Annotated in this window: 36 protein-coding genes and 1 pseudogene; 8 read left to right on the top strand and 29 right to left on the bottom strand. The window is 59.6% G+C overall.

Annotation, left to right across the window (positions count from 1 at the left end; all coding sequences use genetic code 11):
* The 8 genes from UN63_RS11080 to UN63_RS11110 all read right to left on the bottom strand — a co-directional run.
* Nucleotides 1–653: adenine nucleotide alpha hydrolase family protein (locus UN63_RS11080; RefSeq protein WP_483406932.1), on the bottom strand; the 653-nt coding region annotated here is incomplete at its 3' end.
* Entirely contained in the window at nucleotides 646–2,607 is a 1,962-nt protein-coding gene (locus tag UN63_RS11085; protein ID WP_104486817.1) for a (Fe-S)-binding protein, read from the bottom strand. The genes UN63_RS11080 and UN63_RS11085, both read right to left, overlap by 8 nt.
* A 46-nt stretch (nucleotides 2,608–2,653) precedes the next feature.
* On the bottom strand, nucleotides 2,654–4,714 hold the full coding sequence (gene dgcA, locus UN63_RS11090; RefSeq protein WP_104486818.1) for a dimethylglycine demethylation protein DgcA: 2,061 nt from the start codon (nucleotides 4,712–4,714) through the stop codon (nucleotides 2,654–2,656).
* 208 nt (nucleotides 4,715–4,922) lie between these two features.
* Nucleotides 4,923–5,453, bottom strand: coding sequence for a 4-vinyl reductase (locus UN63_RS11095; protein WP_104486819.1), 531 nt, complete (start codon nucleotides 5,451–5,453; stop codon nucleotides 4,923–4,925).
* A gap of 31 nt (nucleotides 5,454–5,484) precedes the next feature.
* On the bottom strand, nucleotides 5,485–6,465 hold the full coding sequence (locus UN63_RS11100) for a dipeptidase (protein WP_104486820.1): 981 nt from the start codon (nucleotides 6,463–6,465) through the stop codon (nucleotides 5,485–5,487).
* 201 nt (nucleotides 6,466–6,666) lie between these two features.
* Nucleotides 6,667–7,719: a choline metabolism transcriptional regulator GbdR gene (gbdR, locus tag UN63_RS11105; RefSeq protein WP_104486821.1), complete on the bottom strand. Its 1,053-nt coding sequence runs from the start codon at nucleotides 7,717–7,719 to the stop codon at nucleotides 6,667–6,669.
* A gap of 96 nt (nucleotides 7,720–7,815) precedes the next feature.
* Nucleotides 7,816–8,211, bottom strand: coding sequence for a hypothetical protein (locus UN63_RS16970; protein WP_146084741.1), 396 nt, complete (start codon nucleotides 8,209–8,211; stop codon nucleotides 7,816–7,818).
* A gap of 47 nt (nucleotides 8,212–8,258) precedes the next feature.
* Entirely contained in the window at nucleotides 8,259–9,881 is a 1,623-nt protein-coding gene (locus tag UN63_RS11110; protein WP_181068234.1) for a BCCT family transporter, read from the bottom strand.
* A gap of 433 nt (nucleotides 9,882–10,314) precedes the next feature.
* On the opposite strand from UN63_RS11110, the gene UN63_RS11115 reads away from it, so the two are divergent.
* A complete protein-coding gene (locus tag UN63_RS11115) occupies nucleotides 10,315–11,493 on the top strand; it encodes a gamma-butyrobetaine dioxygenase (protein WP_104486823.1) in 1,179 nt (392 codons plus the stop codon).
* 23 nt (nucleotides 11,494–11,516) lie between these two features.
* Here the strand turns inward: UN63_RS11115 and UN63_RS11120 are convergent, their stop codons facing one another.
* The 7 genes from UN63_RS11120 to UN63_RS11150 all read right to left on the bottom strand — a co-directional run bounded on the left by UN63_RS11120 (nucleotide 11,517) and on the right by UN63_RS11150 (nucleotide 20,213).
* Nucleotides 11,517–12,542, bottom strand: a complete 1,026-nt coding sequence (locus UN63_RS11120) for a GlxA family transcriptional regulator (RefSeq protein WP_104486824.1) — start codon at nucleotides 12,540–12,542, stop codon at nucleotides 11,517–11,519.
* Between the two features lie 63 nt (nucleotides 12,543–12,605).
* Entirely contained in the window at nucleotides 12,606–14,282 is a 1,677-nt protein-coding gene (locus tag UN63_RS11125) for a BCCT family transporter (RefSeq protein WP_104486825.1), read from the bottom strand.
* A 118-nt stretch (nucleotides 14,283–14,400) separates the two neighbouring features.
* Nucleotides 14,401–15,369, bottom strand: coding sequence for a 3-hydroxyacyl-CoA dehydrogenase NAD-binding domain-containing protein (locus UN63_RS11130; RefSeq protein WP_104486826.1), 969 nt, complete (start codon nucleotides 15,367–15,369; stop codon nucleotides 14,401–14,403).
* A gap of 47 nt (nucleotides 15,370–15,416) precedes the next feature.
* Complete coding sequence (locus UN63_RS11135) at nucleotides 15,417–16,307, bottom strand: beta-keto acid cleavage family enzyme (protein WP_104486827.1); 891 nt, start codon at nucleotides 16,305–16,307, stop codon at nucleotides 15,417–15,419.
* Nucleotides 16,308–16,549: 242 nt separating this feature from the next.
* Nucleotides 16,550–17,941: a BCCT family transporter gene (locus tag UN63_RS11140; RefSeq protein WP_104486828.1), complete on the bottom strand. Its 1,392-nt coding sequence runs from the start codon at nucleotides 17,939–17,941 to the stop codon at nucleotides 16,550–16,552.
* Between the two features lie 126 nt (nucleotides 17,942–18,067).
* Complete coding sequence (locus UN63_RS11145) at nucleotides 18,068–18,886, bottom strand: alpha/beta hydrolase fold domain-containing protein (protein WP_104486829.1); 819 nt, start codon at nucleotides 18,884–18,886, stop codon at nucleotides 18,068–18,070.
* Nucleotides 18,887–19,256: 370 nt separating this feature from the next.
* Nucleotides 19,257–20,213, bottom strand: coding sequence for a GlxA family transcriptional regulator (locus tag UN63_RS11150; RefSeq protein WP_104486830.1), 957 nt, complete (start codon nucleotides 20,211–20,213; stop codon nucleotides 19,257–19,259).
* 185 nt (nucleotides 20,214–20,398) lie between these two features.
* Between UN63_RS11150 and UN63_RS11155 the strand changes: the two genes are divergently transcribed.
* Nucleotides 20,399–20,881, top strand: a complete 483-nt coding sequence (locus UN63_RS11155; protein ID WP_104486831.1) for a thioesterase family protein — start codon at nucleotides 20,399–20,401, stop codon at nucleotides 20,879–20,881.
* Nucleotides 20,882–21,099: 218 nt separating this feature from the next.
* Nucleotides 21,100–23,052 carry an acetoacetate--CoA ligase gene (locus UN63_RS11160; protein WP_373294543.1) on the top strand — a complete coding sequence of 651 codons (1,953 nt, stop codon included), beginning with the start codon at nucleotides 21,100–21,102 and terminating at the stop codon, nucleotides 23,050–23,052.
* An 83-nt stretch (nucleotides 23,053–23,135) separates the two neighbouring features.
* On the opposite strand, the gene UN63_RS11165 is transcribed toward UN63_RS11160, so the two are convergent.
* The 3 genes from UN63_RS11165 to dctP form a co-directional block, all read right to left on the bottom strand.
* Nucleotides 23,136–24,434 (bottom strand): TRAP transporter large permease, encoded by a 1,299-nt coding sequence (locus UN63_RS11165; protein ID WP_104486832.1) that lies wholly within the window; start codon nucleotides 24,432–24,434, stop codon nucleotides 23,136–23,138.
* A 1-nt stretch (nucleotide 24,435) separates the two neighbouring features.
* On the bottom strand, nucleotides 24,436–24,960 hold the full coding sequence (locus UN63_RS11170; protein WP_104486833.1) for a TRAP transporter small permease: 525 nt from the start codon (nucleotides 24,958–24,960) through the stop codon (nucleotides 24,436–24,438).
* Between the two features lie 69 nt (nucleotides 24,961–25,029).
* A complete protein-coding gene (gene dctP / locus UN63_RS11175; RefSeq protein ID WP_104486834.1) occupies nucleotides 25,030–26,037 on the bottom strand; it encodes a TRAP transporter substrate-binding protein DctP in 1,008 nt (335 codons plus the stop codon).
* Nucleotides 26,038–26,408: 371 nt separating this feature from the next.
* On the opposite strand from dctP, the gene UN63_RS11180 reads away from it, so the two are divergent.
* Complete coding sequence (locus tag UN63_RS11180; RefSeq protein WP_104486835.1) at nucleotides 26,409–26,636, top strand: hypothetical protein; 228 nt, start codon at nucleotides 26,409–26,411, stop codon at nucleotides 26,634–26,636.
* Between the two features lie 36 nt (nucleotides 26,637–26,672).
* On the opposite strand, the gene UN63_RS11185 is transcribed toward UN63_RS11180, so the two are convergent.
* Entirely contained in the window at nucleotides 26,673–27,947 is a 1,275-nt protein-coding gene (locus tag UN63_RS11185) for an aromatic ring-hydroxylating oxygenase subunit alpha (protein ID WP_104486836.1), read from the bottom strand.
* A 294-nt stretch (nucleotides 27,948–28,241) separates the two neighbouring features.
* Here UN63_RS11185 and UN63_RS11190 point away from each other — a divergent pair, with 294 nt between their 5' ends.
* Nucleotides 28,242–29,348: an FAD-binding oxidoreductase gene (locus UN63_RS11190; protein WP_104486837.1), complete on the top strand. Its 1,107-nt coding sequence runs from the start codon at nucleotides 28,242–28,244 to the stop codon at nucleotides 29,346–29,348.
* Nucleotides 29,349–30,212: 864 nt separating this feature from the next.
* Here the strand turns inward: UN63_RS11190 and UN63_RS11195 are convergent.
* The 5 genes from UN63_RS11195 to UN63_RS11215 all read right to left on the bottom strand — a co-directional run bounded on the left by UN63_RS11195 (nucleotide 30,213) and on the right by UN63_RS11215 (nucleotide 37,301).
* A complete protein-coding gene (locus tag UN63_RS11195; protein WP_104486847.1) occupies nucleotides 30,213–31,379 on the bottom strand; it encodes a BCCT family transporter in 1,167 nt (388 codons plus the stop codon).
* 299 nt (nucleotides 31,380–31,678) lie between these two features.
* A complete protein-coding gene (locus UN63_RS11200) occupies nucleotides 31,679–32,968 on the bottom strand; it encodes a dicarboxylate/amino acid:cation symporter (RefSeq protein ID WP_244905177.1) in 1,290 nt (429 codons plus the stop codon).
* 309 nt (nucleotides 32,969–33,277) lie between these two features.
* Nucleotides 33,278–34,699, bottom strand: a complete 1,422-nt coding sequence (locus UN63_RS11205; RefSeq protein ID WP_219821151.1) for a sigma-54-dependent transcriptional regulator — start codon at nucleotides 34,697–34,699, stop codon at nucleotides 33,278–33,280.
* Nucleotides 34,699–36,387 (bottom strand): transporter substrate-binding domain-containing protein, encoded by a 1,689-nt coding sequence (locus UN63_RS11210; protein WP_229793464.1) that lies wholly within the window; start codon nucleotides 36,385–36,387, stop codon nucleotides 34,699–34,701. The genes UN63_RS11205 and UN63_RS11210 overlap by 1 nt, the downstream gene beginning before the upstream one ends.
* Complete coding sequence (locus UN63_RS11215) at nucleotides 36,384–37,301, bottom strand: LysR substrate-binding domain-containing protein (RefSeq protein ID WP_104486838.1); 918 nt, start codon at nucleotides 37,299–37,301, stop codon at nucleotides 36,384–36,386. Before UN63_RS11215 ends, UN63_RS11210 begins: the two co-directional genes overlap by 4 nt.
* 271 nt (nucleotides 37,302–37,572) lie before the next feature.
* Between UN63_RS11215 and cuyB the strand changes: the two genes are divergently transcribed.
* A complete protein-coding gene (cuyB, locus tag UN63_RS11220) occupies nucleotides 37,573–38,295 on the top strand; it encodes a cysteate racemase (protein ID WP_104486839.1) in 723 nt (240 codons plus the stop codon).
* Between the two features lie 185 nt (nucleotides 38,296–38,480).
* On the opposite strand, the gene UN63_RS11225 is transcribed toward cuyB, so the two are convergent.
* Nucleotides 38,481–39,878 (bottom strand): aspartate ammonia-lyase, encoded by a 1,398-nt coding sequence (locus UN63_RS11225; protein ID WP_104486840.1) that lies wholly within the window; start codon nucleotides 39,876–39,878, stop codon nucleotides 38,481–38,483.
* Between the two features lie 190 nt (nucleotides 39,879–40,068).
* Here UN63_RS11225 and UN63_RS11230 point away from each other — a divergent pair, with 190 nt between their 5' ends.
* Both UN63_RS11230 and UN63_RS11235 read left to right on the top strand, forming a co-directional pair.
* Complete coding sequence (locus UN63_RS11230; RefSeq protein WP_104486841.1) at nucleotides 40,069–40,881, top strand: helix-turn-helix domain-containing protein; 813 nt, start codon at nucleotides 40,069–40,071, stop codon at nucleotides 40,879–40,881.
* Between the two features lie 79 nt (nucleotides 40,882–40,960).
* On the top strand, nucleotides 40,961–41,233 hold the full coding sequence (locus UN63_RS11235) for a hypothetical protein (RefSeq protein WP_104486842.1): 273 nt from the start codon (nucleotides 40,961–40,963) through the stop codon (nucleotides 41,231–41,233).
* A 69-nt stretch (nucleotides 41,234–41,302) separates the two neighbouring features.
* On the opposite strand, the gene fdhF is transcribed toward UN63_RS11235, so the two are convergent.
* The 4 genes and pseudogenes from fdhF to UN63_RS11255 all read right to left on the bottom strand — a co-directional run.
* Nucleotides 41,303–44,158, bottom strand: a complete 2,856-nt coding sequence (gene fdhF / locus UN63_RS11240) for a formate dehydrogenase subunit alpha (protein ID WP_104486843.1) — start codon at nucleotides 44,156–44,158, stop codon at nucleotides 41,303–41,305.
* Nucleotides 44,159–44,161: 3 nt separating this feature from the next.
* On the bottom strand, nucleotides 44,162–45,709 hold the full coding sequence (locus UN63_RS11245) for a formate dehydrogenase beta subunit (protein WP_104486844.1): 1,548 nt from the start codon (nucleotides 45,707–45,709) through the stop codon (nucleotides 44,162–44,164).
* Complete coding sequence (locus UN63_RS11250; protein ID WP_104486845.1) at nucleotides 45,709–46,218, bottom strand: formate dehydrogenase subunit gamma; 510 nt, start codon at nucleotides 46,216–46,218, stop codon at nucleotides 45,709–45,711. The genes UN63_RS11245 and UN63_RS11250 overlap by 1 nt, the downstream gene beginning before the upstream one ends.
* 143 nt (nucleotides 46,219–46,361) lie before the next feature.
* A pseudogene (locus UN63_RS11255) lies at nucleotides 46,362–46,935 on the bottom strand (formaldehyde dehydrogenase, glutathione-independent); the annotation flags it as partial.

Raw genomic sequence — 46,935 nt, forward strand, 5'->3', positions numbered from 1 at the left:
CTCGCCAGCAGGGTGTCTGCTTCCAGCTTCCATACGCCGGTCGCCGGACGCTCGCCCAGGGCGACGCCCAGGCGGCGGCCCAGCTCGGCGGACTCGCCGCTGTCGGGCAGCAGCCAGTACAACGGCTTCAGCGCCGTTTCAACCTGAGTGCACAGCTGGCTCCAGGCCTCGGGCTGATAACCGTCGTACTCGGGCCCCTGTATCTGCAGCAGTCGATCGATGCCGGCGCCTTCCACGCTTTCCTTCAACTCGCCACAGAGCACACCCAGCACCGCGGTCGACTGCTCCCGGGCCACCGCCAGTTGCTGGGCCTGGCCCAGCACGTCCTTGCAGTGGCTGGTCAGGCGACCGCCGCTGGTCTGCAGCCAGACCGCAATATAGGCCTGGGGCTCCACCACCTGGTGCAGCGGCAACACCGGCTGCTCGTTGCGCTTTTTGGAAGACAGCTGGGTCACCCCGGCCGCTCCGCCCATGTTCAGACGATCCAGCCGGCGCAGGCCACTGGGACCATACTGCCACTGGGGACGCGGGTTCTTGCGCAGCAGGCCGGTCGGGCCTCGGGTCGGCTGGCCATTCAGCTCATCATGACGAGGATGAAGCCGGTTGCGCAGTATCCAGGCCAGGCGCGGATCACGACGATTCAGTTCAGACATGAGCAGCTTCCTCCTTTGGCTGTTGCTGCACTGCTTGAGACGATGACGATGTAGGCACGATCAGCGCCTCCAGCAGCAGCTCGGCAATATCCTTCACCTCGGGCCGCGGCTCTACCACCCCTTCCATCATATGGGTGCATTGCGGGCAGGCCACCGCCATCAAGTCGGCGTTCACCGCCCTGGCGTCATCCATACGCATATCGGCAATACGACGTTCGCCCGGAATATCGGTGATCGGTGCACCGCCGCCGCCGCCGCAACAGCGGGAACGGAAGCCGCTGCGTTCCATCTCGGTGCGCTCGTACCCGAGCTGATCGATCAGGTAACGGGGCGCGTCATACACGCCGTTGTAGCGGCCCAGATAGCAGGGATCATGATAGGTCATGCGCGCATTGCCGTTGGCACTGAACGCCAACTGCCCCTGCTGGTGCAGCTCCGCCAGCAGCTCGGTGTGGTGCACCACAGCATACTCTCCGCCCAGCTCCGCATATTCGGTACCCAGACACTGCAGGGCATGGGGATCGGCGGTGACGATACGGTTGAACCGGTACTTGCCCAGCGTCTTGATATTGGTTTTCGCCAGTCGCTGGAAGGTGGCTTCATCGCCCAGACGGCGGGCCAGATCACCGGAGTCCAGCTCCTCGTCACCGAGGAAGGCAAAGTTCACATTCGCCGCCTTGAGCAACTTGACCAGGGCACGCAGGGTACGCTGGTTGCGCATGTCGAAGGCACCGTCACCGACCCAGAACAGGATATCGGTTTCCCGGGTCTGCCTGAGCAGGGGAATCGACAAGTCCGCCGCCCAGTGGCTACGGCTGGCCGGAGACAGGCCGCCCGGGTTGTCGGTGGCAATCAGGTTTTCCAATACTTCCTGGCCCTTGCCCGGGGTTTCACCGCGTTCCAGAGTCAGGTAACGGCGCATGTCCACCACCGCATCCACGTGCTCGATCATCATGGGGCACTCTTCCACACAGGCCCGGCAGGTGGTACAGGACCACAGGGTCTGGCTGTCGAGGATGCTTTCCACCAGCGGCTTGTCGGGGCAGCCGGTACGGACGGCCTGCTCCTGGCCCGGGTGGGGGCTGCCGTGGTAGTTCACTTCCTCCTGAGCGGCCAGGCTTATCACCATGTCCTGGATCAGTTTCTTGGGATTCAACGGCTGGCCGGCGGCAAAGGCGGGACACTTGCTTTCGCAGCGACCGCACTGCACGCAGGCGTCGAAGCTCAGCAATTGGTTCCACTTGAAGTCGGTGACCTTTTCCACACCCAGCTTGTCGGCATTCAGATCCAGCGCCTTGAGACCGGTGTCGCGGCCACCATTGAAGCGGGCCGGACGACGATGAAATGCCAGATGCAGGGCACCGGCGAAGGCGTGCTTCATGGGGCCGCCCCAGGTCATGCCGAACACCATCTCGCCCAGACCCCAGACACAGACGGCCAGTAACAGCAGGGCCAGCAGACCGCTGCCGGTGCCTTCGGGCAAGATGCCGGTGGCCGGCAGAGTAGCCAGAAAGAAGCCGATGGAAAAGGCCATCAGGCTCTTGGGCAGACGCTGCCAGGGGCCTCTGGAAAGACGGGAATTAGGCAGCTCGGCGGCCGGCTTGCGACGGCGCAGCCACACAAAAATCGCGCCTGTCATCATCAGCAGGCTGGCACCCAGCAGGGGCCAGGTCAGCCAGGCGGTCTTCAAACCAACACCATGCACCAGCACCACCAGTACCAGCGCCAGCACAAAGCCGCCGCCGGTGGCCACGTGGGTGTTGGACATGTATTTGTCACGGGCGACCACATGGTGCAGGTCAACCAGATAACGCCTCGGCATGGCGGCCAGTCCCTGCCAGAACGAGACCGGGCTCGGCTGTCCCTGGCGCCACAGGCGGACTCGCCGAACCGCCCCGGCCACGGCCAGAGCGAAGGCGAGCAATAACAGATAGGGGATCACAGGCTCAAACATAGGGGCTTACCTCATGGTGCCGGAGCAGGCTCCGGCACCTTTCAGATCAGAAGTCCTTGCACAGGCGCAGGGCGTCATAGATGGCGGCATGGGTGTTGCGCTGAGACACGCAGTCACCGATACGGAACAGCAGGTATCCCTGGCCGTCGTGAGACAGAGCAGGCTGAGGCTTGGCCGCATACAGGGCCTCCAGATCGATCTGGCCCTTGTTGACGGAGTCGGCCTTCAGCTCGTAGTAGAGCCGCTCGTCGGGGCGAACACCGTTCTCCACCACGACCTGATCCACCACCCGCTCTTCCTTCTGGCCGGTGTACTCGTTTTCGAGTACCGCCACCAGCTTGTCTCCTTCCCGGTACACCTTATGCAGCGCCATGTCGGACGACATAACCACCTCGCGCTCGTACAGCGAACGGTAATAGGTGGGGAAAGTGGTACCGCCGATGGCCGCACCCGGCTTGATGTCGTCGGTGAGCATTTCCACCAGGCTGCCCTTGGCGGCCAGGTAGTCGGCCGCCGACATGCCGCTGAATTCGCAGATGGTGTCGTACACCAGCACATTCTTGCCCGGCTCTACCTTGCCCGACAGAATATCCCAGCTGCTGACCACCAGGCCCTCTTCTGCGCCCCACTCCGGGTACTGGTCGATGAAGGGGGTACCACCCACCGCCAGAATCACCACATCCGGATTTTCCGCCATCATGGCCGGCATGTCGGCCGCGGTATTCAGACGCACATCCACCTTCAGGCGTGCCAGTTCCAGAGCAAACCAGCGGGTGATGCCGGCAATCTGATCACGCTGGGGGGCTTTCGCCGCCAGGGTGATCTGTCCGCCCAGCTCGGGCGCCTTCTCGAACAACACCACCTCATGGCCACGCTCGGCACAGACCCGGGCCGCTTCCATGCCGGCAGGTCCGCCCCCCACCACCACCACCTTGCGTTTGGGGCCGGTGGTGGGCTCTATGATATGCGGCATGGTGGACTCTCGCGACATCGCCGCGTTCTGGATGCAGAGTACATCCAGCCCCTGGTACTGACGGTCGATACAGTAGTTGGCGCCCACGCACTGGCGAATTTGATCGACCTGGCCCAGCTTGACCTTGGCGATCAGGTGCGGGTCGGCCATGTATGCCCGGGTCATGCCCACGAAGTCGACATAGCCGCCTTCGATAATACGCTGGGCCTGGGTGGGGTCCTTGATGTTCTGGGCGTGGATCACCGGTACCGTCACCACTTCCTTGATGCCCGCCGCCAGGTGCAGGAAGGGCTCTGGCGGGTAGCTCATGTTGGGGATAACGTTGGCCAGGGTGTTGTGAGTGTCACAGCCGGAGCCGATCACGCCGAAGAAGTCGAGCAGGCCGGTGTCGTCGTAATACTTGGCAATCTGCTTCATGTCGTCGTGGCTGAGGCCGTCCGGGTGAAACTCGTCACCACAGATACGCATACCCACGGCAAAGTCGCGACCCACCTCGGCACGCACCGCCTTGAGCACTTCCAGGCCGAAGCGCATGCGATTTTCGAAACTGCCACCCCACTCGTCGGACCGCTTGTTGACCCGCGGGCTCCAGAACTGATCGATCAGGTGCTGGTGCACGGCAGAAATTTCCACGCCGTCCAGTCCGCCTTCTTTGGCGCGACGGGCGGCCTGGGCGTAATCGCCGATGATACGCTGAATATCTTCCGGCTCTATGGTCTTGCAGGTGGCACGGTGCACCGGCTCGCGGATGCCGGAAGGCGACAGCAGGGTGCTCCAGTTATAACCGTCCCAGCGGGAACGACGGCCCATGTGGGTGATCTGAATCATGATCTTGGCGCCATGCTTGTGCATGGCTTCAGACAAATTCTTGAAATAGGGGATGATGCTATCGGTTGTCAGGTTGACCGAACTCCACCATTCCTGGGGGCTGTCGATGGACACCACGCTGGAGCCGCCGCAGATGGCCAGACCCAGGCCGCCCTTGGCCTTTTCTTCGTAATATTTGACGTAACGTTCTGTGGTCATGCCGCCGTCGGTGGCATGCACCTCGGCATGGGCCGTACTCACCACCCGGTTACGAATGGTGAGCTTGTTGATATTCATGGGTTGAAGCAAGGCGTCGAACTGTCCCATCGTAGATCCCTCTGCTGACTTGTCTGGCGGCCGGCAACCGGCCCGCCGATAACTACTATCCTGTCGCGTCGCGATGACCACGCAGGCGGTGGAAGGTGATGGCTAAGCCGACCCTCTGCGCCAGGGATGGCGCAGTGGAGCCCCCATGGAGGGGTTCACGGCGTGTCGGCGTGCCGCACCTTCTACCGCCAAGCGCAGGCGGCGCATCTTAAAGCGGGCTGACCTCGAACAGGCCATAATCACAGCCGGTCTGGGCACCGCTCTGGGTCTGGCGTGCGACGGTGCGCACCGACAGGCCCTGGCTTTCGGCAATCTGGTCCACCGCGCCGGCAAACCAGCCGGTAAACATGTAATCCACCATGCGGTCTACCTTGCCGTACTGATAGACGAAGGCGGAGTGATCCAGCCGTACCCTGGCGGTACCGGCGGCGATATCCAGATTTTCGATGGTGAACAGCCCCCAGCCACGCTGAGACAGGCGCTTCATATAGTGTTCGAACACGGCGTCACCATTGAGGCCATGACACTCGGCTTCTTTCTCGCACCAGTGCCAGGCAGACTTGTAGCCGGCCTTATAGAGGATCTCGGCATAACGCTCCGGACCCAGCTCTTCTTCAATCGCCATATGGTTGTTGACGAAGAAGTGACGTGGCACATACAGCATGGGCAGCGCATCTGTGGTCCAGATACCGGTTTCATTGTTCACTTCAATTGGCATTTCGGGTGCATGTACTGACATTGTGATTCTCCTTTAACTTACCGGTTATGGCTTATTCGCCCCAGACGTCTTTCAGTACGCGCATCCAGTTGCCGCCCATTACCTTTTCCACCTGACGCGGTGAGAAGCCGTGACGCAGCAAGGCCTCGGTCAGGTTGGGGAATTCACCTATGGTACGGATACCCTCGGGGTTGATGATGTCGCCGAAACGGGTCAGACGACGGGCATAGCCCTTGTCGTGGGTCAGCCACTCGAAGAAGTTCTGATCATGGCCCTGGGTAAAGTCGGTCCCTATGCCGATGGCGTCTTCGCCTACCAGCTCCATCACATAGGCGATGGCCTCGACATAATCGTCGATGGTGGAGTTGATGCCGTTCTTGAGGAAGGGCGCGAACATGGTCACGCCGACAAAACCGCCGTGATCGGCGATGAAGCGCAGCTCTTCGTCAGACTTGTTGCGCGGATGGTCTTTCAGGCCGGCCGGCAGGCAGTGGGAATAGCACACCGGCTTCTTGGATTCGAGGATCACTTCCTTGGAAGTCTGGGCACCCACATGAGAGAGATCGCACATGATGCCGACCCGGTTCATTTCGGCCACCACCTCACGGCCAAAGCCGGACAGGCCGCCGTCGCGCTCGTAACAGCCGGTGCCCACCAGATTCTGGGTGTTGTAGGCCATCTGCACTATGCCCACACCCAGCTGCTTGAAGATTTCCACATAACCCAGCTGATCTTCAAAGGCATGGGCATTCTGGAAACCGAGGATCACGCCGGTGCGGCCTTCTTCCTTGGCTTTGAGGATGTCGGCGGTGGTGCGCACCGGACGGATCAGGTCGGCATGCTCCTGGTAGTAGCGGTTGAAGGCGGCAATGTTGTCGACCGTGCCCTGAAACCCTTCCCATACCGACACGGTGCAGTTGGCGGCGGTGAGTCCGCCACGACGCATGTCTTCAAACAGTTCCCGCCCCCAGTTGGCGATGATCAGACCGTCGATGACGACCGCTTGATTATGTAGTTCAGCTGCATGTTGCATAGCCAGACCTTCCTTGAATAAATGTGGCTGGTGGCATGGTGGCCACCGGATTCAAGGGCAGTCTAGCCCGGGGCTCTCTGGGCACACTGGCTAAAAGCGACGAGCACATAGCCAAAAACGTCACGCCCGACGACAAACTCCGGAAAGTAAAAAGCCCCGCATCGCGGGGCTTGTTGGATTAGGGGCAATGCAGTCCTGAGGTTACAAGGTCACAGAGGCAAAGGTGGGCTCGCCCCGCGCCATATCCAGCTGAATGTTCATCACCAGCTCCGACAATATCGGAGAGGCGGCCATCGGCTTGGGACTTGAACGACTACAGCGGTCATCTCGCGGTGGCACCCCGAAATTCTCCCGGTAACATTTGCTGAAATGAGGCGTCGACACAAAGCCGCAGGCGGTGGCGATGTCGATGATCGACAACGAAGTCTGGCGCAACAGTTGCCGGGCCCGCTTCAGCCGAAGGTTGAGGTAATAGCGGGAAGGCGAGCATTGCACATGGCGCTGAAACAGCCGCTCGACCTGGCGCCGGGACAGACCCACATAACAGGCCAGTTCGTCCAGGGTGATCGGCTCTTCCAGGTTGGCTTCCATCAGGGCCACCACCTCGGCCAGCTTGGGCTGGGCCGTGCCCACCATATGGCGCAGCGGCACCCGCTGCTCTTCCTGCCCCTCGCGAATACGTTCACACAGAAACATGTCGCAAATGGCGGTGCTCAGGGCGCTGGAATGTTCTTTTTCGATCAGGTGCAGCATCATGTCCATCGGCACTGTGCCGCCGCTGCAGGTCAGCCTGTCCCGGTCGATGCAATAGAGGGCGCTGCTGGTTTCCAGCTGGGGGAAGGCTTCCTTGAACGAGGCCATGTATTCCCAGTGCAGGGTACAACGATAACCGCTCAACACGCCGGCATCGGCCAGCAGATAGCTGCCAGTACAAACGGCACCCAGCTTGATCCGACGCCTGGCCAGCTGCTGCAACCAAATACGCAAGGCCCGGCTGCGGGCATTGACCACCCCTACTCCACCGCAGAGGATCATCATGTCCAGGTGACCACAATCCTGAATGCTGTGATCCGGGGTGACCAGCATGTGGTCGCTGGCCCGCACCGGAGATCCGGTTTCGGACAGCATCACCCATTCATAGAGGGACTGACCCGACAACTGATTGGCCATACGCAGGGGCTCGATGGCTGACGCCAGGGAAATCATGGTGAAATTGTCTATCAGTAGGAAACCGACACGTTGTGTTTGGCTCATTTCGCTTGCTCCTGGTCCCTGTACAACCGCTGTCGGGATCCCTGTTGATACGATGGCGTCTCGATAACGAGGTTCGAGCATTTACATTACAAATAATCACATTTGCGAAACATATACCATAGGCGGGATTTCGCAAACCCGATCATAGGTAATTTTCAGGCGTTCAGTGATAACTTGTGACGGAGCTATGATAATTCCGTCATTTTGACCGCACTCAAAGACTCGGTTGTCGCCGCCCTGCCCCCGCAAGAGCATGAAGACACAACCAGTTCCCTTATATTCATCAGTAAGACACAGCAAGATACGCGCCATTTTTCCACGCCCGAAAAAGATAAAAAAACCCTCGTCAAACAGGTGTTTGGCGAGGGTTTTCGGTGAAAAATCGTTACTTGTTGCGAGAATGCTCGGTCGAACGGCCGATACCGCACCAAACCGGGGCAGAGTTACCCCGAAAAACGTACAAAAATAATAAAGGAGGCTTTCGCCCCCCATTTATTTCGCTCAAAAGTTACGGTAAAAGTTACGACCAAAGGTGACGGTCAGGATACCGGTGGCACCTTTACCGTGTGTTCGGCGGGCACCGGCGCGTCGACCGTCACCGGCTGGGTGACGGGCACCTCCTGGTGCAGGGCACGGTACAGACCCCACATCATGATCAGGATAACGAACGAGAAGGGGAAAGCCGCAATAATGGCCGCGGTCTGCACTGCCTTGAGGCCACCAGCCAGCATCAATATGGCCGCCACCGCCGCCACCGCCATGCTCCACAACACCCGCTGACTGCGCGGCGGATGTTCGTTGCCCAGCGACAGTATAGTGGTCACCACCAGGGTGCCGGAGTCGGCCGAGGTAATGAAGTAGAGCGCCACCAGCAGGGTTGCCAACACTGAAGCCAGGGTGCCCATGGTGCCGCTATCCAGCAGTTCCAGAGTCACATACAGCGACGAGGTGACGTCTTCAGCCACCGCCGTCACGATACCGGCCTGGCCGACGGCCGCGACCGCTTCTCCGGCAGCATTGGTGACCGTATGGGTCAGCTCAAGATACAGGGCAGTACCACCGAACAGGGTCAGCCAGAGCAGGCCCAGCAGGGTCGGCACCAGCAGCACACCACAGATAAACTCACGAATGGTACGGCCCTTGGAGATGCGGGCGATAAACATACCGACGAAGGGCGACCAGGACATCCACCAGGCCCAATAGAATACCGTCCACCAGGACTGCCACTGACTGTCCTTGGTAGCATCGGTCCAGGTGCTGAGTGCGACCACATGGGTCAGGTAATCACCGAGACCCTGCACATAGCTCAGCAACAGGTAACGGGTGGGGCCGTAGCACAACAGGAACAGCAGTATGACGGCGCTCAACCACATGTTGGCAACCGACAGCCATTTCACGCCCCGGCCGAGACCGGACAGCACCGACAGGGTGGCAATCAGCGAGATCACCGCGATCAAAATCAACTGGCTGCTGGTGCTGATTTCCATGCCGAACAGGTGATTCAGGCCGGTATTGATCTGGGAAACCCCGAAGCCGAGGGACGTCGCCACCCCGAAGATGGTGCCGAACACCGCCAGGGTATCCACTGTGTGCCCCGCCCAGCCATACATGCGCTTGCCAATCAGCGGATAAAGCGCCGAGCGGATGGTCAGCGGCAGCTGCTTTCGGTAGGAAAAATAGGCCAGGGACAACCCCACCACCACATAGATGGCCCAGGGATGCAGGCCCCAGTGAAAGAAGGTCAGCCGCATGGCCACTTCGGCCGCTTCCGGCGTCATGCCTTCGGTAATGAAGGGATTACTCTGAAAATGATAGATGGGTTCGGCAATCGCCCAGAACACCAGGCCGATGCCCATGCCGGCGCTGAACAGCATGGCAAACCAGGAGAACAGGCTGTATTCCGGGCGAGAATCATCGGCTCCCAGGCGCAAACTGCCAAACCGACTGAAGGCCAGTACTACACAGAACACCAGCATCAACGACAGAATGGCAATGTAATACCATTTGAAATTGTTGATGAGATATCCCGATATGCCGTCAAACAATTTGGCAGCCGCATCTGGGTACAAGGCGCCTCCCATTACAAACAAGGTAACGATAATCATGGAACTGATCGTCGCCGCCGGGCTCATTCCTTTCAAAAGTCCATCTTTGGCTAACATAGGACAAGGTCTCCGTCGGGTTGATAAACATCTAGCGGCAGCGCGGGCCTAAGATCCTGAAGACCCGACGCTTTCCGGTACAACCTTTGCCCATAACGCTAGCTGGCTGTCGTTATGGGCAAAAGCCGGCCTCTATAACAACAGCTAAACCCCCGGTACAGTTTCCCCGATACGACATCCGGTTATGTCTGTGCGCCCTGCCAGCCACTGGCTGTTCCGAAAGCGACACCCGTGCCGGAAATCGGTTGCGGCAAGGCCGAGCCCCCTACAGGGGTCAGAAAAATATCCCACTGGAGCCGAATATACTGTGTTCCGGTGGTCGCCTGACGCCTATAGCTTGTCGATCTGGCCACATCAAGATGCGGGGGTTTCGCCTTAATATCGTTGCCAATGCTGTCGCGTGAACAGCGGTAACGAGGTAGGAGAACCCAACATGACGGACAACAGTGCCACTTTAGAAACCGCCGGCTACAGCAACTATCCGGTAAACCACCTTCCGCTCCGTATCGAAACGGGCCCGGACTCTCTGCGCCTGACCTGGGACGATGGCCACGAGAGCGAGTTTCATTATTTGTGGCTGCGGGACAATTGCCCCTGCCCGAGCTGCGTATCGACCCTGACCCGGGAGCAGATGTTCGAGATCTGTGATGTGCCGCTGTCCATCCGGCCTGTGGAGGCGCAGCTGGACGGGGGATATCTGCATATTCAGTGGGATGACGATGGCCACGTCAGTCGCTTCCACCCCGGCTGGTTGCGCAGCCACTGCTACAGCGAGCAGGCCCGGGAGGCACGGCAGTGGCAACCCGATATCTGGGATCGGGCCACGATCGAAACCAGCCTGCCCACCTATGATTACACCACCATGATGCAGGACGATGACGTGCTGTTGAGCTGGCTGCGCCAGTTGCGTGATGCGGGCATCTCCCTGCTACAGAACACGGATACCACCCCCGGTACTCTGCAGCAGGTTGCCGCCCGCATCTCCTTTATCCGGGAAACCAATTTCGGCACCCTGTTCGATGTGCGCTCCAAGCCCGACGCCAATACCGCCGCCTACACCAACCTGCGTCTGCCGCTGCATACCGATCTGCCCACGCGGGAGCTGCAGCCGGGATTACAGTTTTTGCATTGTCTGAACAATGACGCCACCGGAGGCGAGTCGATCCTGGTGGACGGCTTTCGCATTGCCCAGCACATGCGCGAAGAATATCCCGATGACTTCAAGGCCCTCAGCAGCCTGCCGATGGACTTCTACAACAAGGACCGCAACAGCGATTACCGTTTTCGCGGGCCGGCCCTGGTGCTCGACGGCCAGGGCACCGTAGTCGAGGTGCGTTTTGCCAACTTTTTGCGTGGCCCGCTGGATGTGCCGGCCGATCAGGTAGTACGGCACTATCGCGCCTACCGCACCTTTATCAGCCTGACCCGAGAGCCCCGTTTCCAGTTTGAATATCGTCTGTTGCCCGGCGACCTGCTGGTGTTCGACAACCGCCGCGTGCTGCATGCCCGTCAGGCGTTTGATCTGCAGCAGGGCCATCGTCATCTGCAGGGCTGCTATGTGGATCGTGACGAGCTGCTGTCCCGTATCCGGGTACTGGAACGTACTCTGTAATCTCCCCCATACAGGTTTGGGGATCAGGCTGCGCCACGGCGCCGCTGCTCACCGGGCGTCATGTCGAAATGACGCCGGTAGCTACGACAAAAACCGGATGCCGAGATAAAACCGCAGGCACTGCCGACCTCGCAGACACTCAGATCCGTCTCCTGCAGCAACTGCCGGGCCCGTTCGAGACGCAACTTCAGGTAGTAGGCCGATGGCGATGCAGCGAGATAACGCCGACACAGACGCTCCAGCTGGCGCAGCGAAATAAAGGCGCTGCTGGCCAGCTCTGCCGGGGTTAGTGGTGTTTCGAGGTGCTGTTCCATCAGCGCCAGCACCCGGATCAGGCGGGGATGATGGATATTGAGCTGTCGCGGCAGACCGATGCGTTGCCGGTCCGAGGGCGGGCGTATGCCGTTCTTGATGCACTGATCGCAAATCTGCAGCGCCAGCGCGGTGCCCGATTGCTGCTGGATCAGGTGCAGCATCATGTCCGTTGCGGCGGTGCCGCCGGCGCAGGTGATGCGGTTGCGGCCGATTTCGAACAGTTCCGGGCTGATCAGGATATCGGGGTAGGTTTCCTGAAACGCCGGTACGGCTTCCCAGTGCAGGGTAATGCTATGCCCTTTCAGCAAACCGGCCCGGGCCAGCAGGTAGCAGCCGGTATCCAGCGCCCCCAGCAGGCTGTCGCGCCGGTTCAGACGGCGCAGCCAGTCGATGAGCTCGCGGCTCTGATGGCGTTCGGGGTGAAAGCTGGCATTGACGAACAGGTTACGCGGTGTGTCGACGGCGTGCATGTCCAGATGCTGTTGCAGTGCCATCTGATTGCTGGCCACCACCGCCTGGCCGTTCTCGCTCAGGCACTGCCAGCGATACAGCTCCCGGCCAGCCAGCCGGTTGGCGATGCGTAATGGCTCTATGGCCGACAGCAGCGACACCATGGCGTATTCAGGCAACAGCAGAAAAGAGACGGTGATAACGCCGTCGTCATCGGGATGGAGTATGGGCGGGACGGGCGCGGGGCTTATCGCCGCCGTCCCGGTTGGTATGGATGCTTGCATATGAATTCCTGATACGGGCCTGCGCTGCGTGCAGTGAGTACAGCGCAGGCCCGGTTGGCGGCGTCAGTCCTTCTGGGGCTCCGCGGCTCTGGCCGCAGGGCTCCGGGCAGCAATCTGGCCCGACTCCTGCCACAGGGATTTCAGTACCCCGAAGGTCATGGCCAGAATAACCAGACTCAGGGGCAAGGCCGCGGCCATCAGCGCCGTTTGCAGGGCGCTGAGGCCCCCTGCCAGCAGCAGCACGGCGGCGACCAGGCCGATCACTATGCCCCATAATACCCGGAACAACTTCGGCGGCTCGTCATTACCCAGCGACAGTATGGTGGTCAGCACCAGGGTGCTGGAGTCCGACGAGGTGACGAACCAGCTCATCAGCAGGAACACCATCAGCGCCGAGAGAATCCAGCCCAGGGTACCTGTGCCGGCGATGCCATCGGAGCTGGCGAACAACGCGGCCGGCAGATTCCAGGCATTGACCAGATCGATCAGCCCGGCGTTACCGGGGCCACCCGCGGCGTTCAGTTCCTGCCAGAGCGCGGTGCCGCCGAAGATACCCAGCCAGACAAAGATCACCAGGGTAGGTACCAGCAGCACACCGAGCACGAATTCACGCAGAGTGCGGCCCTTTGAAATACGGGCGATGAACAGGCCGACAAAGGGTGCCCAAGCCAGCCACCAGCCCCAGTAGAATACGGTCCAGCCATTCTGCCAGCTGGCCGGGCCTTCCTCTTCGGGGAACCAGAGTCCCATCTGCACGAAGTTGACCAGGTAGTCGCCCAATGACTCGGCAAACAGGCTCAGCAGCCAGGCCGTCGGGCCGGCAAACAGGAAGAAGCCGATGACCAGCACCGAGATAATGATGTTCCACTCGGAGATTACCTTGATGCCGCGCTGAACGCCCGAGACCGCCGACAGGATGGAAATCACCGAAATTCCAGCGATCAGCACCAGCTGAGTGTTGATGCCCGGGTCGACGCCGATCAGCCGCTCCAGGCCCACCGACATCTGGCTGACGCCGAGACCCAGGGAGGTGGCGACGCCGAACACGCAGCCCAGAACGCCGAGCATATCCACCACATGCCCGATGGGGCCATAAATTCGATCACCAATAAAGGGATAAAGGGCCGAGCGCAACGCCAGCGGCAGTTTCATGCGATAGGCGAAATAGGCCAGCGACAGGCCGACGATGACGTAGACCGCCCAGCCATGGAAACCCCAGTGAAAAAAGGTGACACGCATGGCATCGACGGCCCGGTCGTGGCCGAGGGCGGTGGCGCCGGCCATATCGGCGTAGGGGTTGTTGGGATAGCCGAAGGCGCCGCTGTTATCGAGGTAGAAGATGGGCTCGGCGACGCCGAAAAACAGGATACCGATGCCGATACCGGCAGAAAACAGCATCGAGAACCAGGCAAAGTTGCTGAACTCGGGTCGGCTGTCGTCATCGCCCAGGCGAATGCTGCCATGGCGGCTGAAGACGATGTAGAAGCAGGTGGCGATCAGGAAAACCACCGTCACCAGGTAGTACCAGCCAAAGGTGGTTTCGATCCAGCTGCGGGCAGTTCCGAAGATACTGCTGGCCAGTTCGGTATTGAAGCCGGTGAAGAGCACGAAGGCGAGAACCAGCGCGGCCGAGGCCACCGTCATTCCCTTGTGCATACCCTTGAACAGGCCCTTGCGGGCCAGGACATCAGTCTTGAAAACCTGACTGCCACTGTCTGAATTTTGTTGTTCTATAGACATTCTGTTTGTCTCCGATAAGCCATAATACGGGTCCTTGTATTGCTCGATGGATCAACAGCCTCCTTAACGTTGGGGATAAGTAACAATGGGGCCTGATTCCTGCCCCATTGCGGGTGTTTTAGCGGCGGATACCCTTTTCGTCGCGGTATTCCTTGAGCGTCTGCATGATGCGGATCAGGCAGTCATCCCGTTCCTGGATCAGTTCGTTGATCGAGGCACCATTGGCCTGGCTCAGGCAGCCGGCTACCATATCGTCTTTGAGCTGCTGTGTCAGCTCGGGCGCATCCAAACGGGTCCATGGTTCTTTCAAGGATTCCTCGAAGTGATCCAGCAAGTGCGCCATGCCGCCCTGACCGCCGCCCAGGTGATAGGTCAGGCAGTGACCCATGATGGCCCAGCGCAGACCCGGACCATAGGCGATGGCCTTGTCGATATCTTCGACCGAGCATTCATTGTTGGCCACCATGTGCAGCGCCTCGCGCCACAGGGCTTCCTGCAGACGGTTGCCGATAAAGCCCGGCAGCTCCTTGTCCATCTTGGCGACCTGCTTCTCGATCGCCTCATAGAAGGCGGCCGTCCAGTCAACCACTTCCTGGCTGGTGCGCTCGCCGCCACAAACTTCGCAGAAGGGCACCAGGTAGGGCGGATTGAACGGATGGCCGACCACAAAACGATCGGCCTGCTGCTGCACCTCGACGGCCATCTCGGTCATGGCAAAACCCGAGGTGCTGGAAATAATCACCACTTCAGGCGGGGCGAGCCTGTCGAGTTCCGCGAACAGGCCGCGCTTGGCGTTGAGGTTTTCCGGCGTGCTTTCCTGAATCACTTCGACGCTGTTGACCAGCTCTTCCAGGCTGTCGGCAAAGCGCAGCCGCTGCGGGCTGGCGCCCTCGCGCAGGCCCAGTTTTTCCATGGTCGGCCAGATATGCTCCACCATCGCCAGCAGTTTTTCACGCGCATTGGGGCCCGGGTCATAGGCGACGACGTCCATGCCCATTCTCAGAAAATGCAGCGCCCAGGCGCCGCCGATAACGCCGGTGCCGAGCACGCCGGCCTTGGTGACTTCAGTTGGTAAAGGACGATTCATGGTATTTGCTCCGAATAGGGTTGGGTGTTGTGTCGTTGCAACAGGCGTTACTGGGTGCCGCGCAGGCGCAGTTTCTGGCGGGCCTCGCTGGGGCTGAGAATACGCGAGCCCATGTTTTCGACGATATTGACGGCACGCTCAACCAGTTGGCCGTTGGTGGCGAACTGGCCCTTGCCCAGATACAGGTTGTCTTCCAGACCGACGCGGACATGGCCGCCGAGCAGGGCTGACTGTGCCGCCCAGGGCAACTGGTTGCGGCCCAGAGCAAAGGCGGTCCAGTTGGTGTTGGCCGGCAGCATGTCGACCATGCCCTTGAGCAGGCTCAGCTCCGGCGGGGTGCCCCAGGGAATGCCCTGACAGATCTGGAACATGGCATTGTCGTCCAGCAGCCCTTCTTTCATCATCTGCAGCGCGAACCAGAGGTTGCCGGTATCGAAGATTTCCAGTTCGACGGTGACGTCCAGCTGCTGGATGCGGGCCGCCGCCTTGCGCAGCATGTCCGGGGTCGAGATGTACACCAGGTTGCTGTCGCCGAAATTGACCGAACCACAGTCCAGGGTGCAGATCTCGGGTTTCAGCTCTTCGATATGCACCAGCCGTTCGAGGCCACCGACCAGGTCGGTTTCCGGGCAGAAGGCGGTGGGGTTTTCTTCGGGGCCGATATAAAGATCGCCACCCATGCCGGCGGTCAGGTTGATGATCACGTCGCAGTCGGCGGCCCGCAGGCGCTCGCAGACTTCGGCGTACAGATCCAGCCGGCGGGAGCACTGCTTGGTTTCGGGATCGCGCACATGCATGTGGGCGATGGCGGCACCGGCGTTCCAGGCCTCGATGGCGGCATCGGCAATCTCTTTCGGGGTAACCGGCACGTAAGGGCTGCGGTTGGCGGTATCGGCGGCGCCGGTAATGGCGCAAGTGATGATGACGTCCTGATTCATGGCGATTCTGACTCCTGGTGTGTTTTGTTGTCGGGCCGGGGGCAGTAGCAAGGCTGCCCGGTGCGTCCGGCGTGCCATTAAAGTTACGCATGTCAGGGGATATTTTTTGCCTGCATGCGATTTATTTTTTACAAAATACGAACATTTTGGACAAATGTCGCGAATGGGCATGAGGTATCTGATTGCGCCAGATGAGCCGGAGCTGCCTTCAGCAGCACCGGCTCCGGGAAGTGGTCTCGGGCTTAGTCGGTGATCGTCTCGCCAAGTTGCCGTGCAGGCTTGTCGCCTCTGAGGCGCAGAAAGAAGGCGGTACCGACGGCGAAAATACCGAAGGCAACCGGAATCGCCGCCACCGAGATGAGTGTCAGAATGACCTTGAATGTGTCGCCATCCAGCCAGTTGATGACGATGGCCAGGGAGGCCATGGCAACGATCCAGAAAGCGCGGGAACGCTCTACCGTGAGCATTTCGCAGACCAGCCCGGCGGAGTCCGCGCTGGTAACGAAGAACAGCAGAATGTTGAGCGCCAGTATGGCCGAGAGGACACCATACTCATCGAGGCTGGCCATCAGTGTAAAGACGTCCTCGGCGCCCGTTTCGAGCCCGCCCAATCCGAAGACGGTAAACCACAGACAGGAGAACAGGCTCGGCACCAGCATCACCCCTATTACCAGCTGACGCAGGGTTCGCCCCTTGGAGATACGGGCGATAAACACCCCGGTGAAGATAAACCAGCCGTACCAGGACGCTTCGAAGGCGTAGAGCCAGTCGGCGAGCCAGGCCTTGCGTTCCGGGTCGCCCAGACCGATGTCGGTGGCCATGGCCGGGTAGCTCAGCAGGTATTCGGGCAACAGTCGGCCGAATGTCGACAGGATTTCGCCCGGGTTGGTCAACAGGAAGACGCTGACCATGAGGACTATGGCGAGCAAGGTATTGTAGTTGCTCAGCCACTTGATGCCGCGATTCAGGCCGGAGGCACTGGAGGCGATAGCGAAACCGGTCAGCACGACGATGATCAGAGTAGGACTGACGTCGAGCCCCAGGAATTGCATCAGGCTCTTCTGCAGTGGCTCGGCGGCGTAGGAAAAGGTAAACGACAGGCCTATGACCGTCGAGACTACCAGGCTCACCAGATTAAGCTTGCTGAGAAAGCCGCCGCCTAACAGGCTCTCGGCGGGCTTGGCGATATTCAGGTTATACATGGCATGAGCGAATATGACGCCGATGGCCAGATACCCGGCCCAGGCCAGCAAGCCCCAGTGATTGAAAGCGTAAAGCAGAGCCTGATCGCTGCTGTTCCCCGCTTCGACGTGATAACGCGGTTCCAGCACACCCCATGTAACCAGGCCGATACCCATGCCGGTGGAGAACAGCATTCCCAGCCAGCTCAAAGTCGAAAATTCAGGGGAACCCTCACCGAAACGCAGGCGTCCGAGCGGCGTCAGCATCAGGATCACAAACCCGACCGACACAAGGAAGACGGGATAGGTAAAGATGAAGCCGAGATTGCCGATGACGTTGAGCTTGATGGTATTGAGCAGGGCCTGGAAGGGCCCGGGTGCCAGGGCGGCGAAGCCGATGAGGGCGATGATCATCACTATGGTGGCGATGGTGGTACTGAAGTTCCGTTTCATGAATATATCCCTTGTGTTGTCGTAATTGCTGTTATGAACCAGAAAATGCTCGTCGTTGTTCGGGTCTCCTTGCTGGATAATAAGATGCTCCGGTTGGCAATGAATCTGAAAAACGGCAAGGGTCGGTCAGCCCAGCCGATCCCCAAGGGCCCCGCAAAACCGCTGCCAGGCCTCCGCCATGTCGGGCAGCGACTCGCGGGCATGCAAACAGCCGTGCAACATGTTGGCAGCCAGGTGATAACCCACGTCGGCGCCGCCTTTTCGCCAGGCGGTGACCGCATGTTCCAGGGGAATAGTCAGAGGATCCCGTTCAACCGCCAGCACCTCCACGCATTCGGCGGGAGGATAAAGGCCATCGCCGGCGGGGGCGTCCTGTTCGATCAGTGGCCAGGCCGCCAGTACCTCATCACGGCTGAGCAGCGGAGCATCGGGTCCGAGCGTTGACGGTGTCGGGACGCCCACCAAGGGGTAGATCAATCCCAACACAGGGACCTTTATGGCATTGGCCACAACATCGAGGATCAGTCGGGCACCGGCGCTGTCACCCACCAGCGCCACGGGGGCCAGGGTCTCGAACACCCTGCGGCAATCGTCCATGGCACAGGCATAGCGCGCTTCCGGCATCAACCGGTAGTCGATGCTGATAACCTCTCTTTCCAGCGCCTGAGCCAGGCCCTCGGCAATGCCCTGGTGACTGTCCAGCGAACCCAGGCTGAAACCGCCGCCGTGCACATAGAGAACCTTGCCCGGCCGGCAGCGTGCGGGCCGGTAACGGCGAACCGGCACGTCCTCGATGCGGACGTCGCTCAGTGCCATGCCGGCGGGGCGCGATGGGGCGAAGGACGAGCAGAGGGCGTCATAGTGACGGCGGGCCGCGGGAAGCGACATGTCGTTCATGGCGTCCAGGCCGCTTTGGAACCGCTGTTCGAAGGTAGCAATATCCATACTGACATCTCCTGTACTGGGCGGTCGGCCATACTGGAAGTTTCGTCTTGCTCGCTATTTTCAGGGTTTTGCCGAATGACCGCCCGGAAGTAATGATGTGATGGCACACCATAGAGTAACGATTACGTTACTCGTTTGAGAACTCTAACTCTGCCTAAATCCGACTATGTATTGACCAAAAACGAACAATCCTGCGCATTGTCGTAAATGGATACGAGATATCTGTTTGCGTCAGCAGGCCGGGGGCCAAGATCATGCTCCGCGTATCCTCCGCATTTAACTTGCCCGACGTCGCCGGGCCTTCCGGCTGAAACGGCGGCTGCATTGGCAATCAGATGATTAAGCAGATGGGAATAATGGTGACACCGGCTCAGCGTTCGCGGCTGGGATTCTTGTCAAAGCGCTGCTGGTAGCTGCGGGTAAAGTGGGACAGGGAAGCAAAGCCGCAGGCGATGGAGATGTCGGTCACACTCTGGCTGGTTTGCTGCAGCATCCAGCGAGCCTGATCCAGGCGCAGGTTGCGATAGTAGGCGCTGGGGGTCTGCTGCAGGTAGTGACGGAACAGACGCTCAATCTCCCGCTCGGATAGCTGCAGTTGGGCTGCAATTTCGCTGATGCGCAGTGGCTCCTCGAGGTTGCGCTCCATCAGCTGTACGGCCTCTACCAGACGGGGGTTGCGGCTGTCCAGGCGCTTCTGCAGCGAAGTGCGCTGAGGGTCGCTGTGGGCGCGCTTGTGGGTGTAGATCAGTCCATCCGACACCATGGTCGCCAGGCCATTGCCGTGCTGGGTATTGATCAGATAAAGCATCATGTCGAGACCCGACAGGGCGCCGGGACACGAGAAGCGGCCCCTGTCCACCACTAGCAGTTCCTGTACCAAATTGACCCGGGGAAATGCCTCGGCGGTGCTGTCCAGGTTTTCCCAGTGCAGGGTTGCGCGGTAGCCATCCAGTATGCCGGCGGCTGCAGCAATATAGGCGCCGGTGTCCTGGCAGCCAATATCGGCGCCGTGGCTGGCCTGCTTGCGGATAAACCCCAACAGCCCGGGGGTAATCCGGGCATGGGGATCGTAACCGGAACAGATAATCAGGGTATCGCAAACGGCAAGGTCATGGATGCCGGTGTCGCTCATGATGTCCAGGTCGTCGCTGCTGCGCACCGCCCCGCCCTGCTCCGAGATCAGTTGCCAGCGGTACAGTTCACGGTTGCTGCCGTGATTGGCATGACGCAACGGATCCAGCATGGCCGTCAGGCCGAACAGCGAAAAGCCGGGCACCAGCAAAAAACCAATGTGCTGAGGGTAGCTGTGGGGACGATCTCCAAACATGAGTTCACTCGGTCCTTGGGTGTACGGTTGTTTTCAGGTATCGGTCTGCAATCGGCGATGTGCCCTCCTCCACCATCTGTTGCTTTGAGGGGCTAATAATAGGCGGATTCAGGCAAGTTGTTCAGGAAATGCGGGGTAGTATTGTCCAAAAGGTACCCTGGTGCAATCCTCACAAGAGACTGAAAATGACAACTGAACTCAAGGTATTTGACGGGCCAGTCCTGCCCGAATGGATCGATTACAACGGCCATATGAACGACGCCTGCTATGTGCTGGTGTTCAGCCGGGCCATCGACGAATTTATGCTGCAGATCGGTATGGATGAAGCATTTCGCACCGAATACCAAGTATCCATATATACGATGCAGAGCATGGTGCACTATCTGCGGGAAGTGAGTCTGGGCGAACCCTTGCAGGTGGAGGCGCACCTGCTCGAAAGTGATGCCAAAAAGCTGAGAGTCTTTTTCACCATGCGCCACGGCGACAACGGCACCGAGCTGGCGGCGATGGAAACCCTGCTGCTGCACATGGACATGGCAGCCCACCGCGCCGCGCCCATGCTGCCCGATACCGCAGCGCGGGTCGAGGCCCTGCAGCAGCGCCAGGATAGCGCCGACTGGCCGGCACTGGCCGGACGCAGCATCGCCCTGACACGTCCGCGCAGCTGAATGTCAGATCCGAATCCACAGAACAGCCTGGTATTTCACTGAAATCCGGGGGCTTGCCGGAGCACGATAATTCATAAACAAAACCAAAAAATACCCAAGAAAAACAAACCTAATAAATACCGGCATTACACACTGTTGCCGATGTGAACAATCGGCAGAGCTACGGCATCGCGTGAACGGTACCACGGGCGCAATCCCACAAGGACAGGACGGGGAAGATGACGATGAACAGAGTACTGTGGCAACCTGATGCGGAGCGAGTTGAACGCAGCCAGCTGCACCGATTCATGCAACAGGCCGGCGAGCGAGCCGGTGTAAATTTCGTCAGCTACGATGCGCTCTACCGCTGGTCAGTCGATCAACCGGAGGCGTTCTGGTCGCTGGTCTGGGATTTTGCCGGGGTGCAGGCAAGCACCCGGGGCAAGCAGGTACTGGTTGATGGCGACCGGATGCCCGGCGCGCGCTGGTTTCCCGAGGCACGGCTGAACTACGCCGAAAACCTGCTGCGCTTTCATGACAACCGGCCGGCGCTGGTGTTTTGTAACGAGGCCGGCCGGCGCGACAGCCTTAGTTATGCCGAACTGCACCGGCGGGTGGCGCAGGTAGCGGCAGGCTTGAGCCGCGAAGGTGTGGTTGCAGGCGATCGGGTAGCCGGCTTTGTGCCCAACGTTATCGATACCGCCGTTGCCATGCTGGCCACCGCCAGCCTTGGCGCCGTCTGGACGGCCTGCTCTCCCGACTTTGGTCTCCAGGGCATCATCGACCGCTTCGGTCAGACCACTCCCAGGGTGCTGTTCACCACCGACGGCTACCTCTACAACGGCAAGAGCTTCAACTCGCTGGAGCGTCTGGCGCAGGTGCTGCCGCACCTGTCGGCACCCTGCCAGCTGGTGGTCATGCCCTACCTCGATGCTGCGCCTGATCTGAGCCCGGTGCCCGACGCCGTGCTGCTTGATGACTTTATCGACCTGGCGGCGATCAACATCGAATTTACCCAGGTGGCCTTCGACAGTCCGCTCTGTATCCTCTATTCCTCCGGTACCACCGGGGTGCCCAAGTGTATCGTCCATGGCGTTGGTGGCACCCTGTTGCAGCACCTCAAGGAACATCAACTGCATACCGACCTTGGGCGTGAGGACACCCTGTTCTATTACACCACCTGTGGCTGGATGATGTGGAACTGGATGCTCAGTGGCCTGGCCACCGGTGCCACCCTGGTGCTGTTCGACGGCTCCCCCTTCGCACCCACGGCAGAGGTGCTGTGGGATATAGTGGAGCAGGAAAAGGTCACCGTCTTCGGCACCAGCGCCAAATATATCGCCGCCCAGGAAAAGGCCGGCGTCCGACCGGGCCAGAACCATCGGCTGGATGCACTCAGAACCCTACTGTCCACCGGATCGGCCCTCACCCACGAGAGCTTCGAATATGTTTACCGGGAGGTCAAACGCGATCTCTGTCTGTCGTCGATCTCGGGCGGTACCGACATACTGTCGTGCTTTGCCCTGGGCTGCCCGATTTTGCCGGTGCATGCCGGTGAGCTGCAGTGCCGAGGGCTCGGGATGGCGGTCGAGATCTGGGACGATGGCCGGCCGGTGGTAAACGGCAAGGGCGAACTGGTTTGTCGCCAGCCCTTTCCGGTCATGCCGATCGGCTTCTGGAACGACAGCGATGGCCACAAGTACCAGGATGCCTATTTCAGCACCTTCGACAATGTCTGGGCCCATGGCGACTATGCCGAGCTGACTCCCGGCGGCGGCGTGGTCATTCACGGCCGCTCCGATGCGGTGCTCAATCCGGGTGGGGTGCGGATCGGTACCGCCGAGATTTACCGTCAGGTCGAAAAGGTCGAGGCGGTGCAGGAAGCCGTCGCCATCGGTCAGCGCTGGCAGGATGATGTGCGGGTGGTTCTGTTTGTGGTGCTCAAACCCGGATACAGTCTGGATGCGGCACTGGAACAGGAGATCCGCCAGACCATTCGCAGCAATACCACACCACGCCATGTGCCGAGCAAGATTATCCAGATGACGGATATCCCCCGCACCCGGACCGGAAAACTGGTGGAGCTGGCGATTCGCAGCACCGTCGAGGGGCAGCAGGTTAAAAACCTGGATGCACTGGCCAATCCCGAGGCGCTGGAAGGATACCGGGATTTACCGCAACTGAGGTGCTGAACAATATACCCGCAATCGCATTGCCAGCATAAAAAGGGGCGCCCGAAGGCGCCCCAATAGTTACGACTTCGCCCTTTATTCTCTCAGACGAAACCAAGCAGCCGCGGCAGGAACAGCGATACTTCCGGCACAAAGGTCGTGATTATCATCACCGGCAGGGCGACGAACGCCATCAGCGCCAGCGCGGGCTTGACCGTTTTGTGAATCGACACCTTACCGATGCGGCATGCCATGTAGAGGATCGGCGCCACCGGGGGGCTGTTCGCACCTATCACCACCGAGCAGGCCACGATCGAGGCGAAATGCACCGGATGAATGCCTGTATCAACCATCAATGGCAGGAACAACGGTGCCACCACCACCGTGACCGAAACGTCGTCCATTATCATGCCGGCAAGGATCAGAAACAAATTCACGGCAATCAGGATCAGCAGGGGATTCTCGATCAAGGTGCTGACCAGCATGGTCAGGTCCTGCGGAATCCGCTCCGACGCCAGGATACGGCCGATCATGAAACTGAACAGCAAGATCAGGATCACGGTGCCGGTCGTTTCCGCCGCCGCCACCACACTGCGGGCGAAACTCTTAAGATTCAGATCTCGGTAGATAAAAAAACCAATCAGCATCGCCGAAAACGCGGCCACGGCCGCCGCTTCGGTTGGCGTGAAGACGCCGCCGTAAATGCCACCGAGAATGATGATCGGTAGCGACAGGGCCGGAAACGCCTTGATCGCCGCCCTGCCCTTACCCGGCAGTGGTTCGAGACCGTCCCCGGCCGCACTGCTCAGCTCATTGAAGAAGCGCCCGACGCCGAAACGGTTGGCAGCGATCAACCCCAGAATCAACAGGATGGCAGGCCCTATCGAGGCGGCGAAGCAGGCAGCGACCGACTGGCGCGTGACCACCGCAAACAAAATCATGGTGATCGACGGCGGGATCAGGATACCGAGCAGCGACGAGATCCCGAGCAACGCCGCTGAATAGCTGCGCGGGTAGCCGCGTTTTTCCAACGGCTCGATCATGATGGTGCCAATAGAAGCTACGGCGGCGGTGGCCGTCCCGGCGATGGCACCGAAGATGCCCGAGGCCATGATCATCGAAGCACCCATACCGCCACGGCGCTTGCCGATCATCACCTCGATGAAGTCGACCAGGCGACGGGCGATACCGCCGCTTTGCATCAGATAACCGGTGAGCACGAACAGGGGCAGCGCGATCAGAATTACCGAGTCCACCGAGCGGTAGCCCTGCAACATCAGCGTATTCAGGTTGACGTCAAAAATGTACACCAGATACGCCAGTACGCCGGCAAACGACCAGGCCACGGGCACGCCGATGATCATCATAAGTAGCAGCAGCCCGATAGCAATAAAACCTTCCATTTCAGTGTTCCTCTTTCAGCTGCCGGGTTCCGGAGTGCAGAATACCGGTTACGGAACAAAACAAATCGCGCAGCGAATAACAGCTGCAACCTATGGCAGCCAGCATGATCGATGCCTGCGGCAGCCAGAGCGGTATATCTATGCCGGGAGTCGACTGCGGACGGCGCATCCCCCAGGCCAGCATTCGGTAAGCCAGTACGACAAAGAACAGACAGATCACGAAGGTGATCAGCGAAACCAGCGCCTTGTGCATCAGCTTGAGGCGATGATCCGAAATTTGCAGCTCGACGAAATCCACGACGAGGTGCTCGTTATGACGGCTGGCGATCAGCGCACCGAGCATGTAGAGCCACATTCCAAACAGCATGATCAGCTCCAGCAGTCCGACAACGGACCAGCCAAATACATAACGCGCCAGTACCAGGAACAGCATGAGCCCGACCACCAGCATACTGGACATGAAGGCGGCCGCTTCCAGCAACCACCCGATACGGCGATCCAGCGCGTAAAACAGTCTGCCGATCATCTTTTTCCACCTCTGAGCAAATCGACCCGCAACGCGGGCCGATCATATTGAAACGGTGTGCCTGTCCGGTTAGAGCGGAGAGGCGTTATTGCGAATGGTGTCCATGATCTCGGAACCGACTTCCTTGTCCATCTTTGGCCAGACCTGCTCACGGGCGGCTTGGGCAAATTCGCGGAGCTGCTCGTCGCTGGGCTCGAAATACTTGATGCCGGCCTCCTGAGCCTTTTTGATGTAGTACTCATCCTGTTCCTTAGCGGCCTTGAACTGCTCGTTCATGATTTCGATCGCCGCTTCGCTGACGACCTGCTGCTGCGCTTCGGTCATGTCTTCCCAGACTTCCTGGTTCATCGACAAGATGCCGGTCATGAAAAAGTGTTTGGTCTGCACGTAATAGTCGAGGGAATCACGAAAGTACTCGTAATCCCAGTAAATCACGTTGCCGGCCTCACCATCAACAACGCCGGTCTGCAGCGCTGTGTAGACTTCGCCCCAGTCGATGGCAGCGGTCTGGTAGCCCAGCGCCTGCATTGTCTGGGGTGCCGGATATACGGTCATGGTACGCACCTTGAGGCCGTCCGCGTCGGCGATATTCAGCGCATACTTGCCACGCGTTCCCACACCGTTGAACCCTTCCGGCCAGGGTCCGAAGAACTTCAGGCCGATATCCTGATAAACACCACCGAGCAAGTTGTTGACCCAGCCACCCGGGCTGTAGGCCTCAAGCGCTTCCTTCCAGGACAGGGTCATGTAGGGGGTGTAGATCACGCCAATACGCTTGTCGTAGGAGGTCATCGGCCAGTTCAGCATCACGTCTACGTCGCCGGCCACATGCAGGTCGAATACCTCCTGCTGGCCACCCAGTTCGTTCTGATAATAGATGCGGGTTTCGATCTCGCCGCCGGATTTCTGCTCGATCAGCTCTCCCCATTTTTTCAGGGCTTCTCCGGCCGGCGAGCCTTGAGTACCGGAGTCGGTGGCCAGTTTCAGGGTAAGAGCCTGGGCACTGGTGCTGGCCAGGCAGGCGACTGTGATGGCGGAAGCCAGCAGGGTTTTCAAATTGAGTCCGATCGTCTTCACTTGGTTACCTTCCCTTTGTTGTGCGGCATTTGTTGTGCAGCATTAGTCGAATGCGCGCGAGCACACGCAGACGGTGTACAAATCCTTTTGCAGTTCGCAAACGGTAAAGCGGTACTGGTCGCAAGCAAGCAGGACAGACTCTCCGGAAGACCATCCGTCTCGGCTGCTGCGTTGGTTGCGGTGCTATGCCCATGCTACAGGCTCGTGAATATCTCATGGTCCCGATAGCGACAAAAAACCGGCGAAACCAGGTTTAATTGCGTCATGACCCAAATAGCTTGCCTGATTACGACATGACAGGCAGCGGGCTATTGCCGGGCGGAAACCGACTGCATAGGCTGTAGCGTTGATGAACCGAGGAGGACAGCACCATGATGATTACCGAGCTTATCGATCAGGACGATTTTCGCGCCCAGCTGCAGGCATGGGGACTTGAGGGGGCAAAGCAGCTGTCACTGGTGGAGTGCAGTCACCAGCTGAGTGAGGCGCTGTCAGGTCCGGAGCAGGAGTTATGGCAGGAACGGCTGGCATCGCTGCTGGCCAAGAGGGAACTGTTGCATCCCGAGGTACAGGCTATGCTGGACGCCAGCATGAAATGACAAGGGGGAGCCGATGGCTCCCCCTTTGAGTCAGCCTTATTCGGGCAACTCGACGGACAGGGTCTGACCGGTGGCGTGGTCGATAAAGGTATCGGAATACCAGTCGATGAAGTTCACCACTCCGAATTCATAGGTGGGCGAATAAGGACCCGGTTCGTAGGCCACTGAATTAATGCCCCGCTGGTTTTCTTCGGCCAGGGTTCTGTCCTGGGCATTGGTGGCATCCCATACCCGGCGCAGTTTTTCCACGTCGTAGTCAACGCCTTCCACCGCATCCTTGTGCACCACCCACTTGGTGATCACCTTGGTCTTCTGCGGGCCCATGGGCACCACCTGGAAGGTAACCAGGTGATCGCTCTGACCATGGTTCCAGGAATTGGGCAGATGCAGGATGCGCAGTGAGCCCAGCTCCCGGTTTTTGACCCGACCCAGGGTCTTCTCGCAGGCATGGCTGCCGTCTATGGTCATGGCCACCTTGCCTTCGGCCAGCGGCATCCGCACCATGCGGTTGCGCAGGCCGAACGACACATGGTGATGGGGAATGTTCTCCGCATCCCACTGCTCTCCCATACGCGCCACATGAGCCTTGAAGCTGTCGGTGGCCCGGGGATCCGTGGTGTCGTCAAATTCCAGCAGGGTATTGAGCAACTCGGGATGAGAGCCGTTGCAGTGGTAACACTCGCGATTATTCTCGATCACCAGCTTCCAGTTGGCATCCTCGACGATTTCGGACTGCACCGCCACCTTGGCGTTTTCCAGATCGTAGGGTTCGAGGTAACGCTCCAGCTCCGCCAGAAAGTCATCTATCTCGGGCGGGTTGTCGGCCAGGCTGATGAAGATATAACCGCCGGCGGTCCTGGTATGCACCTGCTTCAGCGGAAAGTCGGCCTTGTTGAAGCTCTCTCCCATGTCATTGCCGGCATAGATAAGGTTGCCGTCCAGTTCGTAGGTCCACTGGTGGTAAGGGCAGACCAGCTTGGCCACCTTGCCTTTTTTATGAGTACAGAGGCGCGAACCCCGGTGGCGGCAGACGTTATGAAACGCCTGAACCCCCTGCTTGTTGCGCACTATGGTAATGGGGTTTTCACCCACCTCCAGAGTCATGAAATTACCCACTGTGGGGATCTCGCAGGTCAGGCCGACAAAAAGCCATTCCTTGCAATAGATCTGCTCCATGTCGGCGGCAAAGACGTCGGGGCTGTTATAAAACGCCTGGGGGAGTGAATAGCCGGGACGACGCTGCTGCAACATCTGCACTGCATCACCCAGGCCGGGGGCTGTGCCTAACAATGCGGTGTTGATTTGCTCCATGTTTGCTGCTTCCTTTGCTGTTGATATTGAGCCGTGTGTCCCTGCCACCAAAGCGGGAACCCCACCGTTAGCCCCATTCTCACCAAGGTCATCATCTTGTGGTTGTCTGAAAACGACCCGGCTACAGATGATTTCCGACCTCCCTGCCCCTGCTCCGCCCAATATCCGCCTGCTCATAAACAAAAACGGGGCTGGCAGGTATCTGCATGTCGTTTCTGGACAATCGGCAACGGCCAAAGTGCACAAAAATGCGGGCATAAGGATAATCAGGCGAAGCCCAGACGGAGAACAGCGATGAATCAGGATTTTATCTCACCCATCAATACCCAGACATGGAGCAACGGGCGCCATCCGGTACGGTGCGTCCGGGTCATACAGGAAACCTGGGACGTCAGGACCTTCTGCTTTACCGCAGAAAGCCCCCTGCTGTTCTTCTTCAAGCCCGGGCAGTTCGTTACCCTGGAGCTGGAAATAGAAGGACAAACGGTGATGCGCAGCTACACCATCGCCTCTTCTCCTTCCGTGCCCTACAGCTTCTCCATTACCGTCAAGCGGGTACCCGGCGGCGAGGTGTCCAACTGGCTGCACGACAACCTGAACGAAGGGGACGCCCTGGCGGTGCATGGTCCGGTCGGCAACTTCAACTGTATCGACTTCCCCAATGACAAGGTGCTGCTGCTCTCCGGTGGCGTCGGTATCACACCGGTGATGTCCATGGCCCGCTGGTGGTTCGACACCAATGCCGACGTGGACATCCACTTCGTGCACAGTGCCCGCACGCCCAAGGATCTGGTGTTCTACCGGGAGCTGCAGCACATGGACTCGCGGCTGAACAATATCCACCTCAGCCTGATCTGCGAGCGCACCGACATCGGCGAAACCTGGAGTGGCTTCAAAGGCTACCTGAACGGTTCCATGCTAGCCCTGATTGCCCCGGACTTCATGGAGCGGGAAATCTTCTGCTGTGGCCCCAACCCCTATATGCGGGCGGTGCGTACCCTGCTCCAGAACAGCGGTTTCCCGATGGAGCACTACCACGAGGAAAGCTTCGGCGCGACTCCGGTGGACGTGGCCGAAGATGTCGAAGAGCAGGCCCGCGATGCGGTCGAGCTCGCCGAAGAGCTGGAGCGTACCGAAGACCGGCTGACGGTGTCTTTCCAGGACAGCGATCTGCAGGTAGAGATAATGCCGGGCGAAACGCTGCACAGCGCCGCGGCCCAGGTGGGCCTGCACATTCCCAAGGCCTGCGGCATGGGTATCTGCGGCACCTGCAAGGTGCAGGTGGTGAAAGGCGAAGTCACCATGGACCACAATGGCGGCATCACGGATGAAGACATCGCCGACGGTTATGTACTGAGCTGCTGCAGCGTGCCCCAGGGCAATGTGGAAGTGGCGTTCTGACCTCAGGCGGGCATCTTGAGTTGTTGAATTTGAGTTTGAATGTGAGTGAATGAAGGTCGGTCCACTTTGCTGGCCTGGGCGGTATGCCCAGGCCAGCTTTTTTATGGGCCCTGATCGGTGGGTTACAGGCTCGATACCCTGGTTAATACCGGTCACATTAAACAAATGGTCTATTTAATTTCTGTATCAATGTCGGACAAAGGGTCTGCTCCACCGACCCGCTTCAAGCACATCCATGTGACGCTCAGCACATGACATCCCTGTCATGTGATGGTCGGTGGAGCAGATCCCTTTGTCCTCCTTGATGCTACAGAGTCGCCTGTTGGCCTGTCTGCGGACAACTCGGTATTCCAGAAGAGGCAACAGAGAAGGCTCCCACGACCGTGACATGCCATGGCCGAAAAATGCTCCTGCCGTTTCGGCATTCCCACCATCCCTGGCGGTCAGATGGCATGTCCGAGCTTAGAGGGGGCGAGCTTGTCTCGCCGTGACGAATGATTTCAGCCTGACCGAACATCCGGTGAATGTTCGCAGCTGGCGGACATCGTGAGTGTCATTCCCTGTAGCGTGTCGAGGGAGGCGGCTCTGTTGCCTCTGGTCTGGGGCCTCAATATGACCAAATCATTACTGGGATTGGTATAAGATGCCGTCACCCTCGCGAAGGCGGGGGTCCAGGTCCAGTGCGCCCTGCAAACGACGCTCGGTCTGACGGTTTAGTGCCACATGTTCTGGGTTCACCTTCGCGGGAACGACCATAGAGAGCTCGCAGGACTGACGATAGAAAATCCAGGTAGCTTTACTGCAAGATAAAGGCCGCCATTCGGCGGCCTGCTTCAGATGGGAATATAGCGAGAAGTGTGGCTATTAAGCCTTATCAGCGGCGGTGCTCAATGAAGAAGACGTCTGATCCAGGTTACCCAGCTGACGGCGGCGGCGCCAGAGCAGCATGGTGATCAGGGCATAGAGACCAATCACCACCAGCCCTATCCACTCTATCTTCAGCGGCGTGAACTGGAACAACAGCACCAGGCCGAACATCAGGGTCCAGTTAAAGGCCACATAACGCACCGGTCCCAGCTTTTCCGCCTCGATACGCAGGTTGGTGGTATACAGACGGATCAGCGAGTCCAGGGAGTTGATCACGAAGATAACGCCCACCACCACCATCGCCAGGTTCAGCAGGCCGCCGATGGCCAGAGCCTGTTCGAAGTGCAGATACAGCACGGAGAACCAGATGGCGATGGGAATGGAGGGCACCACCAGCATGGAAACACAGAGCTGCCAGGCCTTGAGTCCGCCAGAGAACCGGGCCACGAACTGACCGATCATGATGCTCCAGGAAAACCACCAGAACAGATAAAAGGCATGGTAATCGCTGATGGGCGTCACAAACTGATGGATATTGGTAAAGTACTCGCCGATACCGGCCACGGTATTACCCAGCCCCTGTACACCCGCTCCGGTATTCATCCACATGGCGGCAATCAGGGCGATAAACAGCCAGGTCGAGGCCACACTCAGCACTTTCACATAACGCACGTCCGAGCTCGACCACACCGCCGCCAGTACCACCAGCGCCACCAGACCGTAGGTCATGGCCGGCGTTATGCCTTCGATGTAGCTGGGCAGATAACTGAGAAACAGGAAGCCGGTGAAGGCACAGGTACCAATAATCACCAGGTTGTTGATCAGCTTGACCAGCGGCAGCTCGAACAGCCGGACCCTGGGCTCGATCAGCACGAAGTAAAAGGTAGTCAGGAAGTAAAAGCCCCACACCAGAAAGCCCCAGAAACCGAACTCGATGGCCAGCGGATTGGCGAAGCCGTATTCGGCTTCACTGGCATACACCGGAAATTCGGTCAGCGGAAACATGATCAGGCCCACGTCCAGGCCGGAGGTAAACAGAATTGCGATAAAGGTAAATAAGGAGGTGGGCATATCGCCCTTGCAGCGACGATTCCCGTAGCGCAGCAGTATCACCGCCGACGCCAGCAGGGTAAAAATAATTGCAACCGATAACACCATTTCCATGGAAAATCCTCTTTTGTTGGTTCCATCAATCAATACATGCCCGCAGGCATGGTAACCATCCACTTGTTCCTTGTTGGCCTCCATCGTTAATTGATTGAACGATCAATCAATACCTAACTGTAGAAGCAGGAAAGAATCGAAACGTGCTCATTGCGACCTTCGTCATGTCTGTTCGCGACAGGGGGGGGTGACTACAGCCTGATGGCCAGGGTGAGTACGATAAGGGAATGGGGATAGGATGGGGATAGGATGGGGATAGGATGGGGACGGCGTCTGCCGCCATCCCCGTGTGCAACCGGTTAAGCCCGGCGCGCGTCGGCCGCCGGCACGACGCGGTTATAAACGGTTTCGTCCAGCTCGTTTTCGCTCTTGCCGATCAGTACGGAGACCATGAGATCACCGCACACGTTCACGCTGGTTCGGGCCATGTCGAGGATACGGTCGATACCGGCCACAATGGCCAGACCTTCCAGGGGCAGGCCCACCGTGGTCAGTACCAAAGACAGCATAATCAGGCCGGCACCGGGCACACCGGCAGTACCAATTGAGCCCAGAGTAGCGGTCATGATGATCAGGATATAGTCGGATGCAGCCAGATCAACGCCAAAGGCCTGGGCCACAAACACGGCACAGATGCCCTGATAGAGGGCGGTGCCGTCCATGTTGATGGTCGCTCCCAGCGGCAGCACAAAGCTGGACACGCCCTTAGACACGCCCATTTCCTCGCGGGCCGCCTTGATGGTGGCCGGCAGGGTGCCGGAGCTACTGGTGGTGGTGTAGGCCACGGCGGCCGGATTGATCAGCCCCTTCAGGTAGCAAACCGGATTGAGACGACCCAGCATGCCGATCATGCCGCTGTAAACCACCAGCACATGAATCAGCGAGCCCACGTACACCAGAGCAATCACCTTGATCAGCGGCAGCAATACCTCCAGGCCATATTTGCCCGCCACCCAGGCCATGAGGCCGAACACGCCGTAGGGAGCCAGCTTCATGATAAGCTCGGTCAGCTTGTACATGCCCTCGGCCAGGCTTTCAAACAGACGAATGGCCGGCTGCGCCTTCTCGCCACACAAGGTCAGGGCAATACCGAGCCCCAGGGCAAACACGATAATCTGCAGTATGTTGCCCGCGGCCATGGCGCCAATGGGGTTTTGCGGGATCAGCGCCAGCAGGGTGTCTACCATGGACGGTGCTTCTTTCGCCGCCACCGGATCGGTGATGGTCATGTTCATGCCGGCACCCGGAGTGAACAGCAGCGCCAGCGCCAGGCCAATGCTGATGGCCACCGCCGTGGTGCCCAGATAGAGCACCACCGACTTGAGGCCAATGCGCCCCATCTTTCGGGTATCCTGCATGGAGGTCACGCCCACCACCAGAGAGCAGAATACCAGCGGCACGATCAGCATCTTGATCGCATTGATAAAGAGCGTGCCAATCGGCTTTAACAGCTCGGCGTCCGGACCCATCACGCTGCCCGTGATCACGCCCAGAACCATGCCCACCAGAATCTTTTTCCAGAGCGCCAGCCCGCTCCAAAAGCCGGTACGGCCCTGCTCTACTACTGTCTGTTCCATCTGTTCCATCATCTGTTCCTTGTTACTGATGTCGAGGTATGCAGCCGGACACGGCCATACTCGGCGCGGCCCGGACCATCGGTATCTGGCGTTCACTCGCCAATCCCTGGGAACATAAAAGCAAGGGCCGTGCCAGGTTAAAAAAACAATCAAGTAACTGTTTTTTAATTAATTTTTAATAAAACCCGGCAGACGCAATAAAACGGAAGGGGTATAACCAGGGTTATGGAAGGGATCGCAATAAAGTAATAAAGTGCTGTTTGATCAAAAAGATAGGTGGTTCAACCCGGGTTATAACCTATCGCCCGGGTTATAGGGGTTTCAGGCGTCGTCGGCAGCGGCTTTTTTCAGCCTCTTGCTCAGCGCCGGCTGGGAAATGCCCAGCAGGCGGGCGGCGAGTGACTGGTTACCCAGGGCGCGGCGCATGGCTTCGGCCACCAGCAGATCCCCCACCTCATTCAGCCTGGGCAGGGTCGGCATCTGGCTGAAGGGATCGGGCTCGACCTCGCCTTCCTGTACCGGCGGCGTATCCTGCTGGCCCAGGGCCTGACGGAACACCTCCATCGACAGCATTCTCGACTTGTGCCGGCTCATGGCGTCAAACGCCAGCGCCCGCAGCTCCCGCACGTTACCGGGAAATGCATAATTGGCCAGCAGCACCGGCAGCTCCCTGGGCAGGGTGGGCACCGTTTTGCCCAGCTCCGCCGCCGCCTCGGCCAGAAAGTGCTCCAGCAACAGGGGAATGTCTTCCTTGCGCTGGCGCAGCGGCGGAATCTCCACCTGGTGCGTGCGCAGCCGGTAGTAGAGATCCTTGCGGAAAGTGCCTTCCTGCTGCTTGCGGGCCAGGTCCTGATGCGTGGCCACCACCACCCTGGCGCGAATGCGCTTGGGCCTGTCACTGCCGAGGGGGTAATACTCTCCTTCCTGGAGCAGCCGTAGCAGCTTGACCTGGGAGCTCTGGCTCAAATCACCGATCTCGTCCAGAAACAAGGTGCCGCCCGCCGCCTGCTCAATCATGCCGGCCCTCGCCCGGTCGGCGCCGGTAAAGGCACCCTTGTGATGGCCGAACAGGGTATCGGCAAAGACATTGTCGTCCAGCCCTGCCACGTTCACACTGACCACGGGCCCGTTGCGGTTGCTCAGGGTATGAATGGCATGGGCAATCAGCTCCTTGCCCACCCCGCTCTCACCACAGATCAACACCGACTGGCTGCTGGTCGAAATTGCCTCCAGGTACTGAAACACCGAGCGCATGCCCTTGTCCCGGGTAATGATGCCGGCAAACACCTCGGGCCGCTCCAGGGTATCGGTAAGAAATCGCCGGCGTATTTCCTGGTTTTCCAGTCGCATTTCCTGACTGGCAATGGCCCGGCGAATGCCCCCGATCAGACGGTCTTCTTCCGTGGTCTTGACGAAATAGTCATAGGCCCCGAGACGAATACAGTTCACCGCCGTTTCCAGCTGGTTCAGGCCGCTGACGATGATCACGGCGATCTCGGGGTATTCCTCTACTATTCGTTGCAGCAGAGTTTCACCCGACAGATGGGGCATCGTCAGGTCCAGCAGCACCAGACCAATGGGCTCCCGGGCAATGATGTCCATCACCTCCCGGCTGTCTTCACAACGGTAAATATGATTAATACCGCCCCGGCGCTCCAGAGCGATGCTGAGGCTGCGCAGAAAAGGGACTTCATCATCCACCAGCAGAACGCCGAAACCGGGATAGAAATTGCTCTTGATCACTATGGGGTTCCTTTGATCACGGGAAGCGTCAGGGTGGCGCGGGTTCCCCTGCCCGGCTCGGACTCATACTCCAGCCGGCCGCCATGCTCCTGCACTATGCCGGCAGACACGGACAAACCCAGCCCTATGCCGCCCTGCTCGCGCTTGGTGGTAAAAAACGGATCTTTCAGCCGGGACAGGTTGTGGGGCTCGATGCCCTCGCCCTGATCGGTAATTTCAAGGTACAGCTCGTTGCTCTGGGCCCTATGCCCGGTGCGAATGAATATGCCCTGCTCCGGGCTGGTGAGGGCCTGACAGGCATTGACGACAAGATTGATCACCACCTGCTCAATGCGCTGGGCATTACCCCTGAAACGGGGCAGCCCCGGTTCGCAGTGCACCTCCACCCGCTGGCTGGACTTGCGAATGGTATTGTCGACCAGACGGATCACGGTGGCCACCAGCTGGTTGAGATCCACAACTTCGGTCAGCTCGGCCGGCCCCTGGCGGGCAAAATCCCGCAGATCATCCACAATGCGCCGAATGCGGCCGGCACTGGCCTGCATGTCGTCCAGCATGGCGGGAAGCTCTTCGCGCATGCGGCTGTAGGGCAACCCGGCCAGGTAAAAATCGCCCTGCTCCTGATATTGAGTCTCCAATTGCTCTTCCAGATCCTCGAAGGCGTCTTTCAGCACCGGCAAATTCAGCAGCAGCAAGCTGCTGGGGTTGTTGATCTCGTGGGCCACCCCCGACACCAGTATGCCCAGGGAAGACATCTTGTCGGCCTGTATCAGTTGCTGATGCTGCAGTTCCAACTCCTCACTGCGCCGGGCCACTTCACGGGCCAGCATGCGGTTCCAGACCACGATGCCGCCCAGCACCACCAGCAGCACCGCCGACACCAGGGCGGCGGCCAGCCCGATTTTCTTCCAGGGCCAGCCGCCCTGCTCCAGCGGGCCCAGCCACTTGTCGTAGATTTGCTGATGGCGGCCGGTGTTCTTGAGAATGGCCAGCCCTTCGCTGAACCCCGCCAGCAGTGCCTCGTTGCCTTTGGCTACCGCATAGCCATAGCGCTGGGGTCGAAAGGGCTGACCCACCGGCACTATGTTGGACAGCTCCAACTCACGGCCCAGATACAGCCCCGGCAGGTTGGCGACCAAGGCATAGTCGTGCTTGCCCGACGCCAGCAAACGCAGCCCGATGGCATGGGTATCCACCAGCACAAGCCTGGCGCCCACGTCGTTGTGCAACAGGTGGTCGTGCATAATGCCGCCCCGTTGCACAATCACCTCCTTGTCACGCAGGTCGGCCAGCTCCCGGGCCTCGCCCTCGCCTTTTCGGGCAAAAATGGACTGGTGCACAATGGCGTGGGAAGGCGAAAACCCGTATTTGTCGGCCCGCTCGCTGGAAAACACCATGCCCTGCAGGGCATCCAGATCGCCATCGGCCAGGGCCTGGCGCATGCGGTTCCAGTCGCCCAGGCGAATGTCGACCTGCATGCCCATCACTTCCGCTATGGCGCGGGTCAGCTCCACGTTGTAACCGTCAGCCTCGCCGTCCTCATTGAGAAACTCATAGGGAGGGTAGTCATGATCTCCGCCCACGCGAATAATGCCGTCATTGCGCGGCTCCGCCGCCATGGCGCCGCTCAGGGCCAGCAGCCACAGCAGAGCAACAGACAGCAGGCCTGGCCCCATAAACAGGTTCACTGTTCCGGCTCCGACCGGCCGTAATTCTGCTCACATACCCGCCAGAAAGCTTCGGCGGTGTCGGACAGGGGCCGGCTGCAGCGATAGAGGCACACATTGAGGGGCAGCCGCCAGCTGCCGCCGCCGCAAATCACCAGAAAGCCCTGACGCAGTTCTTCCTGAATGGCAAAGCTCGGCACCCAGGCAATGCCCATGCCCTGCATGGCCATCACCTTCAGACTGTCGGCCAGGGGGGATTCAAACGACTGGCGCAGTGTGACCGTGCGCGGTCGGCTGCGCAACAGCCGCTCCACGCAGCGGCCGAGGAAAATTTCCCCCGGGTAGCCCAGATAAGGCAGGGTGGCCCCGTCGGGTGAGTCCAGGTTGAAAATGGGCTGCCCTTCTTCGTCTGCCCGGCACACCGGCACCAGTTGCTCTGTTTGCAACTCAAAGCGATGAAACTGCTCCGAAGCCAGACTGGAATCTTCAAAGGCCAGCAAAAAGTCACAAATACCGTTTTTCAGGGCCTGCACGCTGTCATCCACATTGGCCACCAACTGACGGGTGCCGATCCCGTCCAGCTCCTGACGAAACGACTGCAGAAAAGCGGGAAACAAGGACAGCGACAGGGTGTGAGACACGGCAAAGTCGATGGTGTGGGCGCCGCGCTGCTTCATGGATCGCAGGTGGCTGATGCTGTCGGCCAGCTGAGTGACCAGGTTGCGCGCGGTAATGCGAAACAGCCGCCCTTCATCGGTGAGCTGCACCGGCATACTGGTTCTGTCTACCAGCTCGCAGCCCAGGGCAGCTTCCAGTGCCCGAATGCGCCGGCTGAAGGCAGGCTGAGTCATGTGCCGCTCCCGGGCGGAGCGGGAAAAGCTCTGGGTATGAGCCAGGGAGAGAAAGTCTTCCAGCCATTTTGTTTCTATGTTCATGCACCCGCCCTTGGCTCAACCATCCGTTGCTCGCGGTCATCTGCTGACCGGTTTGGGCCGCATTATATCATTCGGCATCGTTTCTCTGGGCAATATTGCGCCATGCCAACTCCGTATCGGGTATAACGAACCGGCATAACTGCTCCATCTCATTGATATAACGCACCCTCTTCATCTGTTATGCAGGCTGGGCATAGCGGGTACTCAAACGGCATTATCGGTGCCGTGACCGGTTGTTTTAGGCTGCAAAAAACAGCCTGGAGACATTCTTATGAGTTCCCTTATCGGCATACTCGGCGGCATGGGCCCGCTGGCCACCGTTGACTTCGTGACCAAAATCATCAACCAGACCCCGGCCACCCGGGATCAGGATCATCTGCCGCTGCTGGTGCACTCGGTGCCCCAGATCCCCGATCGCACCGCCTGCCTGCTGGAGAACAAGGAGTCCCCTCTCAAGGCCCTGCTGCAGGGGCTGAACACCCTGATCAGCGGCGGCGCCGGCTGCATTGCCATTCCCTGCAACACGGCTCATTACTGGTATGAGCCACTGGCTAAGGCGAGCAGCGTGCCCATTTTGCATATTGCCCGGGCCTGCGCCGAGGCGCTGGCACAGGAAAAGGTCACCTCCGTTGGCCTGCTGGCCACCGACGGCACTCTGAAGGCCGGCTTTTATGCCAGGGAGCTGGCGGAGTCTGGCATTCGCCTCACCATCCCAGAAGCGACGCTGCAGCGCCGGGTGATGGAGGGCATCTATCTGGTCAAGTCCGGCTCCGTTGAGCAGGGCGCCCGTTTACTGGACGACTGCATGGCCGAGATGCTGGAGCTGGGCGTGGATCGGGTGATTCTGGGCTGCACCGAAATTCCCTTTGCGCTGGATACCATTGGCTCGGCCCATGCGAGCCTTGGCATGGACGCCACCAAAGCCCTGGCAGCCGCCTGCGTGCAGTGGCACCACAATCGGCAAATGGCGGTGGCTGTGGCTGTGGCGGCGTAATAATACCGCCGCCATGGTGATGGCAAAAAGTGCTCAACGTCTGATAACAATGCCGTGTTTTACTCACTGTCATACCGGGCTTAACCCGGTATCTGCCTGTCGCGAGATCCTGACTTTCGTCAGGATGACGACCTGAACACATGATGAACCCGATTGGTATAACAGCCAGGGCATCGCTTACACCATCAGGCGACGCAGGGCGCCACCATGGATGCCGGGCTGAGCACCGCCGCCAGCTGCTCTTCACTGAGCAATTGCTCCTGGCGCACCAGCTCGGCCACGGTGGCACCGCTCATCAGTGCCTGATTGGCGATGCGGCTGGCATTGTCGTAACCGATATGGGGCACCAGGGCGGTGATGATGCCGATGCTGTTGTGCAGGTGGGCGGCACACTGGGCCTCGTTGGCCATGATGCCGCGCACACAGCGGGTATCCAGCATGCGAATGGCCTCGCCCAGCATACGGCTGGAGTTGAGCAGGTTATAGATGATCAGCGGCTCCATGGCGTTCAGCTGCAGCTGGCCGGCTTCGGCCGCCAGGGTAACCGCCATATCGGCACCAATGACCTGAAAGGCAGTCTGGTTCATCGCCTCGGGGATCACCGGGTTCACCTTGCCGGGCATGATGGACGAGCCGGGCTGCATGGCGGGCAGCTGAATTTCGCCAAGGCCGGTGCGCGGGCCGCTGGACAGCAGACGCAGATCGTTGCTGAGCTTGGACAGCTTCACCGCCAGCCGCTTGAGCACGCTGGAGAAGGTCACAAAGGCGCCCATGTCGGAGGTGGCTTCCACCAGGTTGTGGGCCAGGCTCACCGGCTGACCGGACACTTCGGCCAGATGGTTTACCGCCAGCGCCGCGTAGTCGGGATGGGCGTTAATGCCGGTGCCAATGGCGGTACCGCCCAGGTTCACCTCGCATAGCAGCCGGCAGGCGTCGTCGATGCGGGCCTCTTCTTCCCCCAGGTTGACGGCAAAGGCCTCGAACTCCTGACCCAGTGTCATGGGCACGGCGTCCTGCAGCTGGGTGCGGCCCATTTTGAGAATGTGGGCAAACTCCCCGGCCTTGGCCGCCAGGCTCTGCTGCAGCCCCGCAATGGCCTGCTTGAGGGGCTGGGCGGCAAACACAATGGCCAGCCGGGCCGCCGTGGGATAGGCGTCGTTGGTGGACTGGGAGCGGTTCACGTCGTTGTTGGGGTGCAGCTGCTTGTATTCGCCACGGGCATGGCCCAGCTTGGTCAGCGCCAGGTTGGCGATGACTTCGTTGGCATTCATGTTGGTGGAGGTGCCCGCCCCGCCCTGAATAAGGTCCACCACAAACTGATCGTGCAGGGCACCGTTCATGATGTCGGCGCAGGAGGCATTGATGGCTTCGGCCTTGTGGGGCTCCAGCTGGCCCAAATCCCGGTTGGCCCGCGCGGCGGCGGCCTTGACCATGGCCAGGGCGTTGATCAGCTCGGGAAAGTGGCTGATGGGCACGCCGGTAATGGTGAAGTTCTGCTGCGCCCGCTGGGTTTGAATGCCGTACCAGGCCTGCTCCGGCACCGGCTGTTCACCCAGTAAATCCTTTTCGATACGTGTTTGCATTGGTTACCTGCTCTGTGGGAGTTGTGCTGTTCAGAGCCCTATTACAGCAATTCACGCGCGTACTTAAAATTTGACGCACTGTCTCAACCTGATGCTGACTGGCGCACTAACTACATCATAAAGCGACTGTTGCACCCTGTTGCAGCAAAACAACGTTCGGTATACTGACCCCCAGTTTCATGGAGCCTTTATGCACCAAGACTTTGCCAAAAACCTGCGTCTGCTCTGCAGCTACTACAAGTCGGTAGCCGAGGTATGTCGCCGGCTCAAGATCAACCGCCCCCAGTTCAACCGCTACCTGAGCGGCCGCTACAAGCCCTCTGCCCACTGCCTGCGCCGGCTGTGTGACTTCTTCGGGGTGGAAGAGCATGAAATACTGATGCCCCACAGCCAATTCGAGCTGCTGATCCAGGTGCGGCCCAAGCCGCAGATAGCAGAAGAGGCATACCCTGAAACCGAGCACATGAACCTGCTGCAGGCCAACTCCCAGGGGCTGGAAAAGTATCTGGGCTATTACTTTGAATATCACTATTCCATGGCCTTTCCGGGCAAGATATTGCGCAACCTGCTGTGCCTGGAACGCCGGGGCAACGGGGTGTATTACCAGCGCACCGAACGCCTGCAGCAGGCTCCGGGAGAACGGGTATATCACAGCAAGTATCTGGGCATGGCCCACCTGCTGTCGGACCGCATTTTTCTGGTGGATTATGAATCGCTCACCGGCAACCAGATCACCCAGACCATATTGATCCCCACCTTTAAAAGCCGCGTGGGCCGGATTAGCGGCCTGCGTCTGGGCGCCTCCGCCAGCGGCGAGCGCATTCCCAGCTGCACCCGGGTGGTGCTGGAATATCTGGGCCGGCAGGTGGACATTCGCCGCACCCTCTCGCTGTGCAGCACCTTTGACGCCGACAGCGGCCAGATCTCCGGCACCATTCTCAACGCCATCGGCAACGACATGGCTCCCCATGAACACCACTTTCGGGCCAGGCATTCTTTCTGACGGACAGTATGGGTCGGCATGCCAGCGGCCCGGTGTTTTCAATGTGATTGATATAACACAGCTTACAATGGAGTTTTATATGCAAAAGACCGAATTTCTGGGTTACCTGAGCGTCGAGTTTCAGGAATATTGTCAAATCCCCTCTGAGGATATTCAGGAAAAGCAGGAGAAGAAACAGTTCATCAATGGATTGATGAAGGCAGCGCGCATTTTTGGGGTCAGTTTTGATGAGCTGACCGCCGTCGTCAAAAGCGAGCAGCCTGATGCCGGGCCTTCATTTTCTGTCTCAAGCCCCGAAGATATTATTAAGGTGCCTGCATACATACGTCACGGCATCGATATCACGTATTAATGTTACTGCTTTCAGAATGGTTCATCATAAAAAACGCCGGCTTTCGCCGGCGTTTTTGTTTCATTCTCCCTACTCAGACTGCCCCTGCCCCGCGTAGGTCAGCTGCTTTTCGGTGAAGGCTTCGAAACTGCGCTGCCAGTCCGAGAGGATCTGGTCACTGGTGCCGCTGACCTGCACCGCCGTTACCTTGTATTCCGGGCAGTTGGTGGCCCAGTCGGAATTGTCGGTGGTGATCACGTTGGCACCGCTGTGCGGGAAGTGGAAAGTGGTATACACCACCCCCGGCTGCATGCGCTTGCTCAACCTGGCCTTCAGCACCGTATTGCCGGTGCGGCTGGCGATGGTCACCGGCTGGCCGTCCGCTATCTGCCGCAACTGGGCGTCATGCGGGTGGATTTCCAGCACGTCCTCGCTGTGCCAGACGTTGTTGTCGGTGCGCCGGGTCTGGGCGCCCACGTTGTACTGACTGAGGATACGCCCCGTGGTCAGCAGCAACGGATAGCTTTCCGACACCTTCTCTGTGGTGGGAATGAATTCGGTCACCACCATGCGCCCCAGGCCGATGGGGAAGCTGTCGCCGTGCATGATGGGCATGCCGTCGGGATGCTCGTCGTTACAGGGCCACTGTATGCTGCCCAGCTCTTCCAGCTTGTCGAAGCTGACGTTGGTGAACGAAGGCGTCAGGCTGGCGATTTCATCCATGATCTCGGAAGGATGATCGTAATGCATGGGGTAGCCGAGGGCATTGGCCAGCTCCATGGTGACTTCCCAGTCTTCCTTGCCCGCCAGCGGCGGCATCACCTTGCGCACCCGGTTGATGCGGCGCTCGGCGTTGGTGAAGGTGCCGTTCTTCTCCAGGAAGGTGGAGCCCGGCAGGATCACATGGGCGAACTTGGCAGTCTCGTTGAGGAAGAGATCCTGTACGATAAGCAGCTCCAGCGAGCGCAGCGCCGCCTCCACATGATGGGTGTTGGGATCCGACTGGGCGATGTCCTCCCCCTGCACATACATGGCCTTGAATTCACCGTTGATGGCGGCATCGAACATGTGCGGAATACGCAGCCCGGGCTCGGCGTCCAGGCTGACGCCCCAGGCTGCCTCGAACCGGTTGCGGATCTGATCGTTGTTGACCGGCTGATAGCCGGGCAGCTCGTGGGGGAAAGAGCCCATATCGCAGGAGCCCTGCACGTTGTTCTGGCCCCGCAACGGGTTGACCCCGACTCCGGGCCGGCCGATGTTGCCGGTGGCCATGGCCAGGTTGGCGATGCCCATTACCATGGTCGAGCCCTGGCTGTGCTCGGTGACACCCAGGCCATAATAGATGGCGCCGTTGCCGGCGGTGGCATACTGGCGCGCGGCCCGGCGAAGGGTCTCGGCCGGCACGCCAATCACGTCCGCCATCTGCTCGGGAGCATGACGATCTTCGGCAACAAAGGCGCGCCAGGCGCGGTAATCTTCCGGATCACAGCGCTCGGCTACGAAGGCTTCGTCTTCCAGCCCTTCGGTAACCACCACATGAGCCAGGGCATTGATCAGGGCCACGTTGGTTCCCGGGCGGATCGGCAGGTGAATGCCCTCCCCCGCATGAGGCGTGTCCAGCAAATCAATCTCACGGGGGTCGGCCACGATCAGGCTGGCGCCTTCGCGCAGACGTTTGCGCATCATGGAGCCGAACACCGGGTGGGCATCGGTCGGGTTGGCGCCGATCACCATGATGCAGTCGGCTTCCATCACGGAGTCGAAGTCCTGGGTGCCCGCCGACTCGCCCAGGGTCATCTTGAGGCCATAGCCTGTAGGGCTGTGGCAGACCCGGGCACAGGTGTCGGTGTTGTTGTTGCCCAGCGCCGCGCGGATCAGCTTCTGCACCAGGTAGGTTTCTTCGTTGGTACAGCGGGACGAGGTAATACCGCCCACACTCTTGCGGCCATGCTTGTCCTGCACCTCGCGCAGCCGGCGGGCGGCAAAGTCGATCGCCTCCTCCCAGCTGACCTCGTTCCAGGGCTCGTCGATGGACGCCCGGATCATCGGCTTGGTCAGCCGGTCCTTGTGGGTGGCATAACCGAAGGCGAAGCGACCCTTGACGCAGGAATGACCATGGTTGGCACTGCCGCCCTTCCAGGGGGTCATACGGATCACCTGAGTGCCTTTCATCTCCGCCTTGAACGAGCAGCCCACACCACAGTAGGCACAGGTGGTGATCACACTGTGCTCGGGCTGGCCATGATCGATCACCGACTTTTCCATCAGGGTCGAAGTCGGGCAAGCCTGCACGCAGGCGCCGCAGGACACACAGTCCGATTCAACGAAATTGGTGTTCTTGCCGGTGGAGACCTTGGAGTCGAAGCCCCGGCCTTCGATGGTCAGGGCGAAGGTGCCCTGCACCTCGCCACAGGCCCGCACACAACGGGAGCAGGCGATGCACTTGCTGGGGTCGAAGCTGAAATAGGGGTTGCTCTCGTCCTTGACCGCCTCCAGGTGGTTCTCGCCGTCGAAGCCGTAGCGCACCTCGCGCAGGCCCACGGCGCCCGCCATGTCCTGCAGTTCGCAGTCACCGTTGGCCGGGCAGGTCAGGCAGTCGAGGGGATGATCGGAGATATACAGCTCCATCACGTTGCGGCGCAGTTTGGCCAGCGCCTGGGTCTGGCTGCGTACCACCATGCCCGGCTCGACCGGCGTGGTGCAGGAGGCGGGATAACCACGCCGCCCTTCTATTTCTACCGTGCACAGCCGACAGGAGCCAAAGGCTTCCATGTTGTCGGTGGCGCACAGCTTGGGAATATTGATGTCGGCTCTGGCCGCCGCGTGCATCACGGAAGTGCCTTCGGGCACAGTGACCTCGACACCGTCTATGTTCAGGGTGATCAGGTTTTCCGACAGCCGGGCCGGCGTCCCGTAATCCTTCTCGGGATAAAAATGTTCAACCATCTTTTACGCCCCCTTCGAGTCGTTGAAATCTTCGGGAAAATACTGGAGTGCGCTCTTTACCGGGAACGGCGTCATACCGCCCATGGCACACAGAGAGCCCTGGATCATGGTGTCGCACAGGTCTTCCAGCAATTCGATATTGGCGGCCCTGTTGTCGTTGGCGATGATCCTGTCGATCACCTCGACGCCGCGCACCGAGCCTATCCGGCAGGGAGTACACTTGCCGCAGGACTCCTCGACACAGAACGCCATCGAGAACCGGGCCTGTTCGGCCATGTTGACCGTTTCGTCGAACACCACCACGCCGCCGTGACCGAGCACGGCACCGATTTTGGTGAAGGACTCGTAATCCAGCAGCACATCGAACTGCTCCGGTGCCAGATAGGCACCCAGGGGGCCGCCCACCTGCACCGCACGTACCGGTCGGCCGCTGCGGGTGCCGCCGCCGAATTCATAAATCAGGTCACGCAGGCTCTGGCCAAACGCCAGCTCCACCAGGCCGCCCTGTTTGAGGTTACCGGCCAGCTGGAACGGCAAGGTGCCCTTGGAGCGTTCATAGCCGTAATTGGCATAATAGTCGGCACCCTCGCTGAGAATGGCGGGAATGGCAGCGAAGGTCAGCACGTTGTTGACCACTGTGGGCTGACCGAACAGACCGACAATGGCCGGCAACGGTGGCTTGGCGCGAACCATGCCGCGCTTGCCTTCCAGGCTTTCCAGCAGCGAGGTTTCTTCACCGCAGATGTAGGCGCCGGCGCCGAGCCGCACTTCCAGCTCGAAGCGGCGGCCACTGCCGACAACATCGGCGCCCAGAATACCGGCGGCATAGGCCCGCTCGATCGCCTGGTTCAACAGCTCATGGGCCAGCGGGTATTCTTCCCGCAGGTAGATGTAACCCTGGGTGGCGCCCACCGCCAGGCCGCCGATGATCATGCCCTCGATCAGCATGTAGGGGTCGCATTCCATCACCATACGGTCGGCAAAGGTGCCCGAGTCGCCCTCGTCCGCATTACAGACGATGTATTTCTGCTCGGCCGGGGTGTCCAGCACCGTCTGCCACTTGATACCGGTGGGAAACGCCGCCCCGCCCCGGCCGCGCAGACCGGAGGCTTTCACGCTGTCGACCAGCTGCTGGCTGGAACGGGTTATCGCCTTGTCCAGACCCTTGAAGCCATCCAGCGCGCGATAGTCGTTCAGCGACACCGGGTCCGTGATGCCGATACGGGAGAAGGTGACCCGCTGCTGCTTTTTCAGATAGGGAATTTCTTCGGTCAGGCCCAGGGCCCGTGGGTGCTCGACGGCACCGCGCTCGAAGCCGGCGTCGAACAGGGAGGCGACGTCGTCCAGCTCGACCGGACCGAAGGCATAGCGCCCTTCATCGGTGGCTATCTCCACCAGCGGCTCCAGCCAGAACAGGCCTCGGGAGCCGTTACGGACCAGCTCGATATCCAGGCCACGCCGTTCAGCCTCGCGCCGGATCAGGGTCGCTACCTCGTCGGCGCCCAGCGACAGGGCCGTGGTTTCATAGGGAACATAAACTCGCAGCGTCATTATTTCAGCTCCAGTTTGAAGGTGGTCAGCTCATCCACCAGCCGATCGAACTTGGCCGGGCTCATGCGCCCCTTGATCTTGTCCCCCACTCTAATGGAGGGACCGGTGGCGCAGTTGCCCAGGCAATAGACCGCCTTCAGACTGATGTCCTGGTTCGGGGTGGTCTGGTCGAAGTCGATGCCCAGCTTTTCCCGCACATGGCGTTCAAACTCGCGACTGCCCTGGGCCTGACAGGCCTCGGCCCGGCAGACCTCGATGACATGCCGGCCCGGTTTCTGGCTGCGGAAATAATGATAGAAACTGATCACACCGTGCACATCGGCCGCGGTGCAACGTAAATGAGTGGCCATCACCGGGATGGCGGCATCGGGTATATAGCCGAACTGGTCCTGGATACGATGCAGGATGGGCAACAGCGCGCCGGGTTTGTGTTTTATCGAAGTCACTATTTGTTCGATGGTTTCAAGCTCTTCGATACTGTCAAGAACGCCTGCTTGAGTCTCATCCATATCATCAACCTTGTAAAAACGGTCATGCCGGCTTGTCTGTATCAACCGCCATGAACAGTACTGTCTTGTCGGCCGCTCCTGGCCGGATGCAAAACATGCCCTCCACCGCAAGATGGAAGGCATGCACCGGTCAACCCTATCCTTTACGCCGGAACCATTCCATGGGGGTCGATCACAAATTTCTTCGCTACTCCGCCGTCAAATTCGGCATACCCCTGAGCGGCCTGATCCAGGCTGATGACCTGCACGTTCACCGCATCGGCGATCTTCACCTTGTCGAACAGAATCGCCTGCATCAGTGGCCTGTGATATTTCATTACCGGGCACTGACCTGTGTGAAACGAATGGGACTTGGCCCAGCCCAGGCCGAATCGCATGCTCAGGGCACCCTGTCTGGCGGCCTCGTCCACGGCACCCGGATCTTCGGTGACATACAAGCCGGGAATACCAATCTGGCCGCCGGCACGGGTCAGGGCCATGGCCGAGTTCAGCACGGTAGCCGGTTGCTCCTTGCCATGGTCACAGCCGCAACCGTGCGCTTCAAAGCCGACACAGTCGACGAAGGCATCGACTTCACGCTCGCCCAGTATCTGTTCAATCTTGTCTTCCATCGACCCTTCTTCACGCAGATCGATGGTCTCGCAACCGAAGCTGCGGGCCTGGGCCAGACGGTCCGGGATCATGTCGCCGACGATGACGCAGGCCGCGCCCAGCAAC

The sequence above is a fragment of the Oceanisphaera arctica genome, from assembly GCF_002936955.1.
Classification (GTDB): Bacteria; Pseudomonadota; Gammaproteobacteria; order Enterobacterales; family Aeromonadaceae; genus Oceanimonas; species Oceanimonas arctica.

Excerpts from the sequence above, each read along its gene's own strand:
- UN63_RS11085 (WP_104486817.1), bottom strand. The coding sequence starts at position 2,607 with ATGTTTGAGCCTGTGATCCCCTATCTGTTATTGCTCGCCTTCGCTCTG.
- dgcA (WP_104486818.1), bottom strand. The coding sequence starts at position 4,714 with ATGGGACAGTTCGACGCCTTGCTTCAACCCATGAATATCAACAAGCTC.
- UN63_RS11095 (WP_104486819.1), bottom strand. The coding sequence starts at position 5,453 with ATGTCAGTACATGCACCCGAAATGCCAATTGAAGTGAACAATGAAACC.
- UN63_RS11100 (WP_104486820.1), bottom strand. The coding sequence starts at position 6,465 with ATGCAACATGCAGCTGAACTACATAATCAAGCGGTCGTCATCGACGGT.
- gbdR (WP_104486821.1), bottom strand. The coding sequence starts at position 7,719 with ATGAGCCAAACACAACGTGTCGGTTTCCTACTGATAGACAATTTCACC.
- UN63_RS16970 (WP_146084741.1), bottom strand. The coding sequence starts at position 8,211 with ATGGGGGGCGAAAGCCTCCTTTATTATTTTTGTACGTTTTTCGGGGTA.
- UN63_RS11110 (WP_181068234.1), bottom strand. The coding sequence starts at position 9,881 with ATGTTAGCCAAAGATGGACTTTTGAAAGGAATGAGCCCGGCGGCGACG.
- UN63_RS11115 (WP_104486823.1), top strand. The coding sequence starts at position 10,315 with ATGACGGACAACAGTGCCACTTTAGAAACCGCCGGCTACAGCAACTAT.
- UN63_RS11120 (WP_104486824.1), bottom strand. The coding sequence starts at position 12,542 with ATGCAAGCATCCATACCAACCGGGACGGCGGCGATAAGCCCCGCGCCC.
- UN63_RS11125 (WP_104486825.1), bottom strand. The coding sequence starts at position 14,282 with ATGTCTATAGAACAACAAAATTCAGACAGTGGCAGTCAGGTTTTCAAG.
- UN63_RS11130 (WP_104486826.1), bottom strand. The coding sequence starts at position 15,369 with ATGAATCGTCCTTTACCAACTGAAGTCACCAAGGCCGGCGTGCTCGGC.
- UN63_RS11135 (WP_104486827.1), bottom strand. The coding sequence starts at position 16,307 with ATGAATCAGGACGTCATCATCACTTGCGCCATTACCGGCGCCGCCGAT.
- UN63_RS11140 (WP_104486828.1), bottom strand. The coding sequence starts at position 17,941 with ATGAAACGGAACTTCAGTACCACCATCGCCACCATAGTGATGATCATC.
- UN63_RS11145 (WP_104486829.1), bottom strand. The coding sequence starts at position 18,886 with ATGGATATTGCTACCTTCGAACAGCGGTTCCAAAGCGGCCTGGACGCC.
- UN63_RS11150 (WP_104486830.1), bottom strand. The coding sequence starts at position 20,213 with ATGTTTGGAGATCGTCCCCACAGCTACCCTCAGCACATTGGTTTTTTG.
- UN63_RS11155 (WP_104486831.1), top strand. The coding sequence starts at position 20,399 with ATGACAACTGAACTCAAGGTATTTGACGGGCCAGTCCTGCCCGAATGG.
- UN63_RS11160 (WP_373294543.1), top strand. The coding sequence starts at position 21,100 with ATGACGATGAACAGAGTACTGTGGCAACCTGATGCGGAGCGAGTTGAA.
- UN63_RS11165 (WP_104486832.1), bottom strand. The coding sequence starts at position 24,434 with ATGGAAGGTTTTATTGCTATCGGGCTGCTGCTACTTATGATGATCATC.
- UN63_RS11170 (WP_104486833.1), bottom strand. The coding sequence starts at position 24,960 with ATGATCGGCAGACTGTTTTACGCGCTGGATCGCCGTATCGGGTGGTTG.
- UN63_RS11180 (WP_104486835.1), top strand. The coding sequence starts at position 26,409 with ATGATGATTACCGAGCTTATCGATCAGGACGATTTTCGCGCCCAGCTG.
- UN63_RS11185 (WP_104486836.1), bottom strand. The coding sequence starts at position 27,947 with ATGGAGCAAATCAACACCGCATTGTTAGGCACAGCCCCCGGCCTGGGT.
- UN63_RS11190 (WP_104486837.1), top strand. The coding sequence starts at position 28,242 with ATGAATCAGGATTTTATCTCACCCATCAATACCCAGACATGGAGCAAC.
- UN63_RS11195 (WP_104486847.1), bottom strand. The coding sequence starts at position 31,379 with ATGGAAATGGTGTTATCGGTTGCAATTATTTTTACCCTGCTGGCGTCG.
- UN63_RS11200 (WP_244905177.1), bottom strand. The coding sequence starts at position 32,968 with ATGATGGAACAGATGGAACAGACAGTAGTAGAGCAGGGCCGTACCGGC.
- UN63_RS11215 (WP_104486838.1), bottom strand. The coding sequence starts at position 37,301 with ATGAACATAGAAACAAAATGGCTGGAAGACTTTCTCTCCCTGGCTCAT.
- cuyB (WP_104486839.1), top strand. The coding sequence starts at position 37,573 with ATGAGTTCCCTTATCGGCATACTCGGCGGCATGGGCCCGCTGGCCACC.
- UN63_RS11225 (WP_104486840.1), bottom strand. The coding sequence starts at position 39,878 with ATGCAAACACGTATCGAAAAGGATTTACTGGGTGAACAGCCGGTGCCG.
- UN63_RS11230 (WP_104486841.1), top strand. The coding sequence starts at position 40,069 with ATGCACCAAGACTTTGCCAAAAACCTGCGTCTGCTCTGCAGCTACTAC.
- UN63_RS11235 (WP_104486842.1), top strand. The coding sequence starts at position 40,961 with ATGCAAAAGACCGAATTTCTGGGTTACCTGAGCGTCGAGTTTCAGGAA.
- fdhF (WP_104486843.1), bottom strand. The coding sequence starts at position 44,158 with ATGGTTGAACATTTTTATCCCGAGAAGGATTACGGGACGCCGGCCCGG.
- UN63_RS11245 (WP_104486844.1), bottom strand. The coding sequence starts at position 45,709 with ATGACGCTGCGAGTTTATGTTCCCTATGAAACCACGGCCCTGTCGCTG.
- UN63_RS11250 (WP_104486845.1), bottom strand. The coding sequence starts at position 46,218 with ATGGATGAGACTCAAGCAGGCGTTCTTGACAGTATCGAAGAGCTTGAA.